Raw genomic sequence first — 57,671 nt, forward strand, 5'->3', positions numbered from 1 at the left:
TAGCTTCTGAAACCGGTCTTCCTCTGACATCATATTTTCTCGGAAATGAGGCCATAAATAAAATGCTAAACCACAGGTTCTAAACCGTGGTTTAGCACTACTTTTTTTCTCAAGTCCGAAAGACAGGTAGTATAGGTAATCGTCTGTTATATGTCAACTCATTCTTAAATATTCTGTAAAGTCGCAAAATATAATACAATTGACTTCTGCTTTCTCGGCTGCAAAAACTGTATCTGCAAAATGATACAACTTGCCCGTTCCCGTCACGCAAGAGGATATTTCTTTGTGAGCTCCGAGACGATATGTCTCGCCTTTTCAATACCGTCCTCTTTCTCACGGATGACGAGCGCGATGGCCTCCGCAATCGTATCCATATCGTCCTCTTTCATCCCACGCGTCGTGACCGCCGGGGTGCCGAGACGGATGCCGCTTGTGACAAACGGAGAGCGCTGCTCATTCGGAATTGTGTTCTTGTTCGCCGTGATATGCGCCTCATCCAGCCAACGCTCGGCCTCCTTGCCGGTGATATCGTAATTCGTCAGATCCACCAGCATCAGGTGATTGTCCGTTCCTCCCGAAACGATCCGGATTTCCCGGCGGAGAAGACCTGCGCAGAGCGCCTGCGCATTATCCAGAATCTGCTGCTGGTACACGCGGAAAGACGGCTCCAGAGCTTCCCGGAAGCAGACCGCCTTGCCCGCGATAACGTGCATCAGCGGGCCTCCCTGAATTCCGGGGAAGATCGCCTTGTTGAGCTTATACCTGTCTGCGGCCTCCTGCGAAGCCATGATCATGCCGCCGCGCGGGCCGCGCAGCGTCTTGTGCGTCGTCGTGGTAATGATATCCGCAACACCAACCGGGCTCGGGTGAAGCCCCGCCGCAACCATGCCGGCGATGTGCGCAATATCGGCCATCAGAACCGCCTGCACCGCGTCCGCCACTTCGCGGAATTTCGCGAAATCAATCGTTCTCGCATAGGCGGAGGCCCCGGCAATGATCATCTTCGGCCTGTATTTCAGCGCCGTCTCCATCAGCTCATCGTAATTGATGCAGCCGTTCTCATCGACGCCGTAGGGAACGATATTGAAATATGCGCCGGATATATTGGCCGGGCTTCCGTGAGTCAGATGCCCTCCCTGATTCAGATCCATCCCCATCAGAGTATCACCCGGCTTCAGAACCGCAAATTCGACGGCAAGATTCGCCTGCGCCCCCGAATGAGGCTGAACATTGACGTATTCACAGCCAAAGAGCTTCTTCGCCCTCTCGCGCGCAAGCTCCTCCACGACATCCACACACTGGCAGCCGCCGTAATAGCGATGACCCGGATAGCCCTCCGCGTATTTATTGGTAAGAGGACTGCCCATCGCCGCCATAACGGCCTTGCTGACCCAATTCTCCGAGGCGATCAGCTCGATATGATCGTTCTGCCTCTGCATCTCGCTCTCAATCGCCTGCGCAATTTCGGGATCTTTCATCCGCACTTCTTCCAATGAATACATCTCGGCCGCTCTCCTTTTCTCGTCACAGTTGCTGCAGCAGCTCGAAGTGTATCACATGAACCCCGGTTCTGCAAGCCTCAGGCGGATGTTTGTTTTTCTGTCGCGGACACTCCTGTCGTTCCGCACATGTCCTTATGCGTTCTGTTTGTGAAATTTCTATAAATATTGAAGTATTTGGACAATTTCAATATTGTCTAATCCGCATCCGGGCGCTACAATCAGCACGAACCATTGAAAAGCACCGGAGAGGTCTGTTCTGCGCTATGACAGCAAGGTCTGAAAAATTCCGCTCTGAAAAAACTCATCTGCCCGTCTGCCGTGTCTCTTCCCGGAAATCCGGAAAGGAGCAGCAGGGCGGCCGCAGCACTCTTCAGAAGTTCCGGCTCGCCGGCCGGTCAATGCAGGACCTCATCCCGATGGTGATTTTCTTCTCCGTCTATCTGGCGTGGTTTTTCATCATCGAGCATATGAACCGGCTGCATTATACCGTGATTCATACCGCGCTCGACGATTACATCCCCTTTGTCGAGGTCTTCGTCATTCCCTATTACCTCTGGTTCTTCTACGTGACCGGCGCCGTTATCGTACTCTACTTCACGGACCGGGAGATGTATCACCGGACGGCCTCGCTCCTGTGCATCGGGATGACGGCTTTTCTTCTCGTCTCGACCCTGTGGTCCAATATCCAGTACATGCGCCCCTCCGAATTTGCGCGCGACAATCTCTTCACACGGATGGTAGGGAATATTTACCGGGTTGACACGCCCTCGAATCTCTGCCCGAGCATCCATGTGTACAACTCGATCGGCGTCGCGTTCGGCATTCTCGGTAGTCGCTCAAAGAAGCTGCGTTCTCATGCCGTCCGGGCAGGGAGCGTCGTCCTGAGCGCGGCCATCTCGCTCTCCACCATGTTCATCAAGCAGCACAGCGTCTTTGATGTCTTGTGTGCCTGCGCCATGGCAGCCGGAGCCTATGTACTCTGCTTCCGCTGGGGCTTCACCTTTGCCGGACGCTACAATATGCAGGGAACTCTTGTCCGGAGAAGACGCCGGAGACAGCGCCAGTTGATTCACTGATAAACAGCTCTGCTGATATGTAAAATATTCATTGATACAAAATATAACAGTAGCGGCCGATGGAATTGCGTTTCCATCGGCCGCTACTGTCCGGCGCTGTGCCGCCGGCTCCGTCCGGCCGGTCCCGGTCAAATCGGACGCTGCCGAGGCCGTCCGGCCTGATTTCTGATCCGTTGAATTTCAGATCAGTTGAATTTGAAGAAATGTCTCGCGATCTTGTAGCCCCCGACCGTGATATCCCGTCCGCCCTTTCCGGGCGCGTTGATCGCAATGCCGAAGATCCCTCTGCGCAGTCTGGAATACAGGAAGAAATCCCTTTTCTTGATATACTCCCACAGCTCTTTCTTGCGCTCCATATCCTCCTTTGTGTAGGAGCAGAGCGCCAGAACCGATGAGATCGTGGTGATGATCTCCAGATAATTGTACATATAATGGTGGCACATCGGCATCGAGCCGATCCTTGTCCGGTGCTCCTTATCGATGTAATAGTCCACCATCAGCTTGTTGACCCGGATCTGCTGATCCAATCTCGAGATCATGACCTGCTGGTTGACCGACTGATCCTGCCGGCCGATGAAATAGTGGTAGAAATTCACATCCATATAATACATGTTCTGCACATAGGGGAGGGGCTGGAACACATACAGATTGTCGACATAAAACGTATGCTCCGGCAGGCGGATCCCGCACTCCCGAAGAAGTCCCGTCCGGTAGATCACACTGTGCATCAGGATATAGTGGCCCTTATGGAAGCGCTTTACATCCGCCCATGTAAACATGCGTCCGACAGGCAGCGAGCGCCGGTACTGCATGACCTTGTGACGCTTTTCTCCCACCTTGTCATAGACAAAATTCGAGATCAGCATGTCGAGCTGGGGCGCTGTACCCGCCACGGAGCGCAGATATTCAAGAATCTGCGCAAGCGCCGTATCCTTGACCCAGTCGTCGCTGTCCACCACCTTGAAGTAGAGCCCCGTCGCGGCCTCCAGTCCGGCGTTCACCGCGGAGCCGTGGCCTCCGTTCTCCTTGTGAACGACGCGGACGATGTTCGGATTCATAACCTGATAGCGGTCAGCAATCTCCGCCGTCCCGTCCTGTGAACCGTCGTCAACGATGATGATTTCCATGTCCTCCCCGCCGGTCAGAAGCGAATCGATGCACTTCGACATATATGCCTCTGAATTGTAACAGGGAATTGCCACCGATAATAATTTCATAAACATCCTCCATACCGAAGCAGCTTAGCAGGACGCATCTCAAAATCCGCGCAGGCGGTTCCGAGACTGCGGCCAAAAACGATTCCGGCTTCAATGCAAACCGGCCGGTGTGTCTCCCGGTGCTTTTTTCTTTCCGGCAGGGCGGCTCCCCCGGATGCCTGCATACTCCGCATAGGCCGCAAAGGCCGACGGGATGGAATACCGGGTCAGCGCCTCTGCCGTCTCCACCAGAAGAAGCCCCGGCGCCGCACGCTCCTCCAGCTCATCCACACGAACCTCATAACCTGTCATATGCCACTCCACATGAGAAAACACATGCTTCGCCGGTCCGATGCCGCGGATATGAAGAGGGCTGAGCCCCAGAGAACGGACATATTCCAGCGCCTCCGCCTCATTCAGGCAGCCCTCCGTATTCGGCAGTTCATAAAGCCCCGCAAGCAGGCCCTTTGCCGGGCGCTTTCGCAGCGCTGTGCGCTCCGCGTCCCGTATGACAAGAACCGTCCTCTCCTCAACCCGCCGCAGCCTTTTCTTCGGCAGAACAGGCAGCCTGCTCTCGCAGTGCTCCGCATGGGCAACGCACGCATGCTCCCACGGGCACTCATCGCAGTGCGGCCCGCCGTTTGGCAGGCAGACCGCCGCGCCCAGATCCATCAAGGCCTGATTGCAGTCGCCGTAGTAATTGCGGGGACTTCCGGGCGCCTCGAGCGGGCTCCCGTCAGCATTCCGGAACTCCTCTGCCCCCTCATCCATACGCGCCGTCCAGAATATCTCGGCGGCCGACAGCGCCGCGGCGGACTTGATGTTCTGCCGATAGCCCGTGAGCCGGGTAAAGATCCTCTGCAGATTGCCGTCCACGGCCGCCGCTCTCCGTCCGAACGCAATCGCAGACACCGCAGCTGCCGTGTAGCGCCCGATTCCCGCAAGCTTTTTCAGCTCGGCGGCATCCGCGGGCATCTCCCCGCCGTACTCCTCCATGATCTGAACCGCCGCCCTGTGAAGATTGCGCACGCGGGAATAGTAGCCAAGCCCCTCCCAGAGCTTCATGTACTGCTCCTCCGGTGCCTCCGCCAACGCTCTGATATCCGGGAGCGCCGCAAGAAAGCGCTCGTAATATCCTCGCGCCGCCTCCACGCGGGTCTGCTGGAGCATGATTTCCGACAGCCAGACATGATAAGGCGTCGGCTCCTCCCGCCACGGCAGTACACGGCGATGACCGTCATACCAGCTGAGCAGGACGCGGATGGACGGGGCGCTTCCCTCCCTATTCAAAACGGCTCCTGCTCTGCTCATATCTGTCGATGGTAAGGAGGCATTCGCGCAGATCGTTCCAGCGCACGGAGATATCGCCGGGCTCGATCTCCAGACCGCAGGCGATCGCCATGGTATCGATCATCTCATCCGTAATCCGCCCCCGCAGCGCCATAAGAATATTCAGTCGCTCCTCAGGGGAGGCGCTGTCAAGAAATTTTTCCAGCATGGGATCAAGAACGGGCTGAGGCTCGCCGGGCACCGGCTGAACCGTTCCCGCATCCGGCCGGGATTCGTCTGTCTCCAGAGCCGCCTTTTCTGTCTCCGGCGGAGCCTGTCTGCCCCGCGCTTCCCCGTCCCCGCTCTCCTCCCCGGAAAGCACTCGCTCAAAGCGAAAGCGCTGCTCTGCGTCCGGATAGCGCGAGGGCTCAAGACGAGCGCAGAAATCCGAGAGCTTTCTCACCCATACGCCGTAGGGCGGGTAAAGGGCCTGATAAACCACCGCTGTCTCCCCGGTCTCCGAATCCTTTGCCAGCGTCACGATCTGATACAGCTTTCCCCTGAAATGCCGGTACAGCTCCTGAGGCCGGGGTTCTCTCTGCACAGCTTCTATTTCTTCCGTCATATTAATCCTCCATACCGAAGCGTCTTTTGCGAGGCACGCGCCGCAAGCGTCCTGCGCCGGCGCACAGAGATGCGAGCCGCTTTGCGGCTCATGCCGTCCCACTGCGTAACAGCACTTTTCGCTCACAGCGCCGTGATCAATGCCTCCAGCGCAATCCGATCCGTCATCTGCCCGCTCTTGTAATCCGCGTCGGCCTGTACGCAGGCATCCAGAATCCGCTCAAGCTGTGCGGCGCTCCGGTACCGTCCGACAAGCGGGTACAGGCGGCGGAGCATCCAGACGGGCAGGCCGACCACGCGCGCAATCTCTGCCGTATCCTGTGTCTGCCTCTGCAGCTCCCTGATCTGAAGCAGGCGGTTGTACTGCTTCTGCAGCAGAGAAAGAATCACCTGCGGAGGTGTCTGCAGGCGGATGAGATCCATATAGATTCCCATGGAGCGATCCCTTTCGCCCCCCGCAATCGCGTCGATCATCTCAAAAATACGATCCTGCACCACCGGTGTGCAGATCGCCCGAATATCCTCGGACGTCACCGCCTGCCTGTCTCCGAGAAAGCTGATCAGCTTATCCGTCTCGGAAGCTATATTCATCATATCGTCCCCGGCATACTGCCGGAACAGGGCGAGCACCGCGCCGTCAATCGTTTTCCCCTCCCTGCGCAGGCGGGCCTGTATCCATTTCCGGAGCGTGGCGTCCTCCACATTTTCGCAGGCAAGGATCGACGCGCCGCCGGCCTTTCCGCCCGCCATTTTCGTGTAAAGCCGCCGCTTCCGGTCAATGCCGGGCTCTGAAAAGACAAAAAAAGTGGTCTCCGGCTGCGTGCCGAAATAATCTGCAAGCGCGTCCGCCTCCTGCGTCATCTCCCGGCCCCAGAGCCCGGTGCTCTCAAAGAGAATCACGCGCCGGGGAGCAAAGAACGGAAGCGTCTCCGCGAGGTCTATGACCTCGCGCGCCGTAAAATCGCTGCCGGTAAAAACCGCGCAGTTCATCTGCGGGTCCCCGCCGTCAAGGAGCGCCTCCCTTACTGCATCCCGGCTCTGATTCCTGAGATACGCCTGTTCCCCGTAAACAATAAAATACGGCGTAAACGCGCCGATTTGAAGCACCTCGTTAAATTTTGCCAGCCGCTCGAGAAAAGGCGGTTCTTTCCTGTCATGTCCTGCCATGCCTGTATCTGTCCCCTGCCCAGGCAATTCCGGCAAGGAGTATCGGTTTTGCCCGTCCTCCCGGAAAAGCCGCTGTCAGCTCCGCCATGCCTGAATCCCCGGAGAGCCGCACTATTCCGCTGTCCGCCGCATTGTGGATGCAGAGCGCTCCGCCCTCGCGTGTGATACAGACCGTATGGATCTGCCGGCGGATATCATCCCTATCATTATACAGGGTAAGCAGAAAACTGTCATAGCTTTTCAGCGCCCCGGAAAAATCCGGCTCCCGCAGCGCCTCGCGCACCGAAAAGCCACGCCTTTCAAGATGACGGAGAATGGCCCGCGGCGAGCTTCCCCACCGGCCGTCCAGAACCATGCCGTCCCTCTCGACGGCAGCGATCAACTCCGGGAAGCTCTCATGCTCCGCGCCGTAAAATTCAAGAATATTATACAATGCAATGATCTCACAGCCGGAATAGGCGATAGAAAAGAGTCCGAAGCGAATTCCGGCGCAGCGGCTCTGATATTCGATGTACCTCTTTCCTCTGAGCGGCTCGCCGAAATACGCGTCCCGCGCCGCCTGCCCGGAAACGGAGGAAAGCCGGCTCTCCTCCCCTCCGGCTCTCCTCCGCAGCCGCTGCAGAACGCGCAGAAGCTCAAACACCCAGAGCACGGCGCCGCCGCTCACATATCTGGGAATCCAGCCATAGCAGCCCATCATTCTGAATCCCGCCTCCGTAAAACCTATTCTCCGCACAAAAGTCCGTCCCGGCGGAACCGATATTTCTCCTCGCCGGCGGACGAATCCTGCCAGAGTCTATTGTAACGGGATTTTTCTCAGATTGCCACGCGGAGATTTCACGCAGAGCTCAAGCTCAGCTGCAACAGCAGGAAAGCGTCACCGCAAAAAGCGTTCCGTCCGGAGCCGCCTGCCGTCCGTCGAAAAACAGATCTCCCCGTCCTGCCGTGTCTCAAGGATTTCACAGCCGGCCTCCTCCAGCCTCCGCAGCGTCTCCGCAGCCGGGTGGCCGTAACGGTTGTTCTTTCCGCAGGAAATCACCGCTGTGCGGGGACAGAGCTGCGAGAGCCATTCCGCCGAGCTTGCGCCGCCCGACCCGTGATGTCCGACCTTGAGCACCGTGATCCCGCCCTCTTCCGGAAGCCCTCGCTCTATCAGAAACGCAAGACAGTCCTCTTCTCCCCGCTTCTCGAGGTCCCCCGTCAGCACCGCCGTAAAGCTTCCATAGCGAAGGAGAAAGGTAAGCGATCCCTCGTTCGCCCCCTCATAGGACGCAGCGGCAGACGGATGCAGGCAGAGCATACGGAGGCGCGGCGAGCGCGGGAACAACAGCTCATCCCCTCTTTCCGGAAAACAGATCGGAATGCCTCTCTCCCGGCACAGCGCCGTGATTTTCTGATAATTCCCGTCCGTCTCCTGCCCTTTCCCTTTTTCCGCACGCAGAACCGGAAGTGCCACGCGCCGGATATCATAGCCGTCCTCCAGCATCGCAATGAGGCCGCTGCAGTGATCCGTATCGTCATGCGTCAGCACCGCCAGATCGATGTGTCCCGCGCCGACCGAATGCAGAAACGGCTCGATCTGATATTTTCCCGTATCCCTTTTGCTGACCGAGCCGCCGTCAATCATGATATTCACGCCGTCCGCGCAGATCACAAGACCGTCTCCCTGTCCGACATCCAGAATATGGAGCTCCAGCCCGCTGCGGTCTCTATGAAAAAGCAGCAGCACCGCCGCGAGCACCCAGAGCGCTTTCCAGAGCTCCGGCAGCCTCCATCTTCTCCTTTCCATCAGAATCAGCACAAGCAGCATGGCAAAAAAGAGCACCGTTTCCCACGGCTCCGGCTTTCCGCAGATCAGCCGGCAGCCCGGCAGAGCCATGCTGAACCGGCACAGACTCCGGTAAGAAAAGAGTATTCCGTGACACAGCAAACCCGGGAGACGTCCGAGGGGAAGATACAGCCCGCCGAGAAAGAGTGTCGCCAGCCCGCCGAGCATGAGAGCCGTCATCAAAGGCAGCACAAACAGATTGAGGAGCGGAGAAAATACAGGAAACAGGCCATAGAAATGGAGATAGACGGGGAGCGTCGCAAGAGGAATCGACAGCGCTTTCATGCCCCTTGACTGAAATACCGGCATCAGAACCGCAATGGCCGCAACGGCCCCGAACGAGAACAGGAAGCCGGCGCTGCACAGACAGCGCGGCTCGGCGGTCAGAATGAGGGCCGCAGCCGCTGCGGCCGCCGTCGACAGATCATATGTCCGGCGGCACAGAAGCGCTCCCATATGAAAACAGAACATGATCACGGCGCGGGCCGACGAGCTGCTCATGCCCGTCATATTTCCGTAGAAAAGCATAAAGCTGACGGAAATCAGCGCCGGACCAAGCGCCTGCCACGTAAGAAAGCGCAGCGGAAGAAATCTTTTCTGCACGCGCAGCAGGAGGCGGAACAGTCCCATTCCAAGGATCGAAATATGAAGTCCTGAAATCGCAATGATATGGATGATGCCGCTCTCCTTATAGAGCTCGCGCGTCTCCTCCGGGAGCCCTCCCCGCTCCCCGAGCAGCATGGCGCGCAGGATTCCGGCATCCTCTTCGCTCCATGCGCAGTGCTCCAGAATACGGGCAAGGGCGCGCTTGATCCGATACAGCGCAACGCCGACAGGAGCGCCGGAGCCCTCCGACGAGAGAATCCGGACATCGTCAATACGAAATGAAATTCTGAGCGTCTGATAATAGCTGCGGCTGTCAAATTCTCCCGGATTGGTCGCCTGCGGAAAGCAGCGGAGCGTCCCGGCAAGCCGCACCCAAGAACCGATCGGCAGCGCCGCATCCGCTGTGCGGAGCGCGGCGCCCTTCCCAGAGAGCCGGGCAATCGCCCCCTGTGCACAGGGAAAGCTCTCAGGCGTTTCTCCCTGCGCACGGAAAGCCTCTCCCGGCGCGGCGGATATCGGATCCGGCTCATCACATTCCGCTGCGATTTCTCTCAGCGTAAGCTGCAGGAATTCTGTGCCGTCCGCGGAGCCCTTTGGCTCCTTGGCGCACACGATCCCGCTCACCGTGATGGTTTTTCCATCCCATGCCGCAAACGGATACGGCTCAGGCGGCGATAGTGCCAGAATAATAAACAGAACAGCAGCCAGTATCAGCGAAACAGTACAAAGCGGTCTTCGCATACACGGCACCTGAAATGAAATACTGAGATCGGACTGACGCAGACTCCTGTCACGGCGTCTGCGTCAGTCCTCTGCGTCCTCCACCATGGAAAGATCGCGTTCAAAGGCTGTTTTGAGAGAGAGCGTATCCATGTAGCTGTACGCCGCATCTCCCTCAACGGAGATGTGGACCCTGCTGATACCGGCAAGCTCCGTAATAGAATTGACGATAGAATAGATGGACACTTCCGCCGTCACCGCATTGGGGTTGGAAAGAAATGCCTTGTCGAAATTGATATAACACACGCCGTCCCGGCTGGTCACGCTGATGAGCGTGGTCTCCGGATTCACCGTGGGATAGATGCCCGATCCGTTCGGACCTTTCAGGATTTCCTCCACAATCAGCTTGTCCATGGAAATATTGCTGTTGTAGATCACCGTCCGGTTGACGTTCACCAGCGAATCGCCCTCCTTGTCCGCAAAGTACAGATGGAGGCGCGCTTTCTCATAGGAATTGATGTCCTTGCCCAGATTAAACACAAAATGTTCTGCGGACATCGGGCCGATCAGCTCCCCCCGGTCATCCGCAAGAGGAAGCCCCTCAACCTCGAATGTGACCGTGCGTACGCCGTTCACCTGCGCCAGCGTATCGACAATCGCCGCGCGGGAAAGAATTTCACGGATGACGTCAAGACCGTGATATTCCGCCGTGAAGTCCAGCGTGAGATTCCCGTTGAGCAGCGTTCTGCCAAGAAGAGAAAAACCGCTGATCGGTGAGACGTATTCGATCTGATCCTGTTCGCGGGAAAGCTGCGCGAGAAGCTCATCGATCATGCCCTCCGTCGATGTGTCCTCCGGCACATAGCTCACGGGAACGATGCTCGTGATATTTTTACTGAGATAATATATCTTTACGGAAGCTCCGTTCGAGGCATCCGTGACCACCGACGAGCTGAGCGCACGCTCTCCTGGCTCCGGATCGCCGCGCATCGCTGACAGCAGAACAAAGAGCATCAGGGCAAAGCCCAGAACGCAGATACCGAGCGCCGCCGCAGACGGCTTTCTGCTCTGTATGAAATTCAGCATTCCGCGGATTCTGTCTCGCATCATGTCGACTGCTCCTGCTGACGCTTCAGCTCCTTTTCGATTTCTTTCACAGAGGGCAGCGTCAGCGTCTTATCAAGCTGCGCTTTGCGGTCCTCCCCGCTGCTGCCCTGCCGCAGCGGCACCGTCACGGAAAAAACCGTCCCCTCTCCGAGGCGGCTCGTCACATCGATACGGCCGCGGTGCATCAGAATGGCATTTTTTGTGATGGAAAGTCCCAGTCCGGTTCCTCCCACCTCGCGGCTCCGCGACTTGTCCACGCGATAGAAGCGGTCGTATATCCTGTCGAGAGATTCCTCGGGAATTCCGACGCCGGTGTCCCGGACCGTCACAGTGAAGTTCTGGTGATCCGCATCCAGCGTCACCTCCACTTTGCCGTGCTCCCTGTTGTATTTGACCGCATTTTCGATCAGATTGCTGAGAGCCATGGTGATCTTGACCTCGTCGACCTCCGCGATCACCTCCCGCTCGCTGACGAGCGTCAGCTCGATATCGCGTTTCTGCGCAATCGGCCGCACACGGCGGCAGAGCATCTCCACCAGCTCTCCCATTTTTACGGTGCTGAGACTGAGCCGCGCCGTGCCCCGATCCATCTTGACAAGATTCAGAAGATCGCTGATCGTGCGGTTTTCGCGGTCGATCTCCTGATCGATGTCGAGAAGAAACTCCCGGTACATTTCCGCCGGAACATTTTCCTCCTGAAGCAGCGAATCCGCCAGAACTTTCATAGAGGTCATCGGCGTTTTCAGCTCGTGGGAAACATTCGAGACAAATTCCTCCCGGCTCTCGTCAAGCGAACGCATCCGGAGAAGAACCCGGTTGAACGCGCCCACGATATGCTCCGTCTCCCAGTATGCCGGCTCCTGCACCAGCTCGCTGGAATAGCCCTCCTTGATGTCGTTGATGGAGGCGGTGAGCCGGTTGAACGGCTGTACCATGACATGCGACAGAACAAGTGCCAGTGAGAAGATCGCAAGCAGAACAATGATCTCGATAAGCGTCGCCTTGCGGTCGAGAATATTTCTTGTCTGAACGATGGAATCCGTCGAGACGCTGGCGAGCAGAACGCCGCGGACCAGCTCGTCCTCAGACCCCCCTGAAAAGAAATCGCCGCCCTCGAGATACGCTGTCTCGCTGATCGGCGTGACCACCTCGATATAACCCTCCGTCCTGTCATAGGAGACCGCCGAGCCCTCGCTCCCCTTGGCGAGACAGTTCACGATTTCCTCGGAAACCATGGTTTTTCCCTCGGAGATCCCGTAGGTATCCTTGATCACCCGGAGATGGTCGTCGATCACGAGCACACGCCCGTCATTCAGCGTCGAAAACTGATCGAGCTCCGCGTTGATGGTGTCTCTCCCCGGACTGCTCATGTAGTTGTAATAAATCAGATGATTGGCGAGAACCTTCATCTGCGTCTGCACGTCAGAGGTGCGCAGAGCAACCGCCCGGCTCTCATAGCTCGATGTGATCCCGGCATGAAGTATCAGACACGGTATCATGCCTGCGAGAAAAATTGTAAGAAAAATACGCGGCCGAAGACTTCGAAGCAGCTTCGATCTGCGGTAGAACCGGAGTAATTTCTGTGACATCTGCTGCTCCGCTGTGAAATGCTGTGTTTACTGCTGCACCCGGAAATAATAGCCGATCCCCCACTTGGTCTGCACATAGCGCGGTTCCGACGGGTTGGCTTCGATTTTCTCACGGAGCCGGCGGATATGGACGTCAACCGTCCGCACATCGCCGGGAAAGTCCTCTCCCCAGATGTCACGGAGCAGCTTTTCTCTCCCGTAAACCTTGCCCGGATTGCGCGCAAGAAGCTCCAGAAGCTCAAATTCCTTGCTGGTCAGGTTGATCTCCTTTTCCGCAATATAAAGACGGCGGTTCTCCCCATCCAGCTTCATGGCACCGCTCTCGAGCATATTCTGCCCGGCGGCCTTTTCTCCGGCCCTGCGGACCGTCTCCTCCGCCCGGCGGATTGCGGCCGTCCGGCGGATGATCGCCTTGATGCGCGCCTTGACCTCCAGAATATTAAAGGGCTTCGTGATATAATCGTCCGCGCCGTAATCAAGACCGAGGATCTTGTCCATATCCTCGCCCTTTGCCGTCAGCATGATGATCGGAACCGACGAGAACTCACGGATCTGCTGACAGACCTCGAAGCCGGTCATCTTCGGCAGCATGACATCCAGAAGAATCACGTCGAACGCCGTCTCTTTCGCTTTCTGAAGAGCCTCTTCTCCGTCGTAGGCACACTCGACGTCGTATCCGTCCTGCATAAGACTGAACCGGATCCCCTTTACAATCAGTTTTTCATCGTCTACAACCAGAATCTTTGCCATTGCTCCCTCTGTGCCGGGGCACTTTTCATTCTAAAACAATCAGTGCGTGCGCATGCTTTTCCGCTCTCATCTCTTTCCCGCCGGGCGGCAGACTGCCATTTGATCCGCCGTCATTTATGGCGCCCGGCTTTATTCATTATACATCCGAAGCACCGCCTTTTGGGATGCCGGGAGCGACTTTCCGAAAGATTTTTCAAAAAGACTGATGCGGACCGGTGCGCTGCCCCCACGCCTCCCCCGCTCGCCGTCCTCCCGGTCTCATTCAACGCCGATATACGGCTTCATCTTTTCAAAGAGTCCTGCCTTGATTCCGCGGATCTTCATCACCTCCTCCACGGAATGAAAGAGCCCGTTCTGCTCCCGGTAGCAGAGAATCGCCTCCGCCTTTGCCTTGCCGATGCCGGGAATGGTCATAAGCTGCGCCGCATCCGCCGTATTGAGATTGATCCTGCCGCCGGCGCCATCCCCGGAGGCCGCAGAACTTTCTTCCTTAGAAGCGCTGCGCACGCCGGGAGTCACCCCCTGCCGCCCCGCATCGCTCTCTCCCGGAAATCGGGACCCTCCATCCGGAGCGCTTCCAGAGCTGTCCTGTCCCTGCGAGCGCCATTCTTCGGCCTCTTCCCGGGTCGGCACCCGCAGCTCATCCGCATCCCGAAGAACCAGCGCCTGATTGATCCAGCTTTGCTCCGCATCGTCGGAAAAGCCGCCCGCCGCTTTGACGGCCTCATACACACGCGCCCCGTCCGGAAGCTCATAGACCCCCTCGCGGCGGACTGCTCCGCAGACAAACACCATGATTTTCTCCGCTTCTCCGGCGATTTCGTTTTCTCCGCGGAGCGCCTGTTCCCCCTCGGCTTCGGTTTCCGGCAAGTTTCTGGTCTCCGCCGCCTGCCGGAGCAGCACGGCCTCATCCCGGCTCCATCCGCAGGCCGCCGCGCCGGCGCCCAGCGCCGATACGACAAGAAGCAGGCCCAGCGCTCTGCTGAACCTGCTCCGCTTCATATTTTCTCTTTTTTCATGTATCCGCCTCACGGCGGTCCTGAGCATAAGCCACATATGCGTCCTCCCGGAGTCCTGCTCCTGGAGGGCACTGCCGTACCGCTTTTATCATACGTCCGGAGAGAGAGGAACGCAAGCCCGCTTATTCTCCGCCCGACAGCTCCGCGTTGATGTCGATTTTCTCCGGATCCTCCAGCGCCGGAACAGAAAAGCCGTCGTTCCCGGTGATCTGAATCATGGTCTGCTCATACAGCGCTTTCAGCGCCGCGTTCGGGTCAGCCCCGTCCCATATTTCCGAAAACGCATTCTCGAGCAGCATCCAGAAGTTGCTTGTGGCGCGCATCTTGGAGATCGGCACCGAGTCCGCATAGGCGCTGAAAAATCCGTCCATATGCTCATCCGGATAGCGGCAGCCGTTCTGCGCCAGCGGCTTCCCCGTCCGGGGGAAGAAATCCTCGCTTTTCTCATAGAGAAGATAGCGTATGAAGCGGTTCGCCTCGGTCTGCTCCTCCGAATAGCCGTTCACCACGAGGCAGCTCGTCACCGAGAGCCCTCTCGTCTGCAGATCGTCGCTGATATCCGGGAGCTGCAGAACACCGTAATCCCCGGTAAAGCTCCCGTCCGCTTTCGCCGCAGCAATCGTCTGCACCGCGTCGGAGGTCGCCACGGTAAACACCAGCCCGCCCGCTATGAAATCGCTCAGCACCGATTCGTAGCTCACGCTCTTTGTATCAATGGAAAAAAACTGGTTGAGCTGCTGGTAGACCTGCAGCGAGCGGATGGCCGGCGCATTGTAAATATCAATGCGCGAGCTGTCGTCCCCGCACGGCCCGCCGACGTCGATCATATTTCCGACAAAATAATAATTATAGAAGATATCTCCCACATCCCAAGTAAATACGGAGCTCACTCCTTCGGGAGCGTCGTACCCTCCCGCAAACTGAATAATATCAAGTATCGTCGACGGCAGCTCCGCGCTGCTCCCGCTCTCCTCCCCGGCGTCCTCTTCGGCATCCTCCTCCGCCGCCTGCGCCGCCGCGACATACTCCTTATTATAAAGAAGCGCTGCCGTCTCAAAATAGAACGGATAGCCGTATACCGCATCATGGCAGGTGACGGCGTCGATGGCGGTCTGCGGATAGGTCTCCGTGTTCTCAAAGGCCGCGCTGTCGTCAACCGGAGCCGCCAGTCCCGCCAGCACCGCTTTTTCCAGCGCGTCGTTGCTGATGACATACACGTCCGGCATGTCCCGGTCCGCCTCCACAGAGGCGCGGCTGATGGCCTCCAGATATTCCACGCCGCTTCGGAGCGAGGGTTCGATCCGGCAGCGGCTCTGCGATTCGTTGTAGGCGACCGCAACTTCGTTGAGATAGTCTGTCAGTGCTGCGTCGGCATACCAGAGATTGATGGTGGTTCTGCCCGCCGCAAACAGAGAACCGCCGTCCCCGTCGTCGCTTCCCAGCGTGCGTCCGGAGGCGGCGACCCAGATAAGGCCTCCCATAAAGGCCATAACCAGAACGGCCGAAACGATTCTTGTTCTGAAGCTCATTCCCTGTTCTTTTCTTCCTCTCTCGCAATGGCGGGTTCAAGAATCGAGAGCATTTCGTCGATCTCCCTCTCCGTGATGATAAGCGGAGGGACGAAGCGGAGGATGTCAGAACCCGCATTGATCAGTATCAGACCGTGCTTCATTGCGTCCCCGATGATGCCGCCGACCGGCCGGTCAAAGACCAGCCCCTGCATGAGCCCTGCTCCGCGGCGCTCACGGACGCTCTTGTATTTTACCACAAGGCCGTCCAGTTTTGATTCAAAATACGGTGTGAGCTCCCGCACATGCTTTACCAGCTCCATCTCCTCAAAGAGATCCAGCACCTTGTTCACCGCCGCGCAGGCAAACGGATTGCCGCCGTAGGTCGTCCCGTGGTCGCCCGCGGCAAGGCTCCTCGCCGCAGCCCGTTCCGTCATGAGAAACGCTCCTACCGGGACACCGCAGCCCAGCGCCTTGGCGCAGCTCATGATATCCGGCTTCACCCCATACTTCTGCCACGCGAACATATATCCGGTGCGCCCCATGCCGCACTGCACCTCGTCCATGATCAGGAGAATATCCCTCTCGTCGCAGAGGGCACGCACGCGCGTAAGGAACGCCTCCTCCGCCGGGACAAGACCGCCCTCTCCCTGCACCGCCTCCAGTATGACGGCGCAGGTTCTGTCGTTCACCAGGGCCTCAACCGAGTCGAAATCATTGAGCTCTGCAAACCGGACATTGCAGGCCATCGGTCCGAAAGACCGGCGGTAGCGGTCATTCCCCGTGACCGAGAGCGCACCGTAGGTGCGGCCGTGAAAGGAATGGTGCATCGCGATGACCTCGTGGTCGTTCCTCCCGTCCTTTGCGCAGGCATATTTCATCGCCGCCTTGAGCGCTCCCTCGTTGGATTCCGCACCGCTGTTGGTAAAGAAAACGCGGTCCATGCCGGAGAGCTCCTTGAGACGGTGCGCCGCGCGGATCGCCGGCTCATTGTAAAAATAATTGGACGTATGAATAATTTTTCCGATCTGATATTTCAGGGCGTCATTGAATTCCCTGTTGTTGTAGCCGAACGCAAATACCGCGATTCCCGCCATGAAATCCAGATACTTTCTGCCGTCGCTGTCATAGAGATATACCCCGTCTCCTCGGTCCAGCACAAGCGGATACCGGTTGTAGGTATGAAGCAGATCGCGCTCCGCCTCTTCGATCATCTCGTTCATCTGTCTGCTCATTGCCGCTCCTCCTGTCTTGATTCCGGCTCTCTGCACCCGGATCGTCACAGCTCGTCGCCGTCCGGGCAGAACATGGTTCCGATTCCTCTGTCAGTAAAAATTTCCAGCAGCATGCTGTGAGGGATTCTCCCGTCAAGAATGTGCACGCGGTCGACGCCCGCCTCCACCGCCGAAAGGCAGTTCCCCAGCTTCGGCAGCATGCCTCCTCCGACGACGCCCGCCTCCATGAGCTCCCGGGCCTCCGAAACCGTGAGGCGGGACAGAAAGGAGCCCTTGTCGTCAAAATCCCGGTACACGCCCTCCACATCGGTCAGAAACACGAGCTTGTACGCCCCGACCGCCTTTGCAATCGCGCAGGCCGCGTCGTCCGCATTGATGTTGTATGTCTGATACGCGCTGTCGAGCCCCGTGGGCGCGACGACCGGCAGATAGTCCTTTTCCAGAAGATCGAGAAGAACGCTGGGATTCACGCGGTCGATCTCGCCGACAAAGCCGATGTCCTCTCCCTCCACAAGCTTCCTGCGGCAGTGGAGAAGCCGGCCGTCCTTTCCCGAAATGCCGACGGAGCGGACACCCAGCTCCTCCACCATGGCAACGAGCTGCTTGTTCACGCGGTTCAGCACCATCTCCGCAATTTCCATCGTCTCCTCGTCCGTCACCCGCAGACCGTTCACAAACCTTGCCTCTCCTCCCGTCCGCGAAATCCAGCCGCTGATCGCCTTGCCCCCGCCGTGGACGAGAATCGGCTGAAAGCCGACCAGCCGGAGCAGCGCCACATCCGATATCACGCTGCGCTGCAGTGCGGGATCGCTCATGGCGGAGCCGCCGTATTTGACGACGATGATCTTGCGGTGATAGCGCTGAATATACGGCAGGGCCTCAATGAGAACCTCCGCCTTGCGCTGTGCCTCGTCAAGATTTCCCGTCTTCTGATCTGCCTGTCTCTCTTCCATCGCTTTCTTCTCCCTGCCGCGTCTTTTCTGCTTGTTTTTCCTCAGCTCCGGTAATCGGCGTTGATCCGGACATAATCAAATGTCAGATCACAGCCCCACGCGGTCGCCTCTTCTTCTCCCATGTGCATATCGCAGAGAATACGGACCTCCGCCCCGGAAAGGAGCTCTGCCGCCTCCGCCTCGCTGTAATCCTCGGCACGTCCGCCCGAAAAGATGAGCAGCCGCTTCTCCCTGCCCGCTTCCCCGGGGGCTGCAAAATAGAGCTCCGTCCGATCCGGGTCAAACGCGGCTCCCGCATATCCCAGCGCGCAGAGTATTCTCCCCCAGTTGGCATCTCTCCCGTAGACGGCCGCCTTGGTCAGATTCGAGGATACGACCGACCGGGCGAGCTTTCTCGCATCATTCTTCGTCGCCGCGTGCATGACCGTCGTCTCAATGAGCTTTGTCGCTCCCTCGCCGTCCGCCGCCATCGCCCTCGCCAGAATCCGGCACACCGACCGGAGCGCCTCCTCAAAGGCCGCGTAATCCTCATTTTCCGCGGTGATCTCCATGTTGCCGGCAAGGCCGTTCGCCAGACACAGAAAGGTATCATTCGTCGAAGTGTCGCCATCCACGGAAATCATATTGAACGTATCTGCCGTCACCGCACGCACCGCCTTGTCCAGAAGCGTCTTTGAAATCGCGAGGTCCGTCGTGACATAGGCCAGCATGGTGCACATGTTCGGATGAATCATGCCGGAGCCCTTGCTCATTCCTCCGAGTGTGACGGAAACCGCCTCGCCCGGCTGCTGTCCCCGGACCGTGAACGTGCAGGCCGCCTCTTTCCGGACGGTATCCGTCGTCATGATGGCCGCCGCCGCCTCCGTTCCTTTCTCCCTCGAATGGCCGGCGCCCGCCGCCAGACTCCGCACACCCGCCCGGATCTTATCCATCGGGAGCGCCATGCCGATCACGCCGGTGGAACCAAGCAATACCTCCTCTGCACGAATCCCGAGGGCAGAGGCCGCCGCCTCAGCCGTCTCCCCACAGCAGCGCAGGCCCTCCGCACCGGTGCAGGCATTGGCAATGCCCGCATTGACGACAACCGCACGGACGCGGGCAGAATCATCTTTCAGCCTCTCTCTGTCCCACTGCACCGGCGCCGCCTGCACGATATTGGACGTAAAGACCCCCGCCGCCGTGCAGGGAGTCTCGCTGAATACCAGCGCCATATCGCTTCGTCCCTCATATCTGATATGCGCCGCAGCCGCCGCGGCATGAAAGCCCTTCGCGGCGGCAACGCCGCCCTCCGTATACTGCATGCTCCGCCTCCGTTTCAGTCCTGCTCTCTCACAAAGCTCGTGATGTTTTCCTCGTTCAGCGTGAAGTCATAATAATTAAGATCCTCCCGCTTTGTCCAGCGCTCGGATTTCCAGAATGTATTGCCGACGTCATTGCACGTGAACGCGATCGGACTGACCTTGTTGATCCCGATCTCCCGGAGCGAGCGCATACAGCGCTCGACCATGCCGGCGCCGATCCCCTCTCTCCGGTAGCGCTTCTCCACGCACACATGATAGAGGCATCCCCTGCGGCCGTCCTCCCCGCAGAGCACCGAGCCCACGACCCGTTCCCGCCGGCTCTGTGCACCACCCCCCGGCGCGGGCGTCTCCTCCTCTGCGACCGCCACGACGCTGAGCCCCGGATTGCGGCGCAGGAAGCGCGTGATTCCCTCGCGGGAGTCATCGATGCTGCGCAGCCCGAAGCCGTCAATATGCTCCCAGAGGCGATGCACCTCTTCGTAATGTTCCGCTTCCATCGGTATGATACGCACGGCGTTCCTCTCTTTCTGCCCTGAATCCCGCACTGCCGCCTCCTTTGCCCTGCTCTACGGAAAGCGGGGAACCAGCTCCAGTCCGCTGCTCTCCGGGAGTCCGAACATGATATTCATGTTCTGCACCGCCTGTCCCGCCGCGCCCTTTACCAGATTATCCAGCGCCCCCAGCATGACGACGCGCCCGGTTCTCGAGTCAATGCGGAAATTAATGTCCACATCGTTGCTGCCCTCAACAAAGCGCGTCTCGGGAAGATCATCCCCCGGAAGCAGGCGGATGAAGTGTTCCCCGCCGTAATACTTCTCATAAACGGCCCGCAGCGTCTCCTCCTGCGGCAGAACGCCCGCGCGCGCGGCCGCGGCTCCGCACAGCCCCGAGCCGTCCGCTGCCGCAAGCTCCGCATAGCCGGTCACAAGAATCCCCCGGTTCATCGGGACAAGATGCGGCGTAAACTGCAGCGTCAGCGCTCTGCCGGCCGCTTTGCCGAGCTGTTCCTCGATCTCCGGCGTATGGCGGTGTGACGTGACACCGTAAGCTTTCACATTTTCATTGACCTCACAGAACAGGCTGGCGATTTTCGCCCCCCGCCCCGCGCCGGACACCCCGCTCAGCGCATCAATGATCAGCGTGTTGGGATCGACGAGTCCCTCTTTGATAAGAGGATAAACCGTCAGAATCGCACAGGTCGTAAAGCAGCCGGGATTTGCAAGAAGACGCGTATGCCGGATTTCCTCCCGCATGAGCTCGCTCAGACCGTAGACCGCCTGCTTCACCAGCGTTGGCGCACCGTGCCGGATTCCGTACCACTGCTCATAGACCCCCGTGTCCGCAAAGCGGAAATCCGCGCTCAGATCGATCACTTTCACCTTTTCCAGCAGCTCCTCTGTGACAAGCGAGCTGCTGGCGCCCTGCGGCGTCGCTGTGAAAATCACATCCACATCTTCTGCAAGGCGAAGAATATCGCGCCGCAGCGTCTCTGTATCGTCGTCGATGCAGACAAGCCCGCTGATCCCGCGCAGATTGCCGTATACCTCCGAAAGGGGATGTCCCGCAAAGCTCCGGCTCCCCGCCCAGACCAATTCCGCCTGCGGGTGTCCCATAAGGAGCGCGGCGATCTCCGCTCCCGCATATCCTGTCGCACCGACCACACCAGCTCGTATCATACGCTTCCTCTCTGCCGAAACTCTCCGCACAGCTCCCGCGCGGCTCTCCTCCCGGCTTTTCGCATACTATACATCCTCAATGAATATTTATCAATAAAAACTTTTGATTTTTCACTTATTTATTCATTTATTCCGTATTTGCTCCTGCTTATTTGCATAAAATTACACTTGTATTCCGCGGCAGGCTGCTGTATATTCATGTACTGAGAAGCGCCGCTGCCGGCGCCGGAGCTGTAAGATAATGATTTGCTTCATATTACATGGAGGGTTCTCATGACAGACAGAAAAGAAAGCGCTTATGTCGACAAAACAACAGTCTCGCAAAAGAAAAAGGTGATCCTTGCCTATTCGGGCGGCCTCGACACCACCGCCATCATTCCGTGGCTCAAAGAAGTTTATGATTATGATGTGATCGCCGTCTGCATCAACGTAGGACAGGAGTCCGAGCTGACCGACCTCGATGAGAGAGCGGCCGCCTCCGGCGCGTCGAAGCTGTACGAGCTCGATGTCGTCGATGAATTTGCCGACGAATATATCGCCCCCTGCATTCAGGCCCACGCCATCTATGAGAACGAATATCTCCTCGGAACCTCCATGGCCCGTCCCCTGATTGCCAAAAAGCTCGTCGAAATCGCGCGCAAAGAAAACGCCGCCGCCATCTGCCACGGCGCAACCGGAAAGGGCAACGATCAGGTTCGCTTTGAGCTCGGCATCAAGGCGCTCGCTCCCGATATCCGGATCATCGCGGCATGGCGCGATCCCAACTGGACCATCGATTCCCGCGAGGCAGAGATCGTCTACTGCGAATCCAAGGGCATTCACCTCCCTTTTTCTCCCGACAGCAGTTACAGCCGCGACCGGAATCTCTGGCACATCTCCCATGAGGGGCTCGAGCTCGAGGATCCGGCCTGCAAGCCGGATTTTGACCATATGCTCGTGCTCTCCGTCACCCCGGAAAAGGCGCCGGACAGGGAAACCAGTCTGTCTATCGACTTTGAAAAGGGCGTTCCCGTCGCTCTGAACGGAAATCGGATGAAGCTCTCGGACATCATCCGCAAGCTGAATGTCATCGGCGGCGAAAACGGCATCGGCATCATTGATATCGTGGAAAATCGGGTCGTCGGAATGAAGAGCCGGGGCGTCTACGAGACCCCGGGCGGAACGATTCTCTATGCCGCCCACGAGCAGCTCGAGGAGCTTATTCTCGACCGCAGAACCTACGAGGTCAAGAAGCGTCTATCCGGAGATTTCGCCTCCCTTGTCTATGAGGGCAAATGGTTCTCCCCTCTGTGCGAGGCCGAGCGCGCGTTTTTTGAAAAAACGCAGGAATACGTCACCGGCACGGTCAATCTCATTCTTTACAAGGGAAATATCATCAAGGCCGGTACCACGGCTCCCTATTCCATGTATAATGAGAGTCTGGCTTCTTTCACCACCGGCGACCTCTATGATCACAAGGACGCCGCCGGCTTCATCACGCTGTTCGGTCTGCCCGAAAAGGTACGCGCAATGAAGATGCTCGAGGTGGCAGGCAAGGTCAGTATGAAGTCTTCGCAGAAGACAAAGGAATAACGTTTTTTACAAAAGGATAACGCTTTTTCAAAGCGCCTGCACAGGAGCGGGTCTATGCCTACGATTCTGATTCTTGCGGTCTATTTCGCCGCTGTAAATCTCATTGCATGGCTCTTTTACGGAGCCGACAAGCACCGGGCGGTCAATCATGAGTGGCGGATTCCCGAGGCATCGCTCCTCCTGCTCGCCCTGATCGGCGGCTCCATCGGCTCGCTGGTCGGCATGTACGGCTTCCGGCACAAGACAAAGAAGCCGCTGTTCCGCTTCGGCATTCCCGCCATTCTCGTTCTGCAGCTGGCGTTTCTCTTCCTTTTGAATTACCGTTTTGCCGTTCTCATACAATAAAAAATGTCAGACCTCCGCAGATTGTTGTACAATGATCTCCGGAGGTCCGACTTATTTATGACAGAACTTATGATACAGAACGTAAGCCCTTTCATGGGAAAGCTTTTCTCCTCCGAGTGCTTCGACTCTTTTCTTCTGGAGGAGGGCACGGTACGCACCGCCGTGACATGGACGCTTGATTCCCGCCTGAACCGCAGCTTCTACAGCGAGGAGGAGTGGAACGATCCGGAGGAGAGACGCTATGAGTTCGCCTCATGGAGCGAGCTTCGCCCGCTCTGCCGGGAGCTTATCAAAGGAAAAAAAGCTCCGGTGGGCTTCCGCTTTGTTCTCCGGCTCCGCCCCGAGTTCCTCCCCCGCACTCTGGGGGAGGAAAACATCTCGCTCCCGATCGGCGCGCTGCTCATGACGATACGCTACGACGGCGGGCAGGTCTGCATCGTAACCGGCATCTCCTACTCCGACTTCACGCTGGACCGCAGCGCGGAGAAGCTCTGGGACCGGACGGTCTGCCGCTTCCTCGAGCACCACGGGATCGCCTATGACGCCGGCTGATTCCTTTTTTCCGGGCGCCGGCCGCCGCGGCGCAGAAAGCCGCAATGGAGGATTAGTGTGAAAAATCACGCTGATGCGCTGATTTTTCACACGGCTATTTGTGCCGAAGCCCAAATAGCCCCCATCGCAGCCGTAAAACCGCCTGCGCGGATTTTACGGCGCGTGCCTCGCACAAAGTGCTTCGGCATGGTGATTTTTATGAAGCATCTCTTGACACCGCAGGACTTCACGGTCGAGGAGCTTGAAAAGCTCTTCCTCCTCGCTGACGACATGGAGGCGCACCCCACAAAATATGCGCATGCCTGCGAGGGCAAAAAGCTGGCGACGCTGTTCTTCGAGCCCAGCACGCGCACCCGCCTCTCTCATGAGACAGCCATGCTGAATCTGGGCGGCTCTGTCATCGGCTTTCCCTCTGGCGGGGTATCCTCCGCTTCCAAGGGCGAATCGGTCGCCGATACCATCCGCGTCATCTCCTGCTTTGCCGATATCGCCGCCATCCGGCATCCCAAGGAGGGAGCCGCCGCCGTCGCCGCGCAGTATTCCGGGATTCCCGTCATCAACGCCGGAGACGGAGGACATCAGCACCCCACGCAGACTCTCCTCGACCTGCAGACGATACGGCGTCTCAAGGGGGGCCTCGAGCACATGACCATCGGACTGTGCGGCGATCTGAAATTCGGCCGGACGGTGCACTCGCTGGTGAGCGCCATGGCGCGCTACGAGGGTATCCGCTTCGTCTTCATCAGTCCCGACGAGCTCCGCATGCCCGACTATGTGAGCGATATGCTGCGCGACCGGAATATTCCTTTCGAGGAGGTCACGAGGCTCGAGGACGCCATTCCGCAGCTCGATATTCTCTATATGACGAGAGTGCAGAAAGAGCGCTTTTTCAACGAGGAGGACTATATCCGCCTCAAGGATTTCTATATTCTGGACAAAAGAAAGCTCTCGGCGGCGCGTCCCGACTGCTATATTCTGCACCCTCTGCCGCGGGTCGGCGAGATTGCCCCCGAGATTGACGATGATCCCCGCGCCGCCTATTTCCTGCAGGTGCGCTACGGCGTCCTCGTCCGGATGGCGGCCATTCTGACACTGCTCGGACTTGCTCCGGACTGAGCCGTCCGCTCTGCACTGATTCAGCTCCACAAAAAAACAGACGAGCTCATCGTCTGCACCGGGAAAAAACCATATGGAGGATCATGTGAAAAATCACACTGATGCGCTGATTTGCTCCGTGAGCGAAAAGTGCTGTTACGCAGTGAGACGGCATGAGACGCGAAGCGGTTCGACACACTACGCGCCGGCGCAGAGATTTTTCACATAGCTATTTGTGCCGAAGCCCAGATAGCCTTTGATCGCAGCCGCAAAACCGCCCGCGCGGTTTTGCGGCGCGTGCCTCGCACAAAGTGCTTCGGCATGGTGATTCATATGCTGAACGTAGGAAAAATCGAAGAGGGCTTTGTTCTGGATCATATCCCCGCCGGAAAAGCCATGTACCTCTACCGCCATCTGGGACTTGACCGCCGGGACTGCCCCGTCGCCATCATCAAGAACGCCCGCAGCAATGCCATGGGCAAAAAGGACATCCTCAAAGTGGAATGCCCCGTGGGAACCCTTGATCTCGACGCCCTCGCATTCATCGACCACAACATCACCGTCAATGTCATCCGGGACGGGGAGATCATTGAAAAAAAGAAGCTCGACCTGCCGAAGCAGCTTGTCGACATCATCCGCTGCAACAATCCCCGCTGCATCACCTCGGTCGAACACGAGCTGCCGCATATCTTCTATCTCGCCGATGAGAGCCGCCAGATCTACCGCTGCCGGTACTGCGACGTAAAATACGACGAAAGAGACGGCGAGGAATTCCCTCTGGGGTAAATTCTCCCGGATCAGAAGCCCATTCATCGGATATTTTCAAGTCTCAGCCCCCACGCGGAATATCTCTCAGACAGGGAGAACGCCCGTCAGAAGACCGACCAGTATCGCGGCGAGCGCGATAAGAAGCGCAAGAAGCACAGAGAGAGAGACCACATGCCGTCTCTCTCTTTTTTGTGCGAGCCTCTCCCTCTCATCCGCAATCTCTGAAAGAGACGGCAGCGGCTCCGCCGTGGCGTTCCCGGAGGACAGCGCGGCTTCCGAAGCGGCCGTTCCGTCCTGCTCCGTCATCCCGTTTTCCGTTTTGTTTCCGATTTCTGTCATAGCAATCCTCAAACTGCCGGGGCCTCCTACACCGGGCAGACATACCATGCACCCCGCCGAAACACTTTATGCAGGCACACACTCAGCTCTCTCTGTGGGACAACCGTCCCTTGAGCTCCGGATGCTCACGTACCATCGTCGCCAGCTCCTTGAGTCTGCGGTTGAAGCGCTCCTCATGACTGAGCCCCTCGTCCGGATCGGCGCTGATGCGGGCATTAAGCTGCTGCTCTTTCGCCTTGACCGCCTCAAACTCCTTTTTGGCATACTCATGGAGCTCGGAGGCCGCCGTCCGCTCTTCCTGTGCGGCTTTCCGCGCCTCCTGCGCCTCCCTACGGTCTTCCTGCGCCGCCTTGCGGTCCTCCTGCGCCGCGGCACGCTCCTGCTCCGCCATGCGCTGTGTCTCCATGGCGATCGCGAATCTCTCGCCGGCCTGCTTCTCCTCATTCCTGATGCGTTCGCCGGATTCAAGAATCAGCGCCTCGGCCTCCCGCTTTTTTTCTTCCATGGACTGCAGAGCGGCCCTTGCTTCCTTTTCTTTCTTTTCTGCGGCCTGTGCCGCCTGCTGCCGCTGATGGAGCTCCTCTTCGGCGGCCTCCCGGCGCGCCGCCGCTTCCCGCAGCTTCTCCTGCTCTTCCTGCTCTGCCGCAAGAAGCCGGGTCCGGAGCTCCTTTATCTTTTCCCCGAGCTCCGCCTGCTCTCCGCAGAGCGCTCTCAGCCGGTCCGATACGTCCTGCTGCTCCTGCTTCAGCTCTTCAAGCCGCAGCTTTTCCGCATTCACCGCATCCGATTCCGCGGCCTCCAGCTTCTCCTGTGCGGCTTTCAGCTTGTCGTCCGCACGATTATGTGCCTCCACCGCCGCTTTCAGCTCAACCTGCGCTTCTGCCCGTGCGTTGGAAATAATGCGGGCCGCCTGCGCCTGTGCATTGCGGAGAACAATATCCGCCGGCGTATGTCCCCTGGCGGCCTGCCCGTAATACCGGAGAGCCTCCGGCTCATCCCCCTCCGCAGCGTCTTCCGCCTCCGGCTCCGCCTGCTCCCCGGCGCTTATGATTTCCGCCGCGACTGCTGCCTCTGCCGCCTCGTTCTGCCGCTCTTTTTCCTCCATTTTCTCCTGCCCCCCGCGGAGTCTCGCCTCAAGCTCGGCCTTTTCGTTCGCAAGCCCCTGATTCCGAACCGCCAGATCATAAATTACATCGATCAGCTCAAGACGGCTCATTTTACGCAGCGGCCGCTCTCTCCGGCGGGCGGGAATTTCCCCCGCGGCTTCTGTCTCTTCCGCCTCTTTTAACTCTTCTTTTATTTTTTCCGTCTCTTTCATATCTTTTCCGCCCGGTGTCTCCCCCCTGAGGCTCTCCGGAACCGCCGGTTCCTTGAGCTCCTCCCCGGCGCCTGCATCCTGTGCGCTCTGCTCCGGTCCTGTCTTTGCCGCAGCCTCGACCGCTCTTGCGATTGCCTGCTCGAGCGTCTGATCATCCTCCGGCGCCTCACCTGCCGCAGCGCTCCCGCGGAGCTCCTGCTGTATCTCCTCATTTTCGTGGTCTGTTTTTTTCCACCTCGAAAAAATTCCCATAACTCTCCTCCAAGCCGAAGCACTGTCGTGCGAGGCACGCGCCCCTCCGCTGTGATCTCCTCCAGAAAGCGCTCATCCTCCGCCGTGAGTCCGCCATCCCCGCGCAGACGCTCCACGAGCTCCGGGCGGTGCAAAACGGTAAGGCGCAGCGATTCCTTTCGCCTCCACTGCCGGATCCTCTCATGATTCCCCGACAGCAGCACCTCCGGAACGGAGCGCTCGCCGTCCTCCGTCATGAGCTTTGCCGGCTGCGTATACTGGGGATATTCCAGCAGGCCGTCCTCAAAGGATTCCTGCACAGCGCTCTCCCCGCGGAGCACGCCCGGAAGAAGGCGGATGACCGAATCGGCGACGACCTCGGCGGCAAGCTCCCCTCCCGTAAGAATGTAATCTCCAAGGGAGAGCATTTCATCCGCACAGGCAAACGCACGCGCATCAATCCCCTCATAATGTCCGCACAGCAAAATCACATGCTCATACCGCTCCGCGAGCTCATGTGCTTTTTTCTGCGAATAGCGCTCCCCTGCCGGAGAAAGGAAAACGACGCGCACCCCCTCTCCGTCTCCCCGCGCATGGCGCACCGCGTCCATAACCGGCCCCGCACGGAGAATCAGCCCCGCACCGCCGCCAAAGGGCGAATCATCGACTGCGCGGAAGCTCCCGCGCGCAAATTCCCGGATATCCACGATCTCAATTTCAGCAACTCCCCTGCGCACGGCGCGGGCGATAACCGGGGACCGCAGAAAATCGCCGAAGCGCTCCGGACAGATCGTGAGAATTGTGATCCTCATATATTCCGTTCCATTTCCCGTTTTTCTGCCCCTGCAGGCCTATACATACAGTATTATACGATGTTTCCGCTGCGGCGGCATCCTGTTTTTCCGAAAAGAAACAGTCGAAAAAAGTGTCGAAAAAAATACGCTGTACGCCTATGATAGTGCTGAGGGAAAAGAACGGGCTCTGCCCGAAAGAAAGGATGGACTCATTATGAGCTTCAAGGATTCCAAGGTCGTAATCGTCGGGGCAGGAAACGTAGGCTCCACCACCGCTTACAGCATCATCAATCAGGGACTTTGCGAGGAGATCGTACTGATCGACGTCAACTGGGACAAAGCCTATGCAGAGGCGCTCGACATGCAGCACTCCGTCTACTTCATGAACCGCAACATCAAGGTGCATGCCGGCGATTACAGCGAGTGCTCCGATGCCGATGTCATCATCATCACTGCCTCCGCGCCGATGCCAAAGGATTCACACAACCGGCTGGAGATGCTCGCCCCGAGCATGAGCATCATGCGCAGCATTGTCGGAAGCGTTATGACAAGCGGCTTCGACGGAATCTTTCTCATCATCTCGAACCCGGTCGACATCATGACCTACTACGTATGGAAGCTCTCCGGCCTCCCGAAAAATCAGGTGATCGGCAGCGGGACAAATCTCGACAGTGCGCGCCTTTGCTGCGAGCTCGCGGCGATGTATGATCTCGACGCCAAGAGCGTGGAGGCCTTTGTGCTCGGCGAGCACGGAGACAGCGAATTTGTTTCATGGAATTCCTCCAGCATCGGAGGGAAGCGCATCGATGACGTTCTTGCCGACAATGCTGATCGGACGCGGGACATCACCAAAGAGGAGCTCCTGCGGCGCACGGGACAGGCCGGCTGGGACATTTTCAACCGCAAGGGCAATACCTGCTACGGCATCGCCGCCTCCGGAGCGGCCATCGTCAAATCCATTCTCTTCAACGAGAACCGAATCTATCCCGTCACGGTCTGCGTCGACGGGCAGTACGATCTGAACGGCGTCTTTCTGTCCGTTCCGACCGTAATCGACAAGACCGGAGCCAAGGAGACCGTCGAGATCAAGATGGAACCGGACGAGCTCGCATCTCTCCACCGCTCCGCCGAGATCATGACCTCCTTTTACCGAGAGCTAAACCTGTAACTTCCGACTCTTCGCTCTTCTGACGTCAGCGGCGATCCCGGACCACACGTATGCTGTCTCCTCCGGCCGCCGCAGTCAGCCAGAACTCATCCGGAGACGTAAGGACAAAGGAATTGATCCGCTCCCCCTCCTCACTCAGCATATCGATTTCCAGCTCGTAGAGAGCCTCCGCGTTCTGTACCATATATCCTTCGTACTCCACGGCGCCGGAAGCGTAAAAGGCGGTGTAATACCCGGTCTCCTCAAAGACAAAATATGCCGTCCCCTCCTGTCCGTCCACACGCCATGTCCCCGCGAGCTCCTCAAACAGTCCCGCTTCATCATCCGCAGGCGGCGCGCTCTCACCGCTTCTTTGCGACAGCGCCTCAGGCAGCCCGTCCGCTCCGATCGAATATTCATCCGTCACCGGTCTGTCATCCATCCGCTCGTCAAAGGTCGTCATGTACATATGAGCCGGATCAATCGGGTAATAGGATGACGTATCAAAGGCCGCCCCGATATTTTCCGGTTTCTGCAGGCTGAAATCTTTCCGGTTCAAATCAAAAATATCCGTGGAAAATGAAACGTCCCCCACCGGCACATGGATATACAAATAGTTTTTGTTCCCTGCATGCACCAGATAATATTCATCCGGAAAGCGCATGTATTCCATACTGTAATCGTTGTTCGCGAGCCAGACCGTCGTCATTGCCGACTCTCCCGACAGCTCCTCGGTCCCATGCCGGGAAGTATTCTCGATCCAGAGCGCCGGACCGGCCGTTCTGCCCGGCAGGAGATAGGACGATCCCTGCTCCAGTGTCTCAATGAAATTCTCCGGCGTCACGGTATATTCCTCCCGGATCAGCCCGCGAAATCTGGCAAAAGACAGGAACGCCGTGAGAGGACGAGGCTGTTCCATCAATACTTTCTCGCGAAAATACAGCGTGAGCCCCGTATAGCCGAGCGTCCATGACAACGCCTCTTCTTCCGGCCCCCCCGGCATACACGACTTTATTTTCTCTGTAAGATCACGTCCGAACGGCAGTTCTCCGCCGCTCTCCTCATATACCTCCCGCAGAATCGTCTCCGCCGCCGCGCAGAGCGCATCCGTGCCGTCCTGCAGCACATCCTCCAGAAGCAGTTCTTCTCCGGTCTTTGCATCATAAGTCGTTCCGATCCGTTCCGTCTGGAGCTCTTCATAGAGATAGACCGAAATGTCGTCCCGGACGCTGAGGATCCTTGTATCCGCACGGAGAACCTTTGCCTCGTCCACACAGTAAGCGGAGAGCCGCTCTCTGCCATTCCTCTGTTCTTGCAAAAGCATCTCCCGCGCTTCCATCCCCAGCTCCTCTACCGCTTCCCGGATCGCCCCGTTATGCTCCGCAAGGGCTGCATTCAGCTTCGGATGCTCCGGATCCATGTTCTCGCTTCCCGCCTGATCCGTGACGATATACTCCGGATACCGCAAATCAATCGAAAACTGTTCATCGTCCGAATCCACGGATGGGTTCATCGGAATGAAGCGGACAGACAGAAGCTGCAGGCTCTCCTCCCCGCTCTCTGCCCTCTGCGCTCTTTCCGTCTCGCGCCCGCGCCCGGCCTTGTTTCCATCCATGCTTTCCGACGAAACGTTTCCTGATCCGTCTCGGCCGGACGATTGATTTTCTGTTTCTCCGCTTCCTGATGATACGCTGCTTTCCTGCGCCTTGCTCTCTTCCGCCGTCCGCCCGTCGCGGCGGCTCATCCCGCAGTCGGAACAGAAAACCGCCATGCACAGGAGCAGCACTGCCGCTCTCCTTTTCATTTTTCCTCTTTTCCGCGAGGCGAATTTCAGATTCGCCGATGCAAACTGCTACTCGGCGTCTCGCTCCGAGTCGAGTTTGAACGTGCTGCATCAGCAGGACTTTCAAACGGATGCCTCCCTAGCCGGCATAATGAATTCCGTCAAACAGGTTCCCCTCCTCATCGCCTCCGATGCGGTAAGGCCAGTCCGACCGGTTCTCATAAATTCGATAGACCGGTCTGCTGTAATCGGGCGCCGGCAAGAGGGGCGCCGCCTGATCCGTTCCGTATTCTTCGCCGGACTCTGTCACAGCCCCGCCGTCCACCTCCTGCATGTCAACCCAGTGCTCGCCGTCCGTACGGATGAGTCGGAAATAGCAGTTTTCCGGCAGTATTCCCTTTTTAAGAACCGCTCCGCTCTCGTCCGTCAGGCGGCACGAAACCGCCTTTTTCGTCCGGAGAATGACCTCCTCCCCGATGCGGAATCCCCGGCTGTCCGCCTCCGGCCAGCCGTCGCTTCCGACATGGCAGGTCCGGATGCCGGTATAGGTTCCGAGCAGGTGGATCGTGCTCCCAAGCTCAAAGCTGCGGGGATTGCCGAACGCCGAACGGGTGCTGTAAAACAGGGATATTTCCCTCGCATCCTCTCTGCCATGCCCCTGCTCCGGGAAAAATGCGTTGGTTTTTTTCCCGACATCGCAGTTCATCCTCGCAAGGTCAATGACGCCCAGAACCGTGTGATCGTTGTCCGAGAGCTCGAAGAGATACAGATAATAGCGACCATCCGACCGCACCAGATAGCTCTCCTCCGAATAACACCAGTCCTGTATCCGGAGCGTCCGGCTGCCGGCATGGATCACCCAGTCGTAAAAGCTGTCCTCCTCATCGTTTTTCTCCCAGACGACGCTCACCTCCTCCCGCGTGCCGTCTCCATCGGCATCCACGAAACGGGGCCCCGGGAAGAGAGGCAGGACATAAGCATCCGGCGCTTCCCTGTATTTCAGAGAGAAGAGCTCCGGAGCCTCGTCAAAGCGGACGGAAACGGTCTGCCACTCCTCCGCACCGGAAGCGCCGGATGCTTCTTTCCTAAAATAATAATTCACACCCTCCGCGTCGATGGTCCATGCCCCGTCATCCGAATCCCCGCCGGACGCGGGAAAAGCCTCACCCGGAAGCTCCGTATCACGCTCCGTCTCAGGGCAGCTCTCCCGGAAGTGCTCGTCAAGGAGCTCCGCGAAACGCTCCGGGTCCGCAATCACATCCGAAAGTGAGAGGCGCTTCCCCGTCTCCGCGTCAAAATTCACCCCATAAAAAGAGAACTCACGGGCGGCGCCCCCTGTATAGCGATCCGTCCTGAGAAGCAGACTGACCGCCGCAGTATCCGCCCTCATCAGAGCGCCGGTCGTTTCACAGAGGAACGACGGCGTTCCGCCTTCTCCGCCGGACGCTCCGCCCGCCGCCGCATAGCTTGCCGTCAGCTCCTCCAGCTCTCGCTCTGCCGCAGCTCTCGCCGCTCTGCCGTATGCCGAGAGCGCATCCGCAAGCGCTGGGTATCGTTCCGCCTCTTCTGCCGGAAGCTCCGGCACAAGCGCAGATACCGCCGGCAGCCAGTCCCCTTCTCCCTCCCTTTTGAAAAAACTCTGTTCGGTAAGAAGCAGCTGGATATGACGTATTTTTTTCTCCGCCGCATCGCCCCCGGCCTGCGCGCCTTCCTCCTCTGTCCGTGACAGGCGGCGGTGTGACGGATTTTCCGGCTCTCCCCTCACGCCGCGGACTTTGTTTGAAAGCGGAACGCCCCCGGTTTCCGGCAGATCACCGTTCTCCTCCATCCGGACAGACACTTCCTCCATCGTCCCTCCTGCCGGAGCCTCTCCGGGCATCGCAGCCTCCCCGCTCTGTCCGCAGGCCGCGAGCATAAACACTGCCCCGGCCGCTGCCAGCATCCGCATGGCCCCGACCACCGCACGGGCAGCGCGCGTTCTCCTCTCCGCTTCCGACATCCTGTGTCCTTTCCCCGCGGGCTTCCCCGCAGCGCTTTTCTTTCTGTCACTGTTATGCCATCTTCCGGAGAAAAGTTCCCCCTCTGTTTGCCCGGAATCAATGGGAACAGCACAAAAGTTTCGCCCGGATGCCGGAGCAGAAGCTCTTTTTGTCCCTCTTTTTATTTTGATGAAGAGGTATTGACACGCCATTACAATGTGATATTATTTTGATATCAAATAGACTCGAATCGGCTCGGAAGAGGCACTTCGGCATGGAGGATTATCATGAGAGAAAAACAACTTGTAAAGCAACCGAACGGAATGATCGCTATGCTCTTATTCATTGCTCTGTACATTGCCGCCATCGTCCTGTTCACCTTCGGAACCATGGGCCTCGCGGGCAGCGCGCAGGACAGACCGCATGCGCTGAGGCTGGTCTGCTTTATTGCCGGCATCATCTGGATGTCTCTCGGCTGGTTTCCGTTCCTTGGGCTTAAGGTTCTGAAGCCGCAGGAAGCACTGGTTCTCACGCTCTTCGGGCAGTACGTCGGCACGCTTCGGGGCGACGGCTTTTATTTTGTCAATCCGTTCTGCGTCGCGGTGAACCCGGCCGCCAAGACCCGTCTCGGGCAGAGCGGCGATGTAAAGGACGGGAACGGCTCTCGCCAATCCCTTGAGCTCAATATGAATATTACCTCCGGTCAGGCACTCGCCGAATCAAAGAAGATATCCCTCAAGGCCATGACGCTGAGCAACGCCCGGCAAAAGGTCAACGATGTGCTCGGAAACCCCGTGGAGATCGGCGTCGCGGTGATATGGAGAGTCCGCGACACCGCACAGGCCGTGTTCAACGTGGACAACTACAAGGAGTACCTCTCCCTGCAGGCAGATACGGCCGTTCGCGATATCGTCAAGATTTATCCCTATGATATCGCCCCCAATGTCGATACCACCGGCGACGGACAGGCGGACGACGGAAGCCTGCGCGGCTCCACAACGGTCGTGGCGGAGCGCATCCGGGAGCAGATACAGGGCAAGGTCAGCGAGGCCGGGCTGGATATCCTTGAGGCGAGAATCACCTATCTAGCCTACGCTCCGGAAATTGCCGCCGCAATGCTGCAGCGCCAGCAGGCCTCTGCGATCATCGACGCGAGAAAGATGATTGTCGACGGCGCTGTGGGAATGGTGGAAATGGCGCTGGAACGTCTCCGCGAAAGCAGCGTCGTAGAGCTCGACGAGGAGCGGAAAGCCGCTATGGTTTCCAATCTTCTGGTCGTACTGTGCGGCAGTCACGACGCGCAGCCGGTCGTCAATTCCGGCAGCCTGTACTGAGGATGCCGCCATGGCCAAGAAGCAGGTGCCGCTCCGGCTGAACGAAGCGCTATACGACGCGCTCGCCGCGTGGGCAGAGGACGATTTCCGTTCCGTCAACGGTCAGATCGAATATCTTCTGACGGAATGCGTCCGCCAGAGAAAGAAAAACGGAAAATATGTCTCTGAGCATCTCGATGAACCGCCGGAGCTTACATTTCCCTCGTCGTAAATATGCCGCAGCTCCCATCGAATGCATTGCAACCACCCGGTCTCTCCTCTATGCGGCAGGAGAGGCCGGGGTGCTTTCGCCCTTTATAAAAAACAGAGGAGCTCATGAATTTTCCGAAAGAGGAGCATACGGCTCCAGACGATCCGCGTAGATCCCCGGACGGCACAGCTGTCCCGAACCGGTGACTCCCTGCGCCGACGCGGCGATATACGGATCCGAATAGCTCACGAACCACGCCTCCATCCTCCGCCGCATGGCAATGATTTTTTCTTCATATTCCGGCGCACCGTACAGATTTCTGTTTTCACCCGGATCCTCCGTGAGATGGTAGAATTCATTTCCGCCGTAGGGATAACGGACGATGAGCTTCCATTCCCGGTCACGTATCATCCGAACGGGACCGTATTCATCAAAGACGACGACCTCCCGGTCCTCCGCCCCGCCGCCGGAGAGACTTCCGGCAAAGCTCCTGCCGGGCAGCCCCTCCGGGAACTGCTCCGAGAGCCCCGTGAGCTCCAGAATCGTCGGGTAAAGATCATAGGCGCTGACCAGCGCATCGCAGCGAACGCCCTGCGGGAGCCTCGCCGGGCAGGAAATCAGGAACGGCACCTTGACCGATGTATCGTACATGTTCATGGGAAAGGTGCCGTTTCCCTTTCCCCATATTCCGTGCTGCCCCATATTCATGCCGTTGTCGGCGCTGAAAATCACAATCGTCTCCTCAGCAAGCCCTTTCTCCTCAAGCGCGTCCAGAATTCTCCCGATCTGCTCGTCCATCGCACTGACCGCCGCAAAATATCCCCGCAGGTTTTCATGCCGCTTCGGCGTGCCGAAGACCGGCCCTGTCGTGATGTCCGGATGGTCCGGCACGTCCGGAATGCTCGGGAACGAGCAGCCGTCATAATAGTCAATCCACCGGGCCGGGTGGTTTTTTGCGTCCCACGGAGAATGCGGCGCGGTGTAATGCACCGCCAGATAGAACGGCTCCGGCCCCGCCGCCAGCTCGTCCAGATCACGGAGCGCCCGGTCCGTAATGAGCTCCGTGACGTACTCCCCGTGCCGGACGGTAATCTCGCCGTGATCTACAATGTCCGGATGATAATAGCAGCAGCCCCCCATTCCGATCGTATACCAGTCGTCAAAGCCGTGCTGCGGGGTCACACTGTCTCCCAGATGCCACTTGCCGGACAGTGAGAGGCGGTAGCCCGCTTCTTTCAGGATATCCGTATAGCAGCGCTGCTCTTTGAGATACGGGATCGGCTTCGTCTCGCCCCGGTCCCCGCCTGCATAGGGATTCTCCTCTCCCTGCCGGCGGAACCTCTCGCTGTCGACATTGCCGCCGCGGAGCCAGTCGAGAACCCCGTGCGCCGACGGCATTTTCCCGGTGAGGAGCGACGCTCTCGCCGGAGAGCAGACAGGGGATGCACAGAAAAAGCTCTCAAGCATCACACCCCGCTCCGCGATCCGGTTCAGATTCGGCGTGTACAGCTCCGGCGTGCCGGCGCAGTTCATGGCCCATGCTCCCTGATCATCCGAAAGAATAAATACAATCGATGGTTTTTTCATCATTCGCCTCTTGCTCATCCCCCTGCTCAAAAAGGGACAGGGCCTCCCCTGTCCCCCACAACCTCCGCTCTGCAGCATTCTGCCCGCTGTCTACTGCGTTTCCTGCGCCCGGTACGCAGCTGTGACCTCCTCGAGCACGGCATCTCCGCCGTTCGCGCGCCACTCGGCGTCGAGCTTCTTCTGTCCCTCCTCAATTCCGATTTTTCCCTGAAGCATATCGGAGAAATACTGAATGAAGATATCATTCAGCGCCGACTTGTCGGAAATTTCCGCCGGGGTCTTCTGCTTCACCAGATTCGGAACCTGACACTTTGTCGCGAGCTCAACCGTTTCGAGCGCTCTCTCCCGGTTCGGATCCGTGAGAGGGATATAGCCGCTCTCCAGAGGCCAGAAGAAAGAGCCCCATGCAAGCGCATGCGCCCAGCCGTTCGGCGCGAATGCGTCTTTTTCTCTCTCCTCCTCATTGTAGACGATGGTATCGCCGTCTTTCGTGTAATGCACGCCCTCGATGCCGAGACGGACAAGCTCGATTCCCTCCTCGGAGAGCATGAAATTGATAAACGCCGCCGCCTTGTCCGGATGCTCACAGGCCGCCGTGACACAGGTCATAAAGCCGTCTTTGCCCTGCCTGCTCAGACCGCGTTTTCCATTCTCCCCCGCCGGAGCCAAATCATAGCAGATCGATGCCTCCGGAAAGAGCTCCTGCAGCGAGGACTCGTGCCTAGACACATGGCGGAACAGGGCTGCCTGCATAGCTCCCGCCTTGCCCTGATAAAATTTTTCTTCTTTTTTGGACGTATCGTTGAGCATCAGCTCCGAGTCGATCACTCCGAGATCCCAGAGCTCCTTGATGTAATTCATCGCCGGGACAAAGGACGGGTCGTCAAAGGTGGGAATGATCTCTCCCGCCTCGTTCAGAGCATAGTCGCCGTGCTCCAGACCGTATGCATGGAAAACCCAGTCAAAGGGTGTCGCGCCCGTCGTGCTGGACGGACCCTCCGCCGTGAAGCCGTAGGTATTGTCCTTGCCGTCTCCGTCCGGATCATCGGTCGTAAAGCGGATCAGGACCTCTTTCATCTCCTCCAGCGTCTGCGGATATTCCAGCCCGAGATTATCCAGCCAGTCCTGCCGGAACACAATCAGCGTATTCGCGACATTGTACTGGGCGATGAACGGAGCTCCATAATACGCTCCGTCTACGGCCGACCACGGATAGTCCTGCTCGAGCCACTCTTTCAGCGCCGCATTGTCGTCCAGATAATCATTGAGCGGAATAACCATCCCATTCTGGATCCATGACTGCGTTGCGCTGGTTCCGTAGGCACCTGTCACAATATCCGGAAAATCTCCCGACGCCATGGCGACATTGACCTTTTCCGTATTCGCCTCCGGAACGATCTCCACCTGCAGATCGATGCCAAGCCTCTCGTTGATCGCTTCCACGATGCGGTCCCCGTCTTCAATCGCTTTCGCCGCGGCATCGCCCGTCGTCAGCCACCGGATGGTCGGGCGTTCATCCGTTTTGGCTGCGGTATCTGCCTCCTGCTCCGTCCCGGCCGCGGCCGCCGGCTGTGCATCCCCGCCGGTTGCTTCCGTCGTCTGCGGGGCCGCGCTTCCGCAGCCGGCGGCCGAGATCAGCATGACCGCTGCCAGAAGAGCACTCGCCAGTTTCCTCGTTGTTCCTGTGTTCTTTTTCAAATCAGCCTCCTTTGCCTTTTGCCTTTATCTATCGCTATCCCTTGACTGCGCCGACCGTCATTCCCGCCGTGAAATACCGCTGGAAGAACGGATAGGCGCACATGATCGGGATAATCGCCATCATAACGGCCGCCATTTTCATCGGCTGTCCCAAGAGGAACAGACTCTCGCCCCCGCTGGCATACGCCGCGTCGTTCTGGAAAAGCATGGATCGCAGGAAGAGCTGCAGTGGCCATTGCTGCTTCTTATTGATATACATGATCGCGGAAAAGAAATCATTCCAGTGATCCACGGCGTAAAACAGCGTCACCGTCGTGACCGCCGGCTTCGAGATCGGGAGCATGATGCGGAAAAGCACACCCGCCTCCGTGCAGCCGTCGAGGAGCGCCGCCTCCTCCAGCTCGGCCGGGAGATCGAGAAAAAAGTTACGCAGAATGATCAGGTTGTAGGTGTTCACCGCCGTCGGAAGTATCATCGCCCAGAGGCTGTTCATGAGCCCGACATCCTTGACCACCATATAAGTCGGAATGATGCCGCCCGAAAACATCATCGTGAAGACCGCGAGAAACATCAGAACCCGGTGGCCTTTCAGATTCCTCTTGGACAGCACGTAGGCCGCCATGATCGTGATGATCATATTGATCGCCGTTCCGCCCACGGTGATGATGATGGAATTTGCATAGGAGCTCCACAGTTCTGCGCTGGAGACCATGTAGCGGTAGCCCTCGAGGGACCACTCGGACGGCCACAGGTGCACGCTCGTCGCAAGGTAGCCTTTCAGGGACGAGAACGATACGACGAAGCAGTCCCAGAACGGATAGAACGTCGTGAACGCGATAAAGCCAAGGAGAAGCACATTGACGACATTAAAAATACGGCTTCCCAGAGACTCACGGATATGAGAAGATGCCTTTGTCCTTTCAGTCCTTGCCATCATCAGAAAATTCCCTCCTCACCCGCCATTCTCGCCGTCCGGTTGGCAATGACCAGAAGAATGAAGTTCACGACGGATTTGAACAGGCCGACCGCCGTCGCCAGCTCAAACTTGCCGTCCTGCAGGCCGATGCGGTACACGTAGGTGTCGATGATATCCGCCGTCCCGTAGACGCCCGGGTGATACAGCACAAAGATCTGCTCAAACCCGGCCTGCATGAGACTTCCGATTCTTGTGATCAGCACGACCACAATGATGGAGCGTATGCAGGGAAGCGTGATGTGCCACAGCTTCTGCCACCGGCCGGCCCCGTCGACGGTCGCCGCCTCGTAGAGCTGCGGGTCGATTCCCGTCATCGCCGCCAGATAGATGATGGTGTTCCAGCCAAAGGTTTTCCATATCATCGAGACGACCATCGTCGGCACAAAGAAGCGCTCATCCGTAAGAAAACCGACCGGTTTTGCCCCGAGCGAGGTCAGAAGCCCGTTGATCACTCCGCCGTCCGTCGAGAGAATGCTGGTCAGGATCCCGCCCAGAATGACCCATGAAATAAAATTCGGAATGTAAATCACGGTCTGAATCACCCGCTTGACACGGACACTGCGAAGCTCGTTGAGAAGCAGCGCGATGATGATCGGAAAGGGGAAGCCGAACACCAGACGGATCAGTGAAATCCGTATGGTATTCCAGAACACCTGATAGAACTTTCCCATGGAAAACAGCTTCCGGAACGTCGCAAAGCCGGCCCACGGGCTCCCGAGAATCCCTTTCATCGGATTGAAGCTCTTGAATGCGATGACCAGCCCGCCCATGGGGGCATAGCAGAACACGCCGTAATAGATAAGCGCCGGAACCAGCATCAGATACAGATACTTGTTTTTCCAGAGATATCTGAGCGCTCCGCTTCCGCCGTTTGCACTGCCCGAAACCATTTTCCTCTCTTTTTTTGTATATTTTTTATCTTTCAAAGCGCATCCTCCGAAAGTCTTTGTATAAATTGATTATATATAAGCCCATTCAGATGAAACAATGCACTATTATACCGATAAGTAGCACATTCGGTGCTTTTGGTCCTCCTGTATGATCGTGCTATGGTTTGTGCCGTCCGGCTCCTCTCCACACAAAAAACATACGGGGCCTGTGCTCCCCCGCATGTCTCACTGTCGTATTCCGCTGTGTATTTCCCTGCCGTTTTTCCTCCGTCGTCTCAGCCGTCGTTCCGGTGCTTTTCCGCAATCGCCTTGATGGACCGGTCATATTCCGACGGGGTCATCCCCGTGTACTGGTGAAACTGGCGGGTAAAATAATTGGCCGATCCGTATCCGAGCCGCTCTGCAATCTGCCGGCAGGAGCCGGCCTGCTCCCGAAGAAAAATCTGCGCCTGCTCAATTTTCATCCGATTGAAGCATTCGATCACACCCATGCCCGCAAACTTGCGGCATATATCCTGAAGCCTTGTCCGGCTGAGCAGATTGTCCCGGCAGATCCGGCCGACATCCAGCTGTTCCGCTATGTGCCGCTCGAGATAATTCCGAAGCTGCTCAAAGACCGCGGAATCGCGGTCCGTATTCAAATCCCTGCCGCCTCTTCTGCCCGGCGCGTCTTTGCCGCCCGAAGCGACGGCATACCGGCGGTACAAGTGCAGCAGAAACATTTCAAGATACAGACGGATCATCTGCTCCGCGCCGAATACGGCGTCCTCCTTTCTCTCCAGATCCTGAAGATAGGGATTGTCGAGTCTGCCGGAAAGACAGCCCTCCGCTTCCGCGATGATTCCCGCAAGAAAATGCTTCTCCGCCTGATCCACACGAAGAATCCTGTCCTCAAAAAAACGCATGGCGGGACTGCTGCATTCAAAGGAAATCACCACCAGATTGGGCGCAACCACGCCGTTTGCCTCGATCCCGTGAAAAAGATTCGGCTTGCGGAAACAGATATCATCCTCCCGGATCAGCGTCAGCTTGTCCCCGTTCCGGGCAAATACCTCTCCCCTGTCCACGCACACAAATTCCCAGAAATCATGCGACTCCCCCGAAAAGACAAAGTCCTTTCGGTACTCAAAATAATGGATGCTGTAAATTTTGTGAATGGTGATGCTCTGTTCGAGACGAAACGCCCTGTATGCCATCTGCTTTCCTTTCAGCCGAGCTCTATGCTCCAGCAGTTTTCATAGCATTCTCCCGGAAGCAGCCTCACCAGATCCTTCCGCTTCTCCAGAACCTCGGGCACGTCCTGTCTTGAGGGGAGGGAAACCCATGGCTCGATGCAAAGGAACGGCGTGTCGCTCCCCGCCGACTGCCAGATGCCCAGATAGTCCATCTGCGGATAGCGCACCGTGACGCAGCGCCGCCCCCGGTCCGAGCGTATCGTCACCCCATGCGCCATCCCGCGGAGCACCACGGCGTCATTGACAAACAGCTCGTGCCGCAGGGGAAGAATATGACCGTCCCGCAGAGAATACGGCGTCTCTTTCTCTCCGACAAAGCCCTGCGCCGTAATCTCGAGCTGAACCGGTTCCGCCTTTTCCTCAAAATCGAGGTAATAATCCTCAAAGGACAGCCCCTCCTCCATCGGAACAAAAAAACCGGGATGGCCGCCGTAGCCGAAGTACATCACTCGTGCATCCCGGTTTTCGACGAAAAAGCGGATCAGAAGCTGTCTGTCCCGAACCTCACAGCGTATCCGAAGCTCCCACTTCCGGTCGTACTGCGCCCGGGTCTTCGCCGTGTCCGACGAGCAAAAGGTCACCGCCTCCGCCGTATGCTCCGCGGCCTCCAGCTCCATTTCGCGGAGAAAGCCGTGGATCCCGAACGACGCCGTTCTGCCGTCCATCTGATAAATGCCGTTCGTGAGCCGTCCCACCCACGGAAAAAGCTGCGGCGCACGCCCTTTCCACCACGCGGGATCCCCCTGCCACAGGTATTCATGTCCCTCTGCGTCCCGCAGCGACCGGAGCTCGGCTCCGACCGACGACAGCTCCGCCTGCAGCATGCCGTTTCCGATACTGAAATTCATAGCGCTCTCCTGTTCTTTGGCTTATGCCCGTTCTCTGATATATGGCGGACTGCTTTCTGTCCCGACTCTTTCATTGTAACGGAAAGCAACGCTTTTCGGGCATTATTTTCCGTTTTTCCTGAAAATAGCATTTTCTTTCCAGATATAAATCATTCTTTTGAGCTAATCGTTTTCCATCCTGCCCGTTTTCCAGCTTAATATTTTTCCATCTTGAGATTTTCGCAAAAATATTTTTCAAAAAATAATTTCGGGCGCACAAACGCTTCCTTTTTCCGTTATATCATAGAGCTCTCCAAAGTTTTTCATGATCCTGAACAGGTTTTTCAGTGAAATCGCCTCTGTTTCTATGGCTGCCCTCCTTAGCCTTGCATCCTCAATTCGATTTTCTAAGTCAATGATAACTTCATACAAACCATCCAAACGCAGCGTCATATCCTGGATTTTACGTTCCCGGTATGCCTCAGAAATATAAGAATTACCTGCGATGATGAATAATGTTTTTCGCCTTATGACGTGCATGGCCTGCCTCCATTTCATATCCCGCCTTGCTGTATATGGTACAGCCTGGAGAACAGTCCGTTGCCTGCAAGAAGCTCTTCACCGGTGCCTTCCTCAACGATACGCCCTTTTTCCAGTACAACGATATGGTCTGCATGAAGAACTGTGCGCAGACGGTGTGCGATCATCAACACCGTTTTGTCGGCTACAAGCCGGTTAATTGCCTGCTGGACATATACTTCACTTTCAGGATCCAGAGAAGCCGTCGCTTCATCAAGGATTACGATTGGAGCGTCTTTCAGGAACGCCCTGGCAATGGAGATCCTCTGGCGCTCTCCTCCGGAGAGTGTTGCTCCGTTTTCGCCCAGCATGGTCTGGTATCCATCCGGAAGCTTTTCAATGAACTCGTCGCAGCGGGCCGTCTTCGCCGCGGCACGGACTTCTTCCTCGCTGGCGTCGGGCTTTCCGATGCGGATATTGGCCTCAACCGTATCATTGAACAGGATGACATTCTGAAACACAAAAGCAAACTTCTTCATCAAATATTCCGGATCGAGTGTCTTTACCTCCGTGCCCCCAACTTTGACGCTCCCTCTCGTGGTATCCCAAAAGCGAGCTGCCAGCTGTGAGATCGTGCTCTTCCCGCTCCCCGACGGCCCCACCAGAGCGGTCACTTCTCCTTCACGGGCAATAAAACTGACCTCTTTCAGAACCTCGTCATCATGATAGGAAAAACTTACATTTTCAAAGGAGACCGTGTTGCCGGGCATGAAAACCTCAGTATCGCCCGCCATAGGTTTGCTTTCCATAAGCTCGTGAAGCCTTTGGGTTGCCACGCGCAGGTATAGCAAATCCGGCAGCATGGACAGTACCGTCAGGATCGGACCGTAAATCCGGCTGGAAATCAACAAAAACATCAGGAACACAAGGAAATCAAGGCTACCCTTCGTAAGTAAAGTTACGCCGACGAAAGTAACAATACCGATCCCGCCGCGAAGCAGCATAGTGGACAGGGCAATAAAGACCCCGGAAACCAGTTCAACCCGGATCGCAACGCGGCGCTGCTCCGTAAATTCTTCATCCAGTTTTCTGAATTTGTCGCCGCCGAGACTACAGGCCCTGATCACCTTGATCCCTTCCAGATACTCCTGGGACTGCTTTTCCGCATTCAAACGCGCTTCTACGTGGCGTCCAAAAAGCCGGTTCTGTGCTTTTCTGCTCAGAAACAGGACAAGCGTCGCCACCGGCAGCATGATAAATACGGCAAGTGCCATTCGCCAATCAAACACAGCGAGGATCGCGCACACGATCACGGAAGAAATCACGTTAGCAATGAGTTGCGGAACAATGTTGGACATGACCTGCTCGATATTGGTGCAGTCCGCCATGATGTTGGAAGAAAGCTCCGACAAGTCTTTCGCGTTAAAGAAACTCATGGGCAGGCTGCGCATCTTTTCCGCCACCTGAAGTCTTGTGGACTCCGAGTTTCCATAAGAGGAGACATAGGTTTTCCGATAGTCGTTTTTCGAGAAGAAAAAGATGACCACAAAGGCTGCAAGGCCGATTCCGAACATAAGCCACATTTTCTGCCAGGAAATAGTCTCACCGGCCAAGGGCGTCAGTGCCTCCGTGAACACCAGGATCGTGATTGAAAAAGGGATCATCAGCGAAAGGCTGGTCAGCAGGCAGGCTATAATGGCACTGCGGAGGTTTTTTTCTCCCTGTTCATCCAGGAACAACATTGTTTTCAGTCTGTTCATGCCATGACCTCCTTTCGGCCGACGCCCCAGGAGAGGGTCTGTGTATATCTCTTCCACATTTGCGTGTAAAGACCGTTTTCCTCTATCAGGCTTTGATGCGTGCCTGTTTCTGCAATCTTCCCGCTTTCCATGACCAGGATCATATCCGCATCTTTCACAGTTCCAAGACGGTGTGCGATCATGATAACCGTCTTTCCTTTCATAAGCCGTGCAAGGGCCGCCTGGATCATTTGCTCATTTTCCGGATCAGCGAATGCCGTCGCCTCATCCAGCACAAGAACCGGTGCATTTTTGATAATGGCGCGGGCAACAGAGATCCGCTGTGATTCTCCGCCCGAAAGATGGACGCCTTCTTCTCCCAAAACCGTGTCATATCCATTTGGCAGCCTTAGGACAAATTCGTCGCACATTGCCGCGCTTGCGGCCTGCCGGATTTCTTCGTCAGATGCGTCGGGGCGACCCATGCGGATGTTTTCTTTGATACTTTGATGGAAAAGATACACGTCCTGAAAGACAAAGCTTACCTGGCTCATCAATTCAGCCTCTGTCATTTCGCGGATATCTACGCCACCGATTGAGATGCTGCCCTGGGAAACGTCCCAAAACCGCGGGATCAGGTGGGCGATCGTGCTCTTCCCGCCTCCGGATGACCCTACGATTGCCGTAACTTTTCCTTCCTGTGCCGTAAAGCTCACATCAGACAAGGCCATTGCTTCCGCCCCTTCATAGGAAAAAGAGACATTTCGGAAGGAAACTGCGGAATCAGCGGGTGTACCGGAATGTACTGCTTCCGTCAATTCCGGCAGTGCCATCATGGAATCAAAATTGGCCACGCCGCCTGCAATCCTCATGCTGGAGGAGGAAACATACATAAATTTATGAAGGACGGAAGCAATCGCCGGAACAAAAAGCAGATAAAACAGGAAACTCATCACGAATCCCGGATAATCCGCGGTTCTGCTTCCGATGAGAATACCCACAGGCAAAATGAACAGATAGATGTTGTTGATGATCGCAGTAAACGCAGAGAGATAGTTTTCCCACTTCAGCGTGTAGGTAAGCGTGATTTTTGCATAGGAGCGGATCGCATCACACAGCTGGCGGAACGAGAGCGCCGTCTGCCCGAAAGCCTTCAGCACAGGCATCCCCCGCACATACTCTACGGAGGCTTCCGACATATCCGCCTCTCTTTTCTGCATTTGTTCTATTACCTCCGGGCCGGCAGCACCAATGGTCATCATCTGAATGGCGAACGCAAGGATCACCGCTATAAACGTAGCCAGACCAAAGCGCCAGTCGAACACGAACAATAGCACAAGCAGAACAATGGGAGCGGTAAAAGATGCCACCATATCCGGATAGGTATGGGCAAGAAACTGCTCCATCTTCTCAATATCTTGGTTGATTACCTTACGCAGACGCCCCGTTCCTATCGTCAGATGGAATCCGAGAGGGACTTTGGCCAGGTGTCTGGCATAAAGTGATTTCAATTCGTATTGCGTTGCAAAAGCGGCCAGATGTGCGCAGATAGAAGAAAGCAAAAAGCAGACGACATCGGCCGCGATGCCTGCCACTGCCAGCAGCCCGTAACCCGTGACCCGGCTGACATCCAGACCTGCAAAGTCCGGATAAACAGAAACCGTCTCTTTCACAACAAGATATACCGCAATATAGGGCACAAACGAGGCGACAGAAGCCAGTACCGCAAAGATCCCGCTGACTGTGAGCAATCCCTTATGGGCAGAGGCAAGCTCAAACAGTCTTGCCATTCCGCTTTTTCGCTTCTTTTCTTTTGCCATTACCGGACCTCCTTTAACAGCCCTGCCTTTACAAAATGCTTCTTAAAGAGCGCACGGGCGATCAGCGTCCCGACGAAAGCAGCAATAAAAGTGACGACAATGGCAAGCACCAGATAGGGGCCGCTGATAAACTCCACCAGCTGCGCCATGAATTCGTTGTCTACACTGTTTGTCTCAGCCAGCTGGCGGTAGTACTCCTTCATCGTCAGCAGCGGGACGTAGGAGCCGATGGCCGTGGCAGTCATCAGGATTGCATAGCCGATGGATTCCCGCCCATACTTCTGATACTGTCCGCTTCGGGCGATCAGCTCGGCAATAAGCGCCCCAGCGATCACGGCCGCCAAAATCGGCCAGCCGCTGCCCATGACGAACATGACAAGCCCATACAGCACGCCGAAGATCGTGATCGCCCAGGGTTTCGAGGTCTTTGCGCGAAGCAGCATATAGACCGGCCCGGCAGCCAAAGCTCCGGCTGCCGTACCGAACGGCTGCGTGTAGATGGTGGTGCTCATCAACAGCATGCACACCATGAAAAGTACGATGAAGATCACTGTGAAAATACCGAGATTGATGAAATCCCGCCCCTTGAGAGTTGTGTTCTGATTCATGGAAAATACCTGCCTTTCTGTTGTTTAGGTTTATCTTGCCAGGGAGATGATGCGTGTGCAGGCCATGTTCAAAAACTCATTGTCATGGGAGATCACAAGCACAGCCCGCTTGTCGTCGGCCAGCTTGTGAATCATTCCCGCAACACGCTGCATGTTCCTGTAGTCAAGCCCGCTTGTCGGCTCATCAAAAATGAGGAGCCTTGCCGGAGACAGGGCGGCAAGGGCGATGCACAGCCTTTGCTTTTGTCCCCCAGACAGAGAAAGCGGATGCCTTTCCCTCATTTCTTCCAGATCCATATCCCGGAGCACTTCCGTAATAGTCGCATCCTGCGGTGCTTCCCTGTGAATGGTCAGCTTCAGCTCGTGCTCCACGCTGTCACTGAAAAGCTGGTAATTTGGGTCCTGCATGACAAGAAACGTACTTCGCTTTCGCAAAGAGGCCCTTGCCGGGACACCATTAAGCAATACGCTCCCGCTTTTTTCCTTCATCAGTCCGCAGACGATTCGTGCCAGCGTGGTCTTGCCAAAGCCATTTGGCTCAGTGATCCCAACGATTTCGCCCTCGGAAACGGTCAAATCAACATGATCAAAGATCACATTCTTCTTTCTTGCCACGGCGAGGCTTCGTATGGCAAGCACAGGGGTCTGTGCCGGCAGGGGCGGCTCGGAAAGCTCCACTGTGGTATCGCGGATGGACCGGAGTCCCTTTTGATGAAGTGTCTCGTCCGTACACCCCTCCAATGTTTCCCACGGGTGGATTTCTGTAATCTTGCCCTGTTCCACAAGTGCTGCCCGATCCGCGACGCCCCGGAGATAATAGAGTCGGTGTTCTGAGATCAGGATCGTCTTTCCCATAGTTTTGAGCTTCAGGAGAGTATCCCGGAGCCGCCGGATCGCCTGCCGGTCCAGGTTGGCGGAGGGCTCGTCCAGCAGATATATTTCTGGAGATAAAGCGTAGATGCTGCCAAAAGCAATGCTCTGCTTTTCTCCGCCGGAGAGGGCAAAAATATCCCGGCCGCACAGCTTATGTAATTGCAGCTCCCGCACTGTCTGATCATATCGGCGGTGCATCTCCGCATAAGCTACGCCGCTGTTTTCCATACCGAAGACCAGCTCGCTGTCCGTATCGGTATTGAAAAACTGTGTCCGGGGATTCTGGAAAACGGAGCCGACCATAGAGGAAAGCTCGTGCGGCTGTTTTTTGGCAATATCTTCTCCGTCAATAAAGATGCTCCCGCTCAGCTCGCCGGGGTAAAAGTCCGGGATCAGGCCGTTGATCAGACGGGTGATAGTCGTCTTTCCGCAACCGGAGAGTCCAGTCAAAACCATACATTCGCCCCTCTCAATGGTCAGCGATACATGGCGCACCGCCTGCTCTTTTGCTCCTTCATAGCGGAAGCTGACGTCCTTCAGTTCAATCAACCCACCACCCCCAACCATTCTCCCGCAGCCACAACACGCCGAAAAGCGCTGCGACAAACAGGATTGTGATCGCAATATCCAGCATCGTAACATGAAGCCGGACAAAAGCCGTCCTGGGCGCGGGATTGTCCAACCCGCGGGTGATGGAGGCTGCCGACAGCTCCTCTGCAATCGTGAAGGAACGGACCAGCAACGGCGTCATGAGCCCCTCAAACACAAGTGCAGGACGTCTGAGTACATTGGCGACGGATAGGTTGATCCCCCGCAGCGTCATGGCATCCCGGATGTGACCGAATTCTTCCTTTGCCGTTGGGAAAAACCGCATTGCTACGGCAAAAGTGATTACAAATCCCCTCGGAATGTGCAGGGCATATAAGCCGGTCACCATTTCGCTGACGGGCGTTGTTTTCATGAATGTCTGTCCATACAGCGCGATGGGCATGCACATACGGATGCACAGGACAATCATCAGGATCATGCCGCGAAGAAAGGTCGGCACATGCTTTGCCAACAGAATAAATGCGACAAGCACCAGATAGGTAATGATGTATTTCACTGTTTTCCTTCCCTGTCCCAAAAGAAAAGTCAGCAGGCAGACCAAAGAAAAGACAAGGCTTCCATAGAAAACATCTTTTGTGGAAAAAGCAATCACACTGATTGCTATTAAAATCAAAAACTTGCAGCGCACATCCAGTTTCACGCGACAGCCTCCCTTGTGTTTTCGGGCGTTGGATAGTATAATATATTGAGTTAGCAATATCTAACTTGAATCATTGTAGAATACAAGGCACCTTTTCGCAACGGCTCGAACTGCCAAATGTCTTTTCCAAAAAGAAAAATGTCCAATAAAAAAATAAAGGAGATCTACCATGTTTCAAACACTTCTGGATATGTGCTCCGACATGGGCATGGAGAAACACAATGAAAATAATCCATTTGATTGCGGCACCTATTTTCAGGGAGATGGCAACACCTCGAAAGGATATTTCTGGTGTCTGTCGCACGACAGCCACTTTACCATCACAAAATGTGATTTCTATTTTTGCAAGGATACTGAGCTGACCATGCCGCATAACTCCCGGTACATTTCTCTGCGTCTGGAATATGCAAAGCATCTCCCGCCCGGAAAGATCACAGCGTATCTGGAGGAAGCGGGCAACACGGTCAGCAGGCTCATGCCGGCGGGGAGCCGGGTCGCCTATACGGAAGTTCTCTATGATCCTGCCTTTTACAAGCGCCATTTAGGGACGATGTTTACCGCACAGAACGTGAATCCCCTTGAAATTCTGAAGCACATGGGCGGGGAGCATAACTGGTCCGGAGAAATGATGAATGTCCTCACGAAAATCAATCTTTGCAAGCTCAAAGGCATGGCGGCGGAGCTTTACTATGTAGCTGGGGCCTATGCGCTCATGTCCGCGCTGATCGAGATGGGAAACGGGAGGCTGCCCAAGAAAAATACGGATTATGAAAATATCTTACATGTGATCCGTTATATAGACGAACACTATACAGAAGAAATCCGTCAGGATGAGCTGGTCCGTCTGGCAAGCATGAGCGCCACAAAGCTGAAAAGCCTATATCGACAATTCACCGGCAGTACCATTACAGAGTACATTCTGGACAAAAAAGCGGACCACGCCTCACACTTGCTTGCAGACAGCGATTTAACGATTGAGGAAATTTCCAGGCAGGTTGGCTTTAATACAGTAGCGGGCTTTTCAACTTCCTTCAAAAAAAGAATGGGACTTTCGCCATCTGAATACAGAAAGAGGATCGAATTCAACTGTTTTATCAATCCTTCCGTGGACTCTTTTCGATAAAGAAGATTCTACAATGCCCACATGGTCGGTTTCTCCATCTCCTTCCCCGTCGAAAAAGATGATCTGCCCCGCATCGGGAATGAAATCTCTCTCCTCCCATTGCCCGTGCTCTTTGAACCATTCTGCGCCGGGTACGCAGCCGGCAAATTTCGGAATCACGCCGGTATCAATGTAGCCGCACTCATTGGCACACCAGGAAGCAAAACAGGCACACCATTCCACGCGCCCGGAAAATCCGTACCAGAACCAATACGGTTCTGCTATGTTGTCCTTTGTCTCCTTGACGGCCTTCCGGCCTCGCTTGTCCAGCTGGTGCCCGGCCTCATGGAGTGCGGAGCCGGACAGGGCGGAAACACGATCCGTGGCGTATTCCTCCGGGGAGTCCTCCACACTGTAGTAGCCGTGCTCCGCCTTATCTTTCACACGCACATAGGCGTCTTTCATAATCCAGAGCCGACCTGCCGCCAATCCCGTGGGAAAACCAGTACCACTTGCTGTTAGAGATTTTCAGGCTGTCATGCTCGCGAGTGCAGTAGGTATTCCCGCTAAAATGCACCAGCTCCTGCGGCCCATAATTTTGGAGATAGGTCAGAAGATCCATCCGTTTGGCTTCACGTACCACCTCCGGTGCGATATAGGGCATCCCTTTCACCTACCTTTCTTCCCGTTTGGAACGGATAAAGTCCTGCCGGAGGATGGCATTGGCTCGGCTCTCCATCGTTTCCCGCATATCCTCCATATGTTCGGTTTCCCGCTTTTCCCAGTCCTTGAATACATCCGCCAGCGGAGCAGGGGACTTAAGCAGTGCCTTCGCCTGTCCGTCGGACAGGTCGCCATACTCCAGGCACAGCAGGATGTCCTCCCGCATTACGTACTCGTAGGCATGGTTCAGGATTTCTTTCGGCGTCTGCGAAAGAAGCCAGCTGCGGTAGTTCTCCTGCTCGGCAAACATCTTTTCGTAGAGCCTTGTGTTCAGTTCCTCGTTTGTCATTTGATCTCACCTCCGATCGGAAATAGAAAAAGTCGGATGCTCCTTTGTGGGGAAACACCCGGCTATGTAAAAACCGGCTGATTTCTGCTGAAACCAATCGGTCTGAAGTCCAAATATGTGATTATTCAAATAAGACTGTCATCCAGAAGAAAGTCTATGACCCCGATGTTTAACACGCCGCTTTCGTCATACCATCGCTTTCTTACATCGTGGCGTACTACAATTTTCGGAAAGGAATCGCCAGTCAGAGAAAACGGTCTCATCTCGGTATTGATTTTTTCCGGATTTTCCATGGCATAGGCAGATTGGATATACATCTTTTTGCCACCTTTGGATACAACAAAGTCAATCTCCCTTGCGGTTCTTTTTTGCTTCCCTTTTTCATCTTTTTCATTGGAATATACGATTCCAATATCCACGCTGGCACGGCGGATTTCCAACTCGTTATAGATGATGTTCTCCATGATATGCGTCATTTCCTGCTGGCGAAAGCCGATCCTTGCGTTGCGAAGGCCGATATCTTCACAATAGTATTTGTTCGGATACTCGAAATAGCTCTTGCCCTTCACATCATAGCGTTTGCATTCACTGAAAAGAAAGGCATCTTCCAGGTGAGCCATATAGGATTTCACGGTATTGGGAGCGATTTGGTCTTTGCTCTTCAGCTTTTGCATGGAGTTGATCGCGTTTGCCACATTATTCGGATTTGTAAGCGAACCTACCGAAGAACAGAGCAGATCCAAAATGTCAGACAGAACGTCTATACGGGTGATTTTTTTCCGCTCTACGATGTCTTTGATATATACTTCAGTAAACAATGCTTTCAGATAAGCCATGCGAGCCTCATCATCCGGCCTTGAGAGAATGAGCGGCATCCCGCCGTAAAAGGCATAATTGTCAAAGGCTTCCGCCTTGTTGCCTCCGGCTGCAGCATAATACTCCGCGAAGGAAAGCGGATGTACGCGCACCTCGTCGCTGCGGCCACGAAATTCAGTCAGAATATCACTGGACAACATCCGTGAATTGCTTCCGGTCACATAGACGTCAAGATTGGAAAGGGTTTTCAGATCATTGAGCGCATCATAGAAAGTGATAGGCTTTCCATTCGAGTTATAGGGGTTCGGAACCTCGTCTGACATCTGTATCTCATCCACGAATAGATAAAACTGTTCTTTCTGATTGCCAATGCGTTCCTTCACATACGCTGTCAGCTCCAATGGGTTGCGATAGCGAATATCCCTTGCAAGGTCAAGTTCAATGACGATAATATGATCCTCGTTTATTCCGTTTTCCAACAGATAATTCTTATACAGGGTTCGCAGCAGATAAGACTTTCCGCACCGGCGCACACCGGTAATGACCTTCACCTGTCCGTCCCATGCATAGCCGATCAACTGCTTCAGGTAGGAATCTCTTTTAATTTCCATAACGTTCTCCATTGATAACTTGTCAATATTATTATGCAAGTTCGCAATCACATTATGCCTGATGACAAATATAAAATCAATGGTTACATTGAGAAGTACAATGATAATATGATGAACTTATCAACGAAGATAAACCTCACGATTTTATGGAACCGGCTGATACCCGTTGATGTCTACTCCGGCGTTCAGCACTCTTTCACGCCTGCAAAGCAGCGGCCAGTAGTCTGCACTGGTACTGTTGTGGATGTGTCCGTGGATCATATAGGACCGTTTTGCGTGCTTCCACGTGAGAAGCGGATAATGGCACAAGGTCAGGCCATGCTTTCCATCAGAGATTTCAAGCATGGTATCCACGCCGGAAAAATAGCGGGGAAGATCCACCTTTCCTGTCCATGAGCCGTCGTGATTGCCGAGGAGCAGGCGTTTCTTCTCCTTTTCGCCACGGAAATGACCTTTGTCTTTGCCATTGGGGTTTCTCCTCCTTTCAAAGATTGAGCCGTCTGCGGAAACAGACGGCTATGTAGGAAAATGAAAAAAGCCGCCTACTCTTTGTCAGAATAAGCGGCTCCCAAAGGAATGATATGTAATTGTTTTCTCACATCAGACGAGATACCTTCAGGATCATTTCATCAACACAATCAGTGTATCTGCCCTCACGGATCAGCTTGTTTTTACAATGAACCTTTTCTTATATGTAACCTGTTCTTTCGGTTTGTACTTTTCTGCCCTCTCCGCTATTTTATCAAGCGGCACCTTTCCTTTTCCCTCGCCAAACTCCACTTTTACGTTGATATGACTGTCCGGAGCCTTGTGGGAAAGCAGTACCACCGTCTCCACATTCGCTGTCCGCGGGAACTGATCGACCGCCACCACTCTCTCCAGCCGGTACCCCGCCTCATAAAAGCCCGCGAGATCCCGCGCGAGGCTTGTCGGCTTGCAGGAAATATAAAGGATATATGGTACGCCGTAGGCGAGAATCTTCGACAGCGCTTTCGGATGCACCCCGTCCCGCGGCGGATCGAGCACGATGATATCCGGCTTCTCCTCGATGGCGTCCAGCACTTTCAGGACATCCCCCGCAATAAATTCACAGTTGGACAGCCCGTTACGGGCCGCGTTTTCCCGCGCCGCCCGCACCGCCTCCTCCACGATTTCCACACCGACCACCTTTTTTGCCGCCGGGGCCATCAGCTGCGCGATCGTTCCCGTTCCCGTATAGAGATCAAAGACCACCGGGCCGGGAGCCTTTCCCCGTTCCCCGTACAGACCGATCCCCCGCAGATATTCCCGCGCAGTCTCGTACAGCACCTCCGCCGAGTAGCTGTTTGTCTGAAAGAATGAAAAGGGCGTCACCTTGAACGAAAGTCCCAGCAGCGTCTCTGAAAAGAAGTCCTCGCCGAAAAGGATCTCCGTTCCCCCGTCCTCCACCGCATCCGCCATGGAGTCATTGGTGGTATGAAGAATTCCCTGAATATGCCCCGCGATCCGGCCCTCCGCCTCGATCGCCCGGAGCCGTTCCGCCCAGAGACGCAGCTCCTCCGTGTGCTCCTCCTGCGAGGTCGTGACAATATCGATCAGAATCTCCCCGGTGTGAGACGCCTTGCGGACTAAGAGATGCCGCAAATATCCCGTATGCCGGAGCCGATGATACAGCGTGACCTCGCGGCGCTCCTTGAGCGCCGCCCAGAAGTCTCTCGTTTCACGGAGAATCGTCCGGTAATCCCCGTCAACGATCCGGCAGTCCGTAACCGTGAGAATATCATAAAAACCGCCCCGCCGGTGCTGTCCGAGCTCCAGCGGACCGTCCTTGGAGCTGTCGCCGAACGTAAACTCCATCTTGTTGCGGTACTCGAATATCCTCGGCGACGCCTTGATCCCCTCGTAGATATAATCCTCGGAAACCGCCTGATCAAGCAGCGCTTTCACCTGCGCGGATTTGAGCTTCTGCTCCTCCTCGTAGGGAAGATTCAGCCACGTACAGCCCCCGCAGAGGCCAAAGTGCGGACAGGGCGGATCACACTCCTCCGGAGCGCGCGCAAGGACGCGGGTTCCCACACCCTCTGCACGGTTCCCGTGCCGCTTTTTGATGCGCACCGCCACTTTCTGGCCCGGCACGGTGTTTTTTACCGTAACCGTGAAGCGCTCGCTCTCTCCGTCCGGCCGCTGCTCCGTCACGTGCATGATTCCGCGATTCGGAAAGCTCACATATTCAATGATGCCGACAATCTCTTCACCCTTTTTCACGTAAACGAGATTTCCTCCTGCCCGGCGCCGGCATCATCCGCCGTCTCTTCGTCGCCGGGGGCAGCTTCCTCATCCTCAAAATCGTCGTCGAAGTCCTCGTCGTCATAATCGTCGTAGTAATCCGGACTCATGAACTGATAGACCGCGCAGGCAATTCCCGCGACTACCGCCACGCCGCCGATCACGGCGAGCGCCGTCACCAGCGGATGCGTTTTCTTTTCCCGGGGATTCAGAAGCTCTCCCAGCTTTGTCACCTCAATCAGATCCTCTATCTTTTCTTTTGTCATATGTCCCTCCGATCTAGAGCTTTTCCAGCTTTGCAAAGGCCGCATACATGACCTTTTGTCCGTAATCGTCAAACTGCACCGTAACCTTGTGATCGCGGGCCGCCGTCTCGATGGCCGAAACCGTACCCTCGCCGAACTTCACATGAAGCACCCGGTCCCCGACGCCGTAGCCGAGGCTTCCGCCGCCTGCCGGCGCGCCCTTGGTAAGAGCCGAGAGCGCTTTCTGCCGCTCGTTCGCCTGCGCGATGAACGGCTTATGCTCATCCGCGGTCTGCTTTTTCCTCGCCACCGCACGGAGCCTCCCGTCAGCACTCCGTCCGCCGGTCTTTCCATAGGTCACAAAGGTCCGTCCTCCCGTGCGGAACCCTCCGGCCCCCGCGCCGCGTCCGTAGCCGCCGCTGTAATCCGCAAAAGGGCCGTTCTCCTCAAAATCAAAGTCCTCTTCCAGATAATTCTTCGGCTTTGCCGGCCTGCCGTCGAGCAGCTTTTCCGGAATCTCATAGAGAAAGCGGCTGGGCGGATTGAACCTCGTCTCTCCCCGGAGCATCCGCGCACGCGCCGTCGTGATCGTGAGATCGTCTTTCGCGCGGGTGATGCCCACATAGGCGAGGCGCCGCTCCTCCTCCATGTCCTCTTCATTTCCTGTGTCTATGGTCATCTGCCCGGGGAAAATACCGTCCTCCATACCGGCCAGATAGACCTGCGAAAACTCCAGTCCCTTGGCACTGTGGAGCGTCATGAGAAGAACACGGTCGTCCTCCTCCCCCACGCTGTCGATATCCGCGACAAGGGCCACATCCTCCAGAAAACCGGACAGTGTCGGCGGCTCCTCCTCTGCGGCCTCCTCGTAGGAGACCACCTTGGAAATCAGCTCGTCGATATTGGCGAGCCGGTCCTCCGCATCCTCCGGGTCCTGCGCTTTCAGATCCTCGATATACTCCGTATCCGCAAGAACCTTTCGCAGAAGCTCCGACAGCACATCCGGCTGCGCGTTGTTCTCCCTGAGATACTCGCGGAAGCGGGTGATCATCTCCGTAAAGGGTGCGAGCTTTCCGGCCGCGCCGCGGGAGAGCGTCACGATCTGCCCGCTCTCCTCCATGGCCTCATAGAAGCCGATGCCCCGCTGCCGGGCATGCTCTGCAATCCGTTCTATCGTGGTGGCGCCGATTCCGCGCCGCGGCACGTTGATGATGCGCTGCACGGCAAGATCATCCGCCCCGTTGTCGATCACCTTGAGATAGCAGAGGAGATCCTTGATCTCCTTTCTCGCGTAGAAATTCACGCCTCCGACTACCCGGTAGGGAATGGACTCCATGACAAAGCGCTCCTCAAGGACGCGGGCCTGCGCATTGGTCCGGTAGAGCACTGCAAAATCCCTGTAGTGCAGCTTCGGGTCGCGCCGGAGCTTGCTCTTCACATCGCCGGCAATGAAATCCGCCTCCTCCAGCGCGTTGTCCAGCTGGCGGTAATGCACCTTGTGTCCCTCGCCGCGGTTGGTCCACAGCGCTTTGTTCTTCCGGTTCACGTTGTTATGAATCACCGCATTGGCCGCGTCCAGAACATTCTGGGTGGAGCGGTAGTTCTGCTCCAGCTTGATCACCTTTGCATCCGGAAAGAGCTTCTCAAAGTCAAGAATGTTCCGGATATTCGCGCCGCGGAAGCGATAGATCGACTGATCGTCGTCCCCCACGACGCACAGATTCCGGTACCTTGCCGAGAGCAGACGGATCAGCTCAAACTGCGCCGTGTTGGTGTCCTGATATTCGTCGACCATGATATAGCGGAAGCGCTCCTGATAATTCTCCAGCACCTCCTCGTGAGAGCGGAACATCTCCACCGTCTTCATCAGCAGATCGTCAAAATCCAGTGCATTATTCTTATGGAGCTGCCGCTGGTATTCCTCGTAGGCATCTCCGATCCGCCGCTCCATATAATCGAAATGGTGCGTCTCGCGATAACGCAGGGGCGTCATCAGCTCGTTCTTTGCTGTGGATATTGCGCCGAGGATCGTCCGTTCTTTCAGCTCTTTCGGGTCGATGCCAAGCGTCTTCATGACCTGCTTCATCAGCGTTCGGGAATCGTCAGCATCATAAATGGTAAAGCCGGTCTCATAGCCCAGCTGATCAATGTGGCGGCGCAGAATCCTGACGCACAGGAAATGAAAGGTGGACACCCATACCGATTCCGCACCGAAGCCGACCAGTCTGTCGACCCTCTCCCGCATTTCTCCCGCCGCCTTATTGGTAAAGGTGATGGCGAGAATATTCCACGGACTCACCCCCTCCTCGTCGATCAGATAACAGATCCTGTGTGTCAGAACACGGGTTTTGCCGCTCCCCGCACCGGCCAGAATGAGCACCGGCCCCTGCGTTTGGAAGCAGGCCTCCCGCTGTTCTGTGTTCAGTGTGTCATAAATACTCATGCAAACTCCAATTTACGAAACGGTTCAGCATTCCGAAAGAAATCCCGGAATCGAGGATAAAACAGACCGCAAAACGGCTGCGAATGAAATGCTGAACCGTGATTGATTTACAGCTTATTTCCGCAGTTCGGGCAGAACTTCGGCATGTTCGACGGATCAAGGGTATGACCGCACTCCGGGCAGAACGACGCTTTCGGCTCCGGCTTCTTCGCTCCGCATTCCGTGCAGAATTTCCCATGATTGAGCGCGCCGCAGGCAGGACAGTTCCAGTCGTCCGCTCCCGGAGCCGGCGCCGCCTGATTCTGAGACGCCGCGGCCGCTCCCTGCGGAGCCGTATTTGCCTGCGGCTGGGGCGGCGTCTGCTGCGCACTGAAGCCGCCGTCTGCTGCGGTCTGATACGCCGAGGCCACCGACTGCTGTCCCATGCCGTAAAGCTGGGAGGCATTCACGCCGCCCGCCATATTCGCCATGTTCATTCCCATGAACGCCATGGCCGGGCCGGCATTCTGGTTTTTCGCCGCATCCTGCATCGCCTGCGCCTGCGCCGCCGTAAGCGTCGCCGCTGCCATGGCGGGATTCCGGA

General features: G+C 56.4%; 50 protein-coding genes and 2 pseudogenes (1 of these 52 running past the window's edge). 11 read left to right on the forward strand and 41 right to left on the reverse strand.

What is annotated here, in order from left to right; all coding sequences use genetic code 11:
• Window positions 1-263: 263 nt before the first annotated feature.
• On the reverse strand, window positions 264-1,502 hold the full coding sequence (gene glyA, locus E0E20_RS04190; protein ID WP_130836965.1) for a serine hydroxymethyltransferase: 1,239 nt from the start codon (window positions 1,500-1,502) through the stop codon (window positions 264-266).
• A 416-nt stretch (window positions 1,503-1,918) separates the two neighbouring features.
• Here glyA and E0E20_RS04195 point away from each other — a divergent pair, with 416 nt between their 5' ends.
• Entirely contained in the window at window positions 1,919-2,578 is a 660-nt protein-coding gene (locus E0E20_RS04195; RefSeq protein ID WP_165443973.1) for a phosphatase PAP2 family protein, read from the forward strand.
• Between the two features lie 185 nt (window positions 2,579-2,763).
• Here the strand turns inward: E0E20_RS04195 and E0E20_RS04200 are convergent, their stop codons facing one another.
• The 16 genes from E0E20_RS04200 to argC all read right to left on the reverse strand — a co-directional run bounded on the left by E0E20_RS04200 (window position 2,764) and on the right by argC (window position 21,126).
• Window positions 2,764-3,795: a glycosyltransferase family 2 protein gene (locus E0E20_RS04200; RefSeq protein ID WP_130836967.1), complete on the reverse strand. Its 1,032-nt coding sequence runs from the start codon at window positions 3,793-3,795 to the stop codon at window positions 2,764-2,766.
• A gap of 90 nt (window positions 3,796-3,885) precedes the next feature.
• Window positions 3,886-5,064: an A/G-specific adenine glycosylase gene (locus E0E20_RS04205; RefSeq protein WP_242622654.1), complete on the reverse strand. Its 1,179-nt coding sequence runs from the start codon at window positions 5,062-5,064 to the stop codon at window positions 3,886-3,888.
• Window positions 5,057-5,668 carry a DUF1653 domain-containing protein gene (locus tag E0E20_RS04210; protein ID WP_130836969.1) on the reverse strand — a complete coding sequence of 204 codons (612 nt, stop codon included), beginning with the start codon at window positions 5,666-5,668 and terminating at the stop codon, window positions 5,057-5,059. Before E0E20_RS04210 ends, E0E20_RS04205 begins: the two co-directional genes overlap by 8 nt.
• Before the next feature lie 122 nt (window positions 5,669-5,790).
• The gene (gene holA / locus E0E20_RS04215; protein ID WP_130836970.1) at window positions 5,791-6,834 is read right to left on the reverse strand and encodes a DNA polymerase III subunit delta; all 1,044 of its coding nucleotides are present in this window, start codon (window positions 6,832-6,834) and stop codon (window positions 5,791-5,793) included.
• The gene (locus E0E20_RS04220) at window positions 6,821-7,534 is read right to left on the reverse strand and encodes a hypothetical protein (RefSeq protein ID WP_130836971.1); all 714 of its coding nucleotides are present in this window, start codon (window positions 7,532-7,534) and stop codon (window positions 6,821-6,823) included. The genes holA and E0E20_RS04220 overlap by 14 nt, the downstream gene beginning before the upstream one ends.
• 177 nt (window positions 7,535-7,711) lie before the next feature.
• Complete coding sequence (locus E0E20_RS04225; protein ID WP_130836972.1) at window positions 7,712-10,009, reverse strand: DNA internalization-related competence protein ComEC/Rec2; 2,298 nt, start codon at window positions 10,007-10,009, stop codon at window positions 7,712-7,714.
• Between the two features lie 63 nt (window positions 10,010-10,072).
• The gene (locus E0E20_RS04230; RefSeq protein ID WP_130836973.1) at window positions 10,073-11,098 is read right to left on the reverse strand and encodes a GerMN domain-containing protein; all 1,026 of its coding nucleotides are present in this window, start codon (window positions 11,096-11,098) and stop codon (window positions 10,073-10,075) included.
• Complete coding sequence (locus E0E20_RS04235; RefSeq protein WP_130836974.1) at window positions 11,095-12,684, reverse strand: sensor histidine kinase; 1,590 nt, start codon at window positions 12,682-12,684, stop codon at window positions 11,095-11,097. Before E0E20_RS04235 ends, E0E20_RS04230 begins: the two co-directional genes overlap by 4 nt.
• 27 nt (window positions 12,685-12,711) lie before the next feature.
• Complete coding sequence (locus tag E0E20_RS04240) at window positions 12,712-13,434, reverse strand: response regulator transcription factor (protein WP_130836975.1); 723 nt, start codon at window positions 13,432-13,434, stop codon at window positions 12,712-12,714.
• 258 nt (window positions 13,435-13,692) lie between these two features.
• Window positions 13,693-14,436, reverse strand: a complete 744-nt coding sequence (locus tag E0E20_RS04245; RefSeq protein ID WP_165443974.1) for a ComEA family DNA-binding protein — start codon at window positions 14,434-14,436, stop codon at window positions 13,693-13,695.
• A 139-nt stretch (window positions 14,437-14,575) separates the two neighbouring features.
• Window positions 14,576-15,982, reverse strand: coding sequence for a sugar ABC transporter substrate-binding protein (locus E0E20_RS04250; RefSeq protein WP_130836977.1), 1,407 nt, complete (start codon window positions 15,980-15,982; stop codon window positions 14,576-14,578).
• Window positions 15,979-17,196: an aspartate aminotransferase family protein gene (locus E0E20_RS04255; RefSeq protein WP_330508786.1), complete on the reverse strand. Its 1,218-nt coding sequence runs from the start codon at window positions 17,194-17,196 to the stop codon at window positions 15,979-15,981. The genes E0E20_RS04250 and E0E20_RS04255 overlap by 4 nt, the downstream gene beginning before the upstream one ends.
• Before the next feature lie 44 nt (window positions 17,197-17,240).
• Window positions 17,241-18,149 carry an acetylglutamate kinase gene (gene argB, locus E0E20_RS04260; RefSeq protein WP_130836978.1) on the reverse strand — a complete coding sequence of 303 codons (909 nt, stop codon included), beginning with the start codon at window positions 18,147-18,149 and terminating at the stop codon, window positions 17,241-17,243.
• Window positions 18,150-18,190: 41 nt separating this feature from the next.
• A complete protein-coding gene (argJ, locus tag E0E20_RS04265) occupies window positions 18,191-19,450 on the reverse strand; it encodes a bifunctional glutamate N-acetyltransferase/amino-acid acetyltransferase ArgJ (RefSeq protein WP_130836979.1) in 1,260 nt (419 codons plus the stop codon).
• A gap of 14 nt (window positions 19,451-19,464) precedes the next feature.
• Window positions 19,465-19,947 carry a GNAT family N-acetyltransferase gene (locus E0E20_RS04270; protein ID WP_130837196.1) on the reverse strand — a complete coding sequence of 161 codons (483 nt, stop codon included), beginning with the start codon at window positions 19,945-19,947 and terminating at the stop codon, window positions 19,465-19,467.
• 69 nt (window positions 19,948-20,016) lie between these two features.
• Window positions 20,017-21,126 carry an N-acetyl-gamma-glutamyl-phosphate reductase gene (argC, locus tag E0E20_RS04275; protein WP_130836980.1) on the reverse strand — a complete coding sequence of 370 codons (1,110 nt, stop codon included), beginning with the start codon at window positions 21,124-21,126 and terminating at the stop codon, window positions 20,017-20,019.
• A gap of 273 nt (window positions 21,127-21,399) precedes the next feature.
• On the opposite strand from argC, the gene E0E20_RS04280 reads away from it, so the two are divergent.
• The 5 genes from E0E20_RS04280 (at window position 21,400) to E0E20_RS04300 (ending at window position 25,476) form a co-directional block, all read left to right on the forward strand.
• Window positions 21,400-22,698, forward strand: a complete 1,299-nt coding sequence (locus tag E0E20_RS04280; protein ID WP_130836981.1) for an argininosuccinate synthase — start codon at window positions 21,400-21,402, stop codon at window positions 22,696-22,698.
• A gap of 54 nt (window positions 22,699-22,752) precedes the next feature.
• On the forward strand, window positions 22,753-23,043 hold the full coding sequence (locus E0E20_RS04285; protein WP_130836982.1) for a DUF1294 domain-containing protein: 291 nt from the start codon (window positions 22,753-22,755) through the stop codon (window positions 23,041-23,043).
• 57 nt (window positions 23,044-23,100) lie between these two features.
• Complete coding sequence (locus E0E20_RS04290) at window positions 23,101-23,595, forward strand: DUF5721 family protein (protein ID WP_130836983.1); 495 nt, start codon at window positions 23,101-23,103, stop codon at window positions 23,593-23,595.
• 198 nt (window positions 23,596-23,793) lie between these two features.
• Entirely contained in the window at window positions 23,794-24,711 is a 918-nt protein-coding gene (gene pyrB / locus E0E20_RS04295) for an aspartate carbamoyltransferase (protein WP_130836984.1), read from the forward strand.
• Window positions 24,712-25,023: 312 nt separating this feature from the next.
• Window positions 25,024-25,476, forward strand: a complete 453-nt coding sequence (locus tag E0E20_RS04300) for an aspartate carbamoyltransferase regulatory subunit (protein WP_130836985.1) — start codon at window positions 25,024-25,026, stop codon at window positions 25,474-25,476.
• Between the two features lie 66 nt (window positions 25,477-25,542).
• On the opposite strand, the gene E0E20_RS04305 is transcribed toward E0E20_RS04300, so the two are convergent.
• Together E0E20_RS04305 and trmD are read right to left on the reverse strand one after the other, a co-directional pair.
• Entirely contained in the window at window positions 25,543-25,797 is a 255-nt protein-coding gene (locus E0E20_RS04305) for a hypothetical protein (RefSeq protein WP_130836986.1), read from the reverse strand.
• A 1,314-nt stretch (window positions 25,798-27,111) separates the two neighbouring features.
• On the reverse strand, window positions 27,112-28,158 hold the full coding sequence (gene trmD / locus E0E20_RS04315) for a tRNA (guanosine(37)-N1)-methyltransferase TrmD (protein WP_130836988.1): 1,047 nt from the start codon (window positions 28,156-28,158) through the stop codon (window positions 27,112-27,114).
• A gap of 196 nt (window positions 28,159-28,354) precedes the next feature.
• Here trmD and E0E20_RS04320 point away from each other — a divergent pair, with 196 nt between their 5' ends.
• Window positions 28,355-29,308 (forward strand): L-lactate dehydrogenase, encoded by a 954-nt coding sequence (locus E0E20_RS04320; protein ID WP_130836989.1) that lies wholly within the window; start codon window positions 28,355-28,357, stop codon window positions 29,306-29,308.
• Window positions 29,309-29,333: 25 nt separating this feature from the next.
• On the opposite strand, the gene E0E20_RS04325 is transcribed toward E0E20_RS04320, so the two are convergent.
• Window positions 29,334-31,091, reverse strand: a complete 1,758-nt coding sequence (locus tag E0E20_RS04325; protein WP_130836990.1) for a hypothetical protein — start codon at window positions 31,089-31,091, stop codon at window positions 29,334-29,336.
• 118 nt (window positions 31,092-31,209) lie between these two features.
• Window positions 31,210-33,069 carry an LptM family lipoprotein gene (locus E0E20_RS04330; RefSeq protein WP_130836991.1) on the reverse strand — a complete coding sequence of 620 codons (1,860 nt, stop codon included), beginning with the start codon at window positions 33,067-33,069 and terminating at the stop codon, window positions 31,210-31,212.
• A gap of 267 nt (window positions 33,070-33,336) precedes the next feature.
• Here E0E20_RS04330 and E0E20_RS04335 point away from each other — a divergent pair, with 267 nt between their 5' ends.
• Together E0E20_RS04335 and E0E20_RS04340 are read left to right on the forward strand one after the other, a co-directional pair.
• Window positions 33,337-34,383 carry an SPFH domain-containing protein gene (locus tag E0E20_RS04335; RefSeq protein ID WP_130836992.1) on the forward strand — a complete coding sequence of 349 codons (1,047 nt, stop codon included), beginning with the start codon at window positions 33,337-33,339 and terminating at the stop codon, window positions 34,381-34,383.
• 10 nt (window positions 34,384-34,393) lie between these two features.
• On the forward strand, window positions 34,394-34,594 hold the full coding sequence (locus E0E20_RS04340) for a PTS ascorbate transporter subunit IIC (RefSeq protein ID WP_130836993.1): 201 nt from the start codon (window positions 34,394-34,396) through the stop codon (window positions 34,592-34,594).
• 102 nt (window positions 34,595-34,696) lie between these two features.
• Here the strand turns inward: E0E20_RS04340 and E0E20_RS04345 are convergent, their stop codons facing one another.
• From E0E20_RS04345 to E0E20_RS04400, 12 genes are all read right to left on the reverse strand, one after another.
• A complete protein-coding gene (locus tag E0E20_RS04345) occupies window positions 34,697-36,163 on the reverse strand; it encodes a sulfatase-like hydrolase/transferase (RefSeq protein ID WP_130836994.1) in 1,467 nt (488 codons plus the stop codon).
• Between the two features lie 87 nt (window positions 36,164-36,250).
• Window positions 36,251-37,858 carry an extracellular solute-binding protein gene (locus tag E0E20_RS04350; RefSeq protein WP_242622655.1) on the reverse strand — a complete coding sequence of 536 codons (1,608 nt, stop codon included), beginning with the start codon at window positions 37,856-37,858 and terminating at the stop codon, window positions 36,251-36,253.
• A gap of 34 nt (window positions 37,859-37,892) precedes the next feature.
• Window positions 37,893-38,795 carry a carbohydrate ABC transporter permease gene (locus E0E20_RS04355; RefSeq protein WP_242622656.1) on the reverse strand — a complete coding sequence of 301 codons (903 nt, stop codon included), beginning with the start codon at window positions 38,793-38,795 and terminating at the stop codon, window positions 37,893-37,895.
• Window positions 38,795-39,760 (reverse strand): ABC transporter permease, encoded by a 966-nt coding sequence (locus E0E20_RS04360; RefSeq protein ID WP_242622657.1) that lies wholly within the window; start codon window positions 39,758-39,760, stop codon window positions 38,795-38,797. The genes E0E20_RS04355 and E0E20_RS04360 overlap by 1 nt, the downstream gene beginning before the upstream one ends.
• A gap of 239 nt (window positions 39,761-39,999) precedes the next feature.
• Window positions 40,000-40,920 carry an AraC family transcriptional regulator gene (locus E0E20_RS04365; RefSeq protein ID WP_130836995.1) on the reverse strand — a complete coding sequence of 307 codons (921 nt, stop codon included), beginning with the start codon at window positions 40,918-40,920 and terminating at the stop codon, window positions 40,000-40,002.
• A gap of 11 nt (window positions 40,921-40,931) precedes the next feature.
• Window positions 40,932-41,807 carry an aldose 1-epimerase family protein gene (locus E0E20_RS04370; RefSeq protein WP_130836996.1) on the reverse strand — a complete coding sequence of 292 codons (876 nt, stop codon included), beginning with the start codon at window positions 41,805-41,807 and terminating at the stop codon, window positions 40,932-40,934.
• A 234-nt stretch (window positions 41,808-42,041) separates the two neighbouring features.
• Entirely contained in the window at window positions 42,042-42,326 is a 285-nt protein-coding gene (locus E0E20_RS14005) for a hypothetical protein (RefSeq protein ID WP_207302826.1), read from the reverse strand.
• Between the two features lie 14 nt (window positions 42,327-42,340).
• The gene (locus E0E20_RS04380) at window positions 42,341-44,065 is read right to left on the reverse strand and encodes an ABC transporter ATP-binding protein (protein WP_130836997.1); all 1,725 of its coding nucleotides are present in this window, start codon (window positions 44,063-44,065) and stop codon (window positions 42,341-42,343) included.
• Window positions 44,062-45,864, reverse strand: coding sequence for an ABC transporter ATP-binding protein (locus E0E20_RS04385; protein WP_130836998.1), 1,803 nt, complete (start codon window positions 45,862-45,864; stop codon window positions 44,062-44,064). The genes E0E20_RS04380 and E0E20_RS04385 overlap by 4 nt, the downstream gene beginning before the upstream one ends.
• Complete coding sequence (locus E0E20_RS04390; protein WP_130836999.1) at window positions 45,864-46,472, reverse strand: MptD family putative ECF transporter S component; 609 nt, start codon at window positions 46,470-46,472, stop codon at window positions 45,864-45,866. The genes E0E20_RS04385 and E0E20_RS04390 overlap by 1 nt, the downstream gene beginning before the upstream one ends.
• 30 nt (window positions 46,473-46,502) lie before the next feature.
• Entirely contained in the window at window positions 46,503-47,894 is a 1,392-nt protein-coding gene (locus tag E0E20_RS04395; protein ID WP_242622658.1) for an ABC transporter ATP-binding protein, read from the reverse strand.
• Window positions 47,887-48,594, reverse strand: coding sequence for an energy-coupling factor transporter transmembrane component T (locus tag E0E20_RS04400; protein WP_130837001.1), 708 nt, complete (start codon window positions 48,592-48,594; stop codon window positions 47,887-47,889). Before E0E20_RS04400 ends, E0E20_RS04395 begins: the two co-directional genes overlap by 8 nt.
• 169 nt (window positions 48,595-48,763) lie before the next feature.
• Here E0E20_RS04400 and E0E20_RS04405 point away from each other — a divergent pair, with 169 nt between their 5' ends.
• A complete protein-coding gene (locus E0E20_RS04405) occupies window positions 48,764-49,717 on the forward strand; it encodes a helix-turn-helix domain-containing protein (protein WP_130837002.1) in 954 nt (317 codons plus the stop codon).
• 6 nt (window positions 49,718-49,723) lie between these two features.
• Here E0E20_RS04405 and E0E20_RS14550 read toward each other — a convergent pair.
• The 4 genes and pseudogenes from E0E20_RS14550 to E0E20_RS04425 form a co-directional block, all read right to left on the reverse strand.
• Window positions 49,724-49,975 (reverse strand): annotated as a pseudogene (locus tag E0E20_RS14550) (CHAP domain-containing protein); the annotation flags it as partial.
• Between the two features lie 184 nt (window positions 49,976-50,159).
• Window positions 50,160-50,360, reverse strand: a pseudogene (locus tag E0E20_RS14555) (hypothetical protein); the annotation flags it as partial.
• Between the two features lie 9 nt (window positions 50,361-50,369).
• A complete protein-coding gene (locus E0E20_RS04420; RefSeq protein ID WP_130837005.1) occupies window positions 50,370-50,708 on the reverse strand; it encodes a DUF3848 domain-containing protein in 339 nt (112 codons plus the stop codon).
• Between the two features lie 125 nt (window positions 50,709-50,833).
• A complete protein-coding gene (locus tag E0E20_RS04425; RefSeq protein WP_130837006.1) occupies window positions 50,834-52,135 on the reverse strand; it encodes an ATP-binding protein in 1,302 nt (433 codons plus the stop codon).
• A gap of 54 nt (window positions 52,136-52,189) precedes the next feature.
• Between E0E20_RS04425 and E0E20_RS04430 the strand changes: the two genes are divergently transcribed.
• Window positions 52,190-52,531, forward strand: coding sequence for a hypothetical protein (locus E0E20_RS04430; protein ID WP_130837007.1), 342 nt, complete (start codon window positions 52,190-52,192; stop codon window positions 52,529-52,531).
• Between the two features lie 264 nt (window positions 52,532-52,795).
• On the opposite strand, the gene rlmD is transcribed toward E0E20_RS04430, so the two are convergent.
• From rlmD to E0E20_RS04450, 4 genes are all read right to left on the reverse strand, one after another.
• Window positions 52,796-54,379, reverse strand: coding sequence for a 23S rRNA (uracil(1939)-C(5))-methyltransferase RlmD (rlmD, locus tag E0E20_RS04435; protein ID WP_130837008.1), 1,584 nt, complete (start codon window positions 54,377-54,379; stop codon window positions 52,796-52,798).
• Complete coding sequence (locus E0E20_RS04440) at window positions 54,376-54,666, reverse strand: DUF4366 domain-containing protein (protein ID WP_242622659.1); 291 nt, start codon at window positions 54,664-54,666, stop codon at window positions 54,376-54,378. Before E0E20_RS04440 ends, rlmD begins: the two co-directional genes overlap by 4 nt.
• A gap of 13 nt (window positions 54,667-54,679) precedes the next feature.
• Window positions 54,680-57,088, reverse strand: coding sequence for an ATP-dependent helicase (locus E0E20_RS04445; protein WP_130837009.1), 2,409 nt, complete (start codon window positions 57,086-57,088; stop codon window positions 54,680-54,682).
• A 107-nt stretch (window positions 57,089-57,195) separates the two neighbouring features.
• Window positions 57,196-57,671, reverse strand: partial view of an SPFH domain-containing protein gene (locus tag E0E20_RS04450; RefSeq protein WP_130837010.1) — the final stretch only. The gene runs 847 nt beyond the window's last position; the window shows 476 of its 1,323 coding nt (coding positions 848-1,323); its start codon lies off the right edge, out of view; it ends in the stop codon at window positions 57,196-57,198.

It is taken from the genome of Lachnoclostridium sp. Marseille-P6806 (assembly GCF_900625025.1).
Taxonomy (GTDB): Bacteria; Bacillota; Clostridia; order Lachnospirales; family Lachnospiraceae; genus CAG-791.

Excerpts from the sequence above, each read along its gene's own strand:
- argC (WP_130836980.1), bottom strand. The coding sequence starts at position 21,126 with ATGATACGAGCTGGTGTGGTCGGTGCGACAGGATATGCGGGAGCGGAG.
- E0E20_RS04285 (WP_130836982.1), top strand. The coding sequence starts at position 22,753 with ATGCCTACGATTCTGATTCTTGCGGTCTATTTCGCCGCTGTAAATCTC.
- E0E20_RS04220 (WP_130836971.1), bottom strand. The coding sequence starts at position 7,534 with ATGATGGGCTGCTATGGCTGGATTCCCAGATATGTGAGCGGCGGCGCC.
- E0E20_RS04210 (WP_130836969.1), bottom strand. The coding sequence starts at position 5,668 with ATGACGGAAGAAATAGAAGCTGTGCAGAGAGAACCCCGGCCTCAGGAG.
- E0E20_RS04340 (WP_130836993.1), top strand. The coding sequence starts at position 34,394 with ATGGCCAAGAAGCAGGTGCCGCTCCGGCTGAACGAAGCGCTATACGAC.
- E0E20_RS04240 (WP_130836975.1), bottom strand. The coding sequence starts at position 13,434 with ATGGCAAAGATTCTGGTTGTAGACGATGAAAAACTGATTGTAAAGGGG.
- E0E20_RS04200 (WP_130836967.1), bottom strand. The coding sequence starts at position 3,795 with ATGAAATTATTATCGGTGGCAATTCCCTGTTACAATTCAGAGGCATAT.
- E0E20_RS04355 (WP_242622656.1), bottom strand. The coding sequence starts at position 38,795 with ATGATGGCAAGGACTGAAAGGACAAAGGCATCTTCTCATATCCGTGAG.
- E0E20_RS04425 (WP_130837006.1), bottom strand. The coding sequence starts at position 52,135 with ATGGAAATTAAAAGAGATTCCTACCTGAAGCAGTTGATCGGCTATGCA.
- E0E20_RS04445 (WP_130837009.1), bottom strand. The coding sequence starts at position 57,088 with ATGAGTATTTATGACACACTGAACACAGAACAGCGGGAGGCCTGCTTC.
- E0E20_RS04305 (WP_130836986.1), bottom strand. The coding sequence starts at position 25,797 with ATGACAGAAATCGGAAACAAAACGGAAAACGGGATGACGGAGCAGGAC.
- pyrB (WP_130836984.1), top strand. The coding sequence starts at position 23,794 with ATGAAGCATCTCTTGACACCGCAGGACTTCACGGTCGAGGAGCTTGAA.
- E0E20_RS04345 (WP_130836994.1), bottom strand. The coding sequence starts at position 36,163 with ATGATGAAAAAACCATCGATTGTATTTATTCTTTCGGATGATCAGGGA.
- E0E20_RS04290 (WP_130836983.1), top strand. The coding sequence starts at position 23,101 with ATGACAGAACTTATGATACAGAACGTAAGCCCTTTCATGGGAAAGCTT.
- E0E20_RS04320 (WP_130836989.1), top strand. The coding sequence starts at position 28,355 with ATGAGCTTCAAGGATTCCAAGGTCGTAATCGTCGGGGCAGGAAACGTA.
- E0E20_RS04255 (WP_330508786.1), bottom strand. The coding sequence starts at position 17,196 with ATGAGCAGACAGATGAACGAGATGATCGAAGAGGCGGAGCGCGATCTG.
- glyA (WP_130836965.1), bottom strand. The coding sequence starts at position 1,502 with ATGTATTCATTGGAAGAAGTGCGGATGAAAGATCCCGAAATTGCGCAG.
- E0E20_RS04380 (WP_130836997.1), bottom strand. The coding sequence starts at position 44,065 with ATGAACAGACTGAAAACAATGTTGTTCCTGGATGAACAGGGAGAAAAA.
- E0E20_RS04235 (WP_130836974.1), bottom strand. The coding sequence starts at position 12,684 with ATGTCACAGAAATTACTCCGGTTCTACCGCAGATCGAAGCTGCTTCGA.
- E0E20_RS14005 (WP_207302826.1), bottom strand. The coding sequence starts at position 42,326 with ATGCACGTCATAAGGCGAAAAACATTATTCATCATCGCAGGTAATTCT.
- E0E20_RS04280 (WP_130836981.1), top strand. The coding sequence starts at position 21,400 with ATGACAGACAGAAAAGAAAGCGCTTATGTCGACAAAACAACAGTCTCG.
- trmD (WP_130836988.1), bottom strand. The coding sequence starts at position 28,158 with ATGAGGATCACAATTCTCACGATCTGTCCGGAGCGCTTCGGCGATTTT.
- E0E20_RS04440 (WP_242622659.1), bottom strand. The coding sequence starts at position 54,666 with ATGACAAAAGAAAAGATAGAGGATCTGATTGAGGTGACAAAGCTGGGA.
- argB (WP_130836978.1), bottom strand. The coding sequence starts at position 18,149 with ATGGAAGAGAGACAGGCAGATCAGAAGACGGGAAATCTTGACGAGGCA.
- E0E20_RS04385 (WP_130836998.1), bottom strand. The coding sequence starts at position 45,864 with ATGGCAAAAGAAAAGAAGCGAAAAAGCGGAATGGCAAGACTGTTTGAG.
- E0E20_RS04300 (WP_130836985.1), top strand. The coding sequence starts at position 25,024 with ATGCTGAACGTAGGAAAAATCGAAGAGGGCTTTGTTCTGGATCATATC.
- E0E20_RS04390 (WP_130836999.1), bottom strand. The coding sequence starts at position 46,472 with ATGAATCAGAACACAACTCTCAAGGGGCGGGATTTCATCAATCTCGGT.
- E0E20_RS04335 (WP_130836992.1), top strand. The coding sequence starts at position 33,337 with ATGAGAGAAAAACAACTTGTAAAGCAACCGAACGGAATGATCGCTATG.
- argJ (WP_130836979.1), bottom strand. The coding sequence starts at position 19,450 with ATGCAGTATACGGAGGGCGGCGTTGCCGCCGCGAAGGGCTTTCATGCC.
- E0E20_RS04330 (WP_130836991.1), bottom strand. The coding sequence starts at position 33,069 with ATGTCGGAAGCGGAGAGGAGAACGCGCGCTGCCCGTGCGGTGGTCGGG.
- E0E20_RS04245 (WP_165443974.1), bottom strand. The coding sequence starts at position 14,436 with ATGAAGCGGAGCAGGTTCAGCAGAGCGCTGGGCCTGCTTCTTGTCGTA.
- E0E20_RS04195 (WP_165443973.1), top strand. The coding sequence starts at position 1,919 with ATGGTGATTTTCTTCTCCGTCTATCTGGCGTGGTTTTTCATCATCGAG.
- E0E20_RS04430 (WP_130837007.1), top strand. The coding sequence starts at position 52,190 with ATGCCTGATGACAAATATAAAATCAATGGTTACATTGAGAAGTACAAT.
- E0E20_RS04270 (WP_130837196.1), bottom strand. The coding sequence starts at position 19,947 with ATGGAAGCGGAACATTACGAAGAGGTGCATCGCCTCTGGGAGCATATT.
- E0E20_RS04230 (WP_130836973.1), bottom strand. The coding sequence starts at position 11,098 with ATGATGCGAGACAGAATCCGCGGAATGCTGAATTTCATACAGAGCAGA.
- E0E20_RS04370 (WP_130836996.1), bottom strand. The coding sequence starts at position 41,807 with ATGAATTTCAGTATCGGAAACGGCATGCTGCAGGCGGAGCTGTCGTCG.
- holA (WP_130836970.1), bottom strand. The coding sequence starts at position 6,834 with ATGGCAGGACATGACAGGAAAGAACCGCCTTTTCTCGAGCGGCTGGCA.
- E0E20_RS04420 (WP_130837005.1), bottom strand. The coding sequence starts at position 50,708 with ATGACAAACGAGGAACTGAACACAAGGCTCTACGAAAAGATGTTTGCC.
- E0E20_RS04325 (WP_130836990.1), bottom strand. The coding sequence starts at position 31,091 with ATGAAAAGGAGAGCGGCAGTGCTGCTCCTGTGCATGGCGGTTTTCTGT.
- E0E20_RS04250 (WP_130836977.1), bottom strand. The coding sequence starts at position 15,982 with ATGAGCTTCAGAACAAGAATCGTTTCGGCCGTTCTGGTTATGGCCTTT.
- E0E20_RS04365 (WP_130836995.1), bottom strand. The coding sequence starts at position 40,920 with ATGGCATACAGGGCGTTTCGTCTCGAACAGAGCATCACCATTCACAAA.
- E0E20_RS04405 (WP_130837002.1), top strand. The coding sequence starts at position 48,764 with ATGTTTCAAACACTTCTGGATATGTGCTCCGACATGGGCATGGAGAAA.
- E0E20_RS04225 (WP_130836972.1), bottom strand. The coding sequence starts at position 10,009 with ATGCGAAGACCGCTTTGTACTGTTTCGCTGATACTGGCTGCTGTTCTG.